The following is a 56,720-nucleotide window of genomic DNA, read 5'->3' on the forward strand; positions in this document are numbered from 1 at the left end:
CGAGCAGCTGCGGTCCCAGCTCCTTGAGTTCGCCCAGGAGCTCAACGACGCCGCCACGGCCAAGGGCGCGAACCTGCGCAGCAAGGTGGCCGAGGTGTTCTCCGACGAAAACAGCGTTCCGCGGGGCGGCCGGTAAGGATCCAGTACATGAGCAAGAGTTTCGCTGCTGCGCAGGACAAGAGGCAGCCGACAAAGGGCGCCCTCACCGACCCGGTCCGCTACCCCTCCGGGGCGGGCCCGCGGGTCCTCGCCAAGCGTGCGTTCCTGCTGATCCTGCTCACCCTGCTGGTACCCGGCAGCGCGCAGACCGTGGCGGGCAACCGCCGGCTGGGTCGGACCGCGCTCCGCGTGACGCTGACGGTCTGGGCCCTGATGATCCTGGCGCTTGTGCTGCTTCTGGTCTCCCGCCCGACCCTGATCAACCTCGTCGCCAATCCCGCCACGTCCCTGCTTCTGGTCATCGTGCTCACGGCGCTGGCCCTGGGCTGGGCGGTGCTCTTCGTCAACACGCTGCGCCTGATCCGCCCGGCGATGCTCGAGACCCGGGCGCGCGCCGCCGTGGTCGTGACCCTGGTCCTGGCCATGCTGCTCAGCAGCGGCAGCCTGGGCTACGCGGCCTACCTGCTGAACGTCGGCCGGGACGCAATCGGCACGATATTCGCCAGCGGACCCGCGATGGAGCCCTCCGAGGGCCGCTACAACTTCCTGATGATGGGCGGCGACGCCGGGGCCGACCGCACCGGACGCCGGCCGGACAGCCTCTCCGTGATCAGCGTGGACGCCAAGACCGGCCAGTCCGCCATTATCTCGATCCCGCGCAACCTGCAGAACGCCCGGTTCAGCGACGACTCGCCGATGCGGAAGATCTACCCTGACGGCTACGACTGCGGCGATGAGTGCCTGATCAACGCCATCAACACCGAGGTCACCAACAAGTACAAGGACCTCTACCCCGGAGTGGAAGACCCGGGGGCGCAGGCCACCCTGGAGGCGGTCTCCGGGACGCTCGGAATCAAGGTCCAGGCCTACGTTTTGGTGGACATGGACGGCTTCGCCAAGCTCATCGACGCCATGGGTGGCATCCGGATCAAGGCAGGCGGCTGGGTCCCGATCAGCGGCGAGACGATCGACGAGGCCAACGGCATCCACGGCATGCCGCTCGGCTGGATCCCGGCCGGGGACAACACTCTGGACGGCTACCACGCCCTCTGGTACGGCCGTTCCCGGGAGTTCGTCGACGACTACGCCCGCATCGCACGCCAGCAGTGCGTTCAGCAGGCGATGCTCAAGCAGCTGGATCCGGCCACCCTGCTGACCAAGTTCGAGGACATCGTCAAGGCCGGCACCAAGGTGGTCGATTCCAACATCTCCGCCAGCCAGCTCGGCAGCTTCGTGGACCTGGCGATGAAGTCCAAGGGCCAGCCGGTGAGCCGTCTCACCATCGGTCCGCCCGACTTCGATGCCTCCTTCTCGACGGTTCCGGACTTCGACAAGATCCACCAGGCCGTGGACAAGCTCCTGGGGCCGGCACCCGCGGCGGGGGCGGCCGACGATTCGCTCCGCCAGCCGGCCGCGGCTCCCGGGCCGATCTCCGCCGGCGCGGTGCCATTGGCGCAGCCGGGCACCAAGCCCGCGCCGTCGCCGTCGTCGTCTGACTTCACCCCGGTGACGACGACGCCCCAAGGCGAGCCGATCACCGAGGAAATGCTCAACGGCTTCAAACGCAAGGGCGATGAGCAGTCCATCCGCAACCTGGTAGCCACCAACGGCCAGTGCGCCCCGCTCTAGGCCCGGGCGCCCGGCCACCCGTAACTCCGGCAGGCTCCAGCAGCCAGTCGCTCACCATGAGCAGATAGGGACCCCGTGTACGAACTTGAGAACGTCCTCCGGCCCTACGCCTGGGGGTCCAAGACCGCGATCGCCGGCCTGCTCGGCCGGCCGGCCTCCGGCGGTCCGGAGGCCGAGCTGTGGGTCGGTGCCCACCCCGACTCGCCCTCCGTGGTCGTCACCGCGTCTGCCGCTGCGGGAGCCGTTGCTGCCGCTGGCGCCACGGGCGACGGCGACCGGCTGGCGCTCGACGCCCTGATCGCCAGCGACCCGGTGCACCACCTGGGCGGCGACAGTGTGGCCGAGTTCGGTCCGCGGCTGCCGTTCCTGCTCAAGGTCCTCGCCGCCGAGCGGCCGCTGTCCCTGCAGGTGCATCCGACGCTGGAGCAGGCGCGGGCCGGGTTCGCCCGCGAGGAAGCTGCCGGCGTCGACCATGCCGCCGCGACCCGCAACTACAAGGACGACAACCACAAGCCGGAAATGATCTTTGCCCTGACGGACTTCGAAGCGCTGTGCGGCTTCCGGCCGGCAGCGGCGTCAGGGGCCATCTTCCAACACCTGGCGGGCTGTTTCGAGCTGGCAGGCCTGGACCTGCCGCCGCTGATCCCGCAGCTGCTGGAGGACCTTGCGCAGCCGGACGAACCGGCCGCGCTGCGGTCGGCCTTCGAGCGGCTGATCGCCGGCGGTGAGGAGGTCTCCGCGGCGACGGCCGCGGTCGTCGCTGCCCTTGTCTCCGGCGCCCCGATGGGGGCCCACGTGGCGGAGCTGACCACCGTGGTGAACCTTAACGGGGACTACCCCGGAGATCCCGGTGTGCTGATCTCGCTGCTGTTGAACCGGATTTCGCTGGCCCCCGGCGAGGCCGTGTACCTGCCTGCCGGCAACGTGCACGCCTACCTGCGCGGCCTGGGCATCGAGGTGATGGCCTCCTCGGACAACGTGCTCCGTGGCGGGCTGACGCCGAAATTCGTGGACGTCCCCGAGCTGTTGAAGACGGTCGCTTTTGAGGCCGTTGGCGTGCCCATGCTCTCCGCCGAGACCACGATGCTGGGCCAGGAGCTCTTCCGCCCTCCGTTCCGGGAATTCGCGCTCCAGCGGGTGGAACTGCTTCCGGGCGCGGAGCCGGTCCCGCTCGCACAGGCGGGGGCCGCCGTGATCATCGTGGTCACCGGCTCCGTCCTGCTGGACTCCCCCAAGGGCGACCTGCAGCTGGATCACGGGGCATCCGCGTTCCTGCCGGCCGCCGAGGCGCCGGTCAACGTGCACCCCGTCGCCGGTGCCACCGGGCCCGCCGTGGCCTTTGCCGTTACTACCGGAAGGAAGGCCTGAGCCGTGGACTACTTCCTGCAGGGCCCGCACTGGGCCGACGTACAGCGCGCCCTGGGCCGCACCGTCCACGAAGACGCGGGACCGGGCTGGCGATTCCTGGCCATCGAGGAAAGCAACCCCGCCGGCAAGCTGCTCTACGTGCCCTACGGTCCCCTGGCCGATTCCCTCGCCGCCTTCGACGCCGCGCTTGAGTCCCTGACCGCACTGGCACGCCGGTGCGGGGCAGTGTTCGTCCGGGTTGAACCGGTCGACGCGGGCTTCACCAGCGCCGACGCCGGCACCCTGCTGCGCAGCCGCGGCCTGTGTCCCGCCCCGGCGAACCTGCAGCCCGAACTGAGCTGGATCGTGGACCTGGACCGCGACTTCAAGGACGTCCTGGCGGACATGAAGCCGGTCAACCGCAACCTGTACCGCAACATCCACAAGAAGGGTGTGACGTTCCGGTCCAGCCAGGACCCGGCGGAGATTTCCGTGCTGCTGACGTTCCTGCACCTGACCGCGGCCCGCAACGGCTTCAAACCGCAAAGCGACGAGTACCTGAGCCAGGTGGCACGGTCGCTGATGCCGGCCGGCGCGGCCACCCTGTTCATCGCGGAACTGGAGGGCGAACCGATCGCCGCCGCCCTGGCGTACGACTCGGCGGACACCCGCACCTACGCCCACGCCGCTTTGGACGACACCCACCGGAAGCTCAGCGCGGGAATCCCGCTGCTTGTGACGCTGATGGCCGACGCCAAGGACAAGGGCCTGCAGCATGTGGACCTTTGGGGCGTGGCTCCGGCCGACCAGCCCGACCACAAGTGGGCTGGTTTCACTTCGTTCAAGAAATCCTTCGGCGGCCGCGAAATCGCCTACCCGGGGACCTGGGACCTGCCGGTGAAGAAGCTCCGCTACGGCGGCTACCAGCTCGCCCGCAAGGCCACCCAGGCAGGGAAGAAGCTCGTCAACTCCCTGCGCGCCCGCCTGCGGAAGTAACCCCAGACTTAACTCCCGGCAGCCGCGCGCTTTTGTGCTTCGTAGGCGCTGGCCACCATCTCTTCCACAGTGTGGCGCATTTCCCAGTCCAGGTCGCGCGCGGCCAGGGTGCCGTCGGCGACGATCCGGTCGGGGTCCCCGGCTCGCCGTGGACCGATCTCAGGCTCGAAGTCGATCCCCGTCACCTGGGCCATTGCCGTCATGATTTGTCGAACGGAAAGCCCGTCGCCGGAGCCGAGGTTGTAGACGCGTTCCAGCGCGGTGCCGGCAGCGAGGGCCCGCGCTGCCGCGACATGCGAGGTAGCGAGGTCGGCAACATGCACGTAGTCACGCACACAGGTGCCGTCTTCGGTGTTGTAGTCCGCGCCGTTGATCCTAGGGGTCTTGCCGGAGGTCAGTGCACGCAGGACGATCGGGAAGAGGTTATGGGGACTCGTGTCGTAGAGCTCGGGCGCGCCGGAGCCCACGACGTTGAAGTAGCGGAGCGAGGTGTGTTGCAGGCCGCGGGCCAGGCCCTGGTCCCGGATGAGCCACTCCCCGATGAGTTTGCTCTCGCCGTAGGGGGATTCGGGTTGGGTCGGCGTGTCCTCGGTGACGATGTCTGCCCTCGGAGTGCCGTACGTGGCAGCGGAGGAGGAGAAGACCATCTTGTCCACCCCGGACAGCTCCATCGCTTTCAGCAATTGGGCCGTTCCGGTCACGTTCTGCTCATACGTGAGCAACGGCTCCTGCACGGAAACGCCGGCGTATTTGAAGCCCGCCAGATGGATCACGCCGGTCACAGCATGGTCAACCATGGTGCGGGCCACCAATTCTGCGTCGAGGATGCTCCCATGCACGAAAGGCACGTCCGCCGGGACGAACTCCCTGTGCCCGCTCGAGAGTGAGTCCACCACCACCGGCTGCATCGACGCCGCGCGCAACGCGGCAACCACATGAGAACCGATATATCCCGCACCGCCAGTAACAAGCCAAGTCATGGCTCCACCCTATCCAATACCGGCGAAGCAACTCGAAAGCGCCCAGCGCTGCTCCGGAAAACACAGGATCCCGGGGCGCAAGCGCGGCCCGGGATCCTGTGAATACGTGGCGGCTAGTGCTTGCGGGCGTAGCCCTCCCACTTGCTGGCCTGGTGCTCGCCGTCCACAAAGCGGATGGTGCCGGACTTGGAGCGCATCACGATGGACTGGGTGAGGACCTTGTCCTTGGAGTAGCGCACACCCTTGAGCAGGTCGCCGTCGGTGATGCCGGTGGCCGCGAAGTAGCAGTTGTCGCTGGAGACCAGGTCGTTGGTGGAGAGCACCCGGTCCAGGTCATGTCCGACGTCAATCGCCTTCTGCTTCTCCTCGTCGCTGGTGGGCCAGAGGCGGCCCTGGATGACGCCGCCAAGGGACTTGATCGCACAGGCCGCGACGATGCCTTCCGGGGTTCCGCCGATGCCCATCAGGGCGTCGACGCCGGTGCCGGCACGGGCCGCCGCGATGGCGCCGGCCACGTCGCCGTCCATGATGAACTTCGTGCGGGCACCGGCTTCGCGGATTTCCTCGACCAGCGGCCGGTGCCGGTCGCGGTCCAGGATCATCACGTTGAGCTGGTTGACCTTGACGCCCTTGGCCTTGGCGATGAGGTGCAGGTTCTGCTTGACCGGCAGGCGCAGGTCAACCATGTCGGCGGCTTCCGGCCCGGTGACGAGCTTCTCCATGTAGAACACGGCGGAGGGGTCGAACATGGAGCCGCGCTCGGCCACGGCCAGGACGGCCAGGGCGTTGTTGATGCCGAGGGCGGTCAGCCGGGTCCCGTCGATCGGGTCGACGGCGACGTCACACTCGGGGCCGGTGCCGTCGCCGACACGCTCGCCGTTGAAGAGCATGGGGGCTTCGTCTTTTTCGCCTTCGCCGATGACCACGACGCCGTTGAAGTGGACGGTCTGCAGGAAGGAGCGCATGGCGTCGACGGCGGCGCCGTCGGCCTTGTTCTTGTCGCCGAATCCGACCCAGTGGCCGCCGGCGATGGCCGCGGCCTCGGTGACGCGGACCAGTTCCAGGGCAAGGTTGCGGTTAGGCTCATCGATTCCGACGGCGAGCGACGGCGAGAGCGTGGAGTACTTCTGGGTCATGGACGCTGGTGACACGTGAACCTCTTCTTCGAGTGGCGATCGTTGAACCAGCGGCATCCGGTGTCCGGCTGCCGCTGGGATCCGTCTGTTACTGATCATAGTCGCGGCGGCCGTGATCGGTGCTGGAATGACGCCACCATGAACGGCCCCGTCCCGGCCGGCGCCGTCCGGCCGAATGTGAGATCGGCCCGGAATGGGCGACTATAGAGGGGTGAATGAATTGCAGGACACCCCGCCGGAGGCCGCCGGATCACCGGCCGGCGGAGCAGCACCCGACGCCGAAGGCGCCGCCGGCGGCCAGCCCGTGAAGCCCGTCATCCGCGCGGCCGCCGCGAAGCGGGCCAATGCCTCGGTGATCGGCATGATTATCGCCCTGGTCCTGAGCATCGGCGCCTTCCTGCCCGTGGTCCTGATGAACCCGTCGCCGAAGAGCGACGGCTACCATCCGGACATCAACGTCAGCGCCATCGCGAAAAACGCGGCGGGTGTGGCCGGATTCACACCGGTGGCCCCGGATACCGGCGACACATTCCGTTCGAATTACGCCCGCTGGGAGTCCGGCTCGGGCAGCGGCGTGGCCACCTGGGAAGTCGGCTACCTGACGCCCAAGGACTCCTTCATCGGGCTGGTCCAGACCCGCCAGTCCAATCCGACGTGGCTGCAGCAGCAGACCAAAAGCGCCTCGGTGACCGGGACTCGGACCGCCGGCGGACGCGACTGGCAACTGCGTGACACCGGCAAGGGCGAGAAGTCCATGGTGCTCGACTACCGCGGGACCACCGTGGTCCTGAGCGGCCCCGCTCAGCTCGAGGAGTTTTCCGTGCTCGCGGCGGCCGTCGTGAAGGCGCTGGACGCAAGCCCGGCAGCAACAGTTTCACCCTCGGCCACCCCCACGCCGTAAAGTAGGGGCCGTGGCTACTTACCTGACTCCCGCCCTCGCCTGGCGCCGGCTGCGCGAAGGCAACGAACGTTTTGTCGCCGGCGAATCCTCGCACCCGAACCAGGACGCCTCAAGGCGGTCCTCGCTCGTGGAGAACCAGCATCCCTTCGCCGTCATCTTCGGCTGCGCCGACTCCCGACTGGCCGCCGAGATCATCTTCGACCTGGGCCTCGGGGACGCATTCGTCGTCCGGACGGCCGGCCAGGTGATCGACGACGCCGTCCTCGGCTCGCTCGAATACAGCATCGGCGTCCTCGGCGTGCCCCTGATCGTTGTCCTCGGCCACGACAGCTGCGGCGCGGTCATCGCCACCAAGAACGCCGTGGAGACCGGAGAGATGCCGGCCGGGTTCATCCGCAGCCTGGTCGAGCGCATCACGCCCGCCGTGCTGACCTCGATTCGCAACGACCAGCATGACGTCAACGACATGGTCGTGGAGAACGTCAAGCAGACCTCGCAGCGCCTCGTGGACAGCTCCCGGGTGATTTCCGACGCCGTCGAGGGCGGCCGCGCCGCCGTGATCGGATTGGCCTACCGCCTCGCCGAGGGCCGGGCGGACCTGGTTTCCGGCATCGGCGAGCTCCAGTAGCCCCGCTTTACCGCCGGTTCACGGTTTTCGGTGGGACGCTTGGGCCGAATAAGCTAGCCCCATGACTTCCACAGCAGATTTGAACACTGAAGAGTTCCGCATTGAACACGACACGATGGGCGAAGTCCGCGTCCCCGTGAACGCGCTGTACCGTGCCCAGACGCAGCGTGCGGTCGAAAACTTCCCGATCTCCGGCAAGACCCTGGAGCGCGCCCACATCGAGGCCCTCGCCCGGGTCAAGAAGGCTGCCGCCCAGGCCAACGCGGAGCTGGGGGTGCTCGACGGCGAGCTGGCCCAGGCGATCGCTGACGCCGCCGACGAGGTCGCCGCCGGGAAGTACGACGGCGACTTCCCGATCGACGTGTTCCAGACCGGATCCGGGACCTCCTCGAACATGAACACCAACGAGGTTCTGGCCGAGCTCGCCTCCCGTGCGCTCAAGGCCGCCGGCAGCGAGAAGGTGGTCCACCCGAACGACCACGTCAACGCCTCGCAGTCCTCCAACGACGTTTTCCCGACCTCGGTCCACGTGGCTGCCACGTCCGCCCTGATCAACGACCTGATCCCGGCACTGGGGTACCTCGCGGAGTCGCTGGAGCGCAAGGCCGTCGAGTTCAAGGACGTCGTGAAGTCCGGCCGTACCCACCTGATGGACGCCACCCCGGTCACCCTGGGCCAGGAGTTCGGCGGCTACGCCGCGCAGGTCCGCTACGGCATCGAACGCATCAACGCCTCCCTCCCCCGCGTCGCCGAGGTCCCGCTCGGCGGCACCGCCGTCGGCACCGGCATCAACACCCCGGCCGGCTTCCCGGAGCGTGTCATCGAGCTCCTCGCCGCGGACACCGGGCTGCCGTTGACCGAAGCCCGCGACCACTTCGAGGCCCAGGCCAACCGCGACGGGCTGATCGAGGCGTCCAGCCAGCTGCGCAACATCGCGATCTCCTTCATGAAGATCAACAACGACCTGCGCTGGATGGGCTCCGGCCCTAACACCGGCCTCGGCGAAATCGCGATCCCGGACCTGCAGCCCGGCTCCTCGATCATGCCCGGCAAGGTCAACCCGGTCATCTGCGAGGCGTCCATCATGGTCTGTGCCCAGGTCATCGGCAACGACACCGCCATCGCCTGGTCCGGCACCAACGGCGCCTTCGAGCTCAACGTCGGCATCCCCGTGATGGCCGCCAACCTGCTCGAGTCCGTCCGCCTGCTGGCGAACACCAGCCGCGTTATGGCCGACAAGATGATCGACGGCATCACCGCCAATGTCGAGCGGGCCCGCTTCCTCGCCGAGGCCTCGCCGTCCATCGTTACGCCGCTGAACAAGTTCATCGGCTACGAGAACGCCGCCAAGATCGCCAAGAAGGCCGTCGCCGAGGGCCTGACCATTCGCGAGACCGTCGTGGCGATGGGCTTCCTCGAACGCGGCGAGCTGACCGAAGAGCAGCTGGACACCGCCCTGGACGTCATGTCCATGACGCGGCCGCCGCACAAGGCCTAGCCCCCGCCGCCTGCTCCCGCGGGCACAGGGTTCGACGGCGGCCGGCACCTTTCCAGCGAAAGGCACCGGCCGCCGTCGTGCTTTAACCGGCGCCGCGCCGGTCAGTCCGTCCGCAGCTCAGCTGCGGAAGTGCGCCGCCCCGTCCGGTTCCCGCGCCCGCTCAATGGCCTCCAGATGGCCCCGCATCAGCTCGGGAAACTCCTCGGGCCCGAACCAGCCGACGGCGAGGGATTCGTCGTCGTTGACGCGAGCCTCCCCCGAGACGAAGCGGCAGCGGAAGACCAGAGTCAGGAAGTGGCAGACGTCGCCGTTGGGATAGGTGGTGGGACCGACGGCATCCACCGAGACAAGCCGTTCGGCCACCGCCACCACCCCGGTTTCCTCCAAGACCTCCCGCAGCAGCCCCGGCGCCGGCTCCTCGCCCGGTTCCAGGATCCCGGTGATCAGCCCCCATTGGCCGTTGTCCGCCCGCTGGCCGAGCAGCACCCGGCCGGCGTCGTCGAAGACCACCGCCCGCGCGCCCGGAATCCACAGCGACTCGTGGCCGATCTTCTCACGCAGTTTCAGGATGAAGTCGGGAGTGGCCATGCCGCCAGCCTAGCCTGCGGGCAGCAGCAGCATCGCGGCCGCCGTGCCCGCCAGCATGAAGGGGCCGAACGGGATGTCCGACTTCAGCGTTCCGCGCCGGGTCAGGAGCAGGGCCACGCTCCAGAGTCCGCCGAACAGGAAGGCCGCGAACGTCCCGGCGAAGACGTGGGCCCAGCCGAGGAATCCGAGGTAGAGACCAAGCACACCCGCAAGCTTGACGTCCCCGAAGCCCATCCCGGGCGGGTAGACGGCGCGCAGCAGGAAGTAGAACAGCCAGAGGACCGCGGCGCCGGCCAGGACCCGGAGTCCGGGCACGCCGAACAGTCCCGCGCCGCCGTCGGCCGCCGCGCCGCCAAGCAGCAGCACACCCGCGACCGCGTAGGAGGGAAAGATGATCCGGTTGGGAAGCAGGTGGTGCCTGATGTCGATGACGGTCAGCCGCGCCGCCATAACGGCGAAGTACGCGCACGCCAGCAGCACCAGCCAGAAGGCCAGCGGGGCGGCTCCCCCAAGTTCGCCGAGACGATGAATCACCCTCGGATGGTACCGGTTTTTGCCGCGCCCGCGCCGCTCCCCGCCGGGTTGATGTGACTGGCGGCCCCTGCTCCCCGCCGCTAGGCTTCCCGGATGACTGAACTCGCCCGCTACTGGCCGCCCTTCGGCCTCACCCTGACCACCCCCCGCCTCACGCTCCGTCCCATCCGCGACGAAGATATCCCGGCGGCGGTGCAGGCAGCCCGGAGCGGCATCCACGAACCCGGCCGCAGCCCCTTCAGCACGCCCTGGACCGAATGCCCCGCCGAGGAGCTGGGGCCGAACATGGCGCAGTGGTACTGGCGCTGCCGCGGAACCATGTCGCCGCAGGACTGGACCCTGCTGCTGGGCATCTGGCGCGACGGCGAGTTCATCGGTTGCCAGGACCTCGGGGCCAAGGACTTCGCCACCTTGAAGACGGTCAGCACCGGCTCCTGGCTCACCCAGCGCGTGCAAGGCCAGGGACTAGGCAAGGAAATGCGCGCCGCCGTCGCCCTCTACGCCTTCGACTGGCTCGGCGCCGAGGTCGCCGAATCCGAGGCGGCCGCCTGGAACCAGCAATCCCAGGGCGTCTCCCGCTCGCTCGGCTACGAACTCAACGGCACCACCCGCGCCAACTGGGGCGGCAAGCTCCGGGAAGTCCAAAAAGTCCGCCTCACCCCGGCCACCTTTAAACGCCCCGACTGGACCCTGGAAGTCGAAGGCCACGAACCCACGGCAAAGTACCTGGGCATCGGCCTGTAGGACCCCGCGAGCGGGGCCACGGCGCCCCGCCGTCGCTTAGACACCTCCCGTCGCTGCTCGGCGGTCGCTGAGCGACCTTCGCTTCGCTCTGGTCGGCGATGCGCTCCTACGCGGGACACCGCGTCCCCGCGACCGTGAGACGCTCACTAGCCGTGCCGCGGTCCCTCCTCAAAAGGTGACGAACGCACACGCCGCGCCGCGGGCCTTTCGTGTAGTCGCGCATCGCGGCCCATCGGTCTCCAAAGGTCGCTCAGCGACCGCAGCGGGCGGCAACCGTCGAAGCGGCGTCCCGAGGGCCCCGAGGCGAGCTGGCGAGTCTCGGGAAGGGACCGCCGCGCTAAGCGACGGCGAAGGGGCCGCGGCCCGGCGAACCCAACCACGACGAACCCAGCCACGGCCCCAAACGGACGGCGGACTGAAAGCGAGCCTTAGATCTCCGCCCCCTCGAGCATGTCCGTCACCAGAGCCGCAATCGGCGAGCGCTCGGAGCGGGTCAGGGTGATGTGCCCGAAGAGCGGGTGGCCCTTGAGGGTTTCGACGACGGCGGCGATGCCGTCGTGCCGTCCCACCCGGAGGTTGTCGCGCTGGGCGACGTCGTGGGTCAGCACGATCTTGGAGTTCTGGCCAATCCGGCTCATCACCGTGAGCAGCACGTTCTTCTCGAGGGACTGCGCCTCGTCCACGATCACGAAGGCGTCGTGCAGGGAACGGCCGCGGATATGCGTGAGCGGCATAACCTCGAGCATGCCGCGGTCCATGACCTCCTCGACCACCTCCTGGCTGACCAGCGCCCCGAGGGTGTCGAAAACGGCCTGGGCCCACGGGTTCATTTTCTCGGACTCGGACCCGGGCAGGTACCCGAGCTCCTGGCCGCCAACGGCGTACAGGGGCCGGAACACGATGACCTTGCGGTGCTCACGGCGTTCCAGGACCGCCTCGAGGCCGGCGCACAGGGCCAGGGCGGACTTCCCGGTGCCGGCGCGGCCGCCGAGGGAGACAATCCCCACGGACGGGTCCATCAGCAGGTCGATGGCCAGCCGCTGTTCGGCGGAGCGTCCGTGCAGGCCGAACACGTCCCGGTCCCCCTTCACCAGGCGCACCTGCTTGTCGGCCCCGACGCGGCCCAGGGCCGAACCGCGGCTGGACAGCAGGACCAGCCCGGTGTTCACGGGCAGCTCGGCCGCGGCCGGGATAAAGACCGGCTCGTGGCCGTAGAGGGTGGCCACCTCGTCCTCGGCGGCGTCGATTTCGGCGATGCCGGTCCAGCCAGAGTCCTTGACCAGCTCGTTGCGGTACTCGTCCGCGAGCAGGCCCATGGCGGAGGCCTTGACCCGCATCGGCAGGTCCTTGGAGACCACGGTGACGTCGCGGCCCTCGTTGGCGAGGTTCTTGGCGACGGCGAGGATCCGGCTGTCGTTGTCGCCGCCGCGGAAGCCGGCCGGCAGCACCTCGGCCGAGATGTGGTTCATCTCGACCATGAGGGTGCCGCCGTCGCGGCCCAGCGGGATGGGGCGGTCCAGGCCGCCGTGCTCCACCCGGAGGTCATCAAGGAGCCGCAGCGCCTTGCGGGCGAAGTAGCCCAGCTCCGGGTCGTGCCGTTTGCTTTCAAGCTCGGTGATGACCACGATCGGCAGGATGACTTCGTGCTCGGCGAACCGCAGCAGCGCGCGCGGGTCCGAGAGCAGCACGGAGGTGTCGATTACGTAGCTTCGGGCGGTTTCCTGTCCTGCTGTTCCTTCCTCGGAAACAGCAAGACCGGCCGCAGCGTCGGGATTCGCTGCGCCGGCCGTGGAAGTGGCTCGCTTGGCGCGAGAGGTAGCCTTCTTGCCCTGATCGGAAATGACGTCGGGCAATACTTCAGAAATAGCCACATCGACTCCAGCCCCGGGCCGCCGGCCCGGAATTGTTATTGGTGAGGCGGCTCGGCCGTGAGGCCGGACGCGGCCTCCCATACATCCGGTGCGAACTTCCGCTCCATGTACTGGCCTCCCCGATCAGCCGGCGGTTTGCCTGCTGATGGGATTAACGTACGTCCGCGGCGCGACGATTGCCGGACTATTTTTCGGCGATTCTTGAAGACATCAGGTGACGCGCGGATTAACCGTTCACGCGCCGAAGCGGCGCTGCCTGCCGGCGTAGTCGCGCAGGGCGCGGAGGAAGTCCACCTTGCGGAACGCCGGCCACAGGGCTTCGCAGAAATAGAACTCGCTGTAGGCGCTCTGCCACATCAGGAACCCGGACAGCCGCTGCTCCCCCGAGGTACGGATCACCAGGTCGGGATCGGGCTGGCCGCGGGTGTAGAGGAAGCGGGAGATGTCGTCCACGCTGAGTTCGTCCGCCAGCTTGCCGATGTCGGCGCCGCGGGCGACGGCGTCGTGCAGCAGTTCGCGGACGGCGTCGACGATCTCCCGGCGGCCGCCGTAGCCGACGGCGACATTGACGTGGATCTTCTCGTGCACCGGGGTGCGGGCCGTGAGTTTGTGCAGCCGCTCGGCGAGGTAGTCGGGCAGGAGCTCCGGCGCGCCCATGGCGTGCACGGAGATGTCGGCGTCTTCGTCGAGGCGGTCCAGGGTGTTGGCGATAATCCCCATCAGCAGATCCAACTCCTCGCCCGAGCGGTTCATGTTGTCGGTGGAGAGCATGTACAGCGTGACGACCTTGACCCCAAGCTCCTGGCACCAGCCGAGGAATTCGTGGATCTTGTCCGCGCCCGCCTGGTGGCCCTGGCTCGTGGGGGCGTTGAACTGCCGGGCCCAGCGGCGGTTGCCGTCGACCATCACGCCGATGTGCCGGGGGATCCGCTCCGGGTCAAGGGACCGCTGGAGTTTCCGCTCGTAGAAGCCATACAGGAACCCGGGCAGTTCCATCCGGAGATTCACCTGGCTTCCTTGAGGTCTGACGGCAGTGCATTCCTAGGCTACCCGCCGGAAGGCCCCTGCCGTGCATACCGCAGGCGTCATTTTCCGGCACACAGTTTGTTACTGACGGGTAACTTACTGGACCGTAGGTTATTATGGCGGCATGGAGAGCACCAGTCCGGAGCCCGGATCCGAGCGGTCCGCGCACGATGCACCTGGCCCCTCGGGCCGCGGCAACAGCCCGGTGGATGACGCCGCCGTCAGGATCGCCGAGCTGCTGATGATCAAGCCGAAGTGGCGGGGCTGGATCCACACCGTCACCGCGCCGCTGGCCTTGGCCGCCGGCCTGGTGCTGGCGCTCCTCGCCCCCAGCCCGGATCTGAAGATCGCATCGGCGGTCTACGCCTTCACGGGGGTGCTGCTCTTCGGCGTCAGCGCCGTCTATCACCGCGGAAACTGGTCCCCGCGCGTCAAGATCGTGCTGAAACGGCTGGACCACACCAACATCATGCTGGTCATCGCCGGCAGCTACACCCCGTTGGCCTGGGCGCTCCTGGACCGGCCCAAGGCCGTGCTGCTGCTGTGGGTGATCTGGTCCGGCGCGGTGCTGGGGGTGCTCTTCCGGCTGCTTTGGACCCACGCCCCCCGCTGGCTCTATGTGCCGATCTACATCGCCCTGGGCTGCGGCGCGCTGTTCTACCTGCCCGACTTCTTCGCTGCCAGCGTCCCGGCCGCCGTGCTTATCTGCGTCGGCGGCGCGCTGTACATCGCCGGCGCCGTCTTCTACGCCCTCAAAAAGCCGAACTTCAGCTACGAGCATTTCGGCTTCCACGAACTGTTCCACGCTTTCACGGTCTTTGCCTTTGCCGCGCACTACATCGGGATTGCGATCGCCGTCCTGGGCTGAGGCCTCCTGCCGTACGCCCCGGGCCGAAGCTGCGCGGATTCTCCCCACGTTTGAAGGCCCGACGCCGGGACCCGCCGGGACTCCGCCCCGACACACCGTCCGCCGACGTCGGACCCGGGGAAAATCCGGCGACAAGGTCGGCCCTTAGCCCGGCCGTCCCGCGGCGATCAGTTCCGGGAGCTGGCGCATGTCGCGGAACACGGTCGTGCCGGGGCCTTCCAGCCGGCCTGCCGGGGTCACGCCGCCCGCGTAGGCAAAGACATGCATCCCCGCGGCCCGCGCCGCCTGGACGCCGTACGCGCTGTCCTCGACGACGGCGCAGCGCTCCGGGGCGGCTCCGAGCGTTCCGGCCGCGTGCAGGAACAGGTCCGGCGCGGGTTTGCCGTTGGCAACTTCGGTGGCGCTGAAGATGCGGCCGGCGAAACGGTGCAGCAGCCCCGTCCGGCCCAGGGTGCGCTGCATCTTCGCGTGGCTGCCGCTGGAGGCAACGCAGTGCGGAAGCCGGAGCCGGTCCAGGGCCTCCTCGATGCCGTCGACGGCCGCGAGGTCCCGTTCGAAGGCCTCGTGGTACCACTGCTGGTAGGTCCGGTCCCAGCCGTCGGCCAGTTCGATGTCCAGCTCCCGTTCGATGGTGGCGATGAAGTTGGCCTCGCTCTTGCCGACAAAGCGCTGGACGATTTCCTCGATCTCCAGCTCCCAGCCGAGATCGGCCAGCACCCGCTGGTCTACCCGGACGGCGATCACCTCGGAATCCACCAGGACGCCGTCGCAGTCAAAAACCACCAGTTCAAAGGCGTCCGTGGCCACCCGGGAAGAAGTCATCCAGCCATGCTAGCCAGTTGTTCCCGGAGCGCCTCGACAGAACGCGCCGGCAACCGGCAGACCATGCCGCGGCACAGGTAGGCCTGCGGTGCCCCGTCCGGCGCGGCCTGTCTGCCGCGCAGCAAGGGGACCGGGCCGTCGTCGGACTCCCCCGACGGATCCTGCAGCGCGATCACCAGTCCCGGGCTCGGCGATTCCAGCAGTGTCCGGTGCAGCGCCGTCCGCTGCGGCGTGTCGGGCCCGACGACGGCGGCCTCCAGCGGGCCCGCCAGTGCGGCCTGCGCAGTGGCCAGCAGCCAGCCGGCCACGCGGGGTGCACGGACGGCAAGAGGCGGCAGCAGGGACACGATGTTCCCGGCCATGGCTCGGTACTCCGCAGATCCGGTGAGGGCGGACGAGGTCAGCAGGACCCCGGCAAACGCGGCCGCACCGCTGGGGGTGGCGTTGTCGAACGGATCCATTCCCGCTCGGCGGCCCTGGGCGTTGAAGACCTGCGGTGATTCGCCCGCCGTGTCACGCAACATTCCGTCGGCGGCGAACCGGGAGCCGGCGGCCGCCACGAGGGCTTCGGCCAGGCCATACCAGCGGGTCCGCCCGGTGACGGCGTAGAGCGCGAACAGGCCCTCGGCGCAGAAGGCGTAGTCCTCGAGCAGGCCGCCGATACCGCGGGCCGTCCCGTCATGGGAGACCCGGACCAGCCTGCCCGGTTCCGCCCCTTGGCCGGGGGTCCAGTGCACCCGTTCAAGGTAGCCGGCTGTCCGTTCCGCCGCGTCCACGAGTTCTGGCCGGTCCAGCACGGCGCCGGCTTCGGCCAGGGCCGCGACTGCCAGCCCGTTCCACCCGGCCACCACCTTGTCGTCCCGGGCCGGCTGCGGCCGCGCCGCGCGGGCTCCGCGAAGCACGGGCCGCACCCACTGCCACAACCCGGTGTCCGGACCGTCCAGGGCCCGGCCGGGATGCAGCGGCGACCCCGCCTCGGAGACGGTAGCCGTGGGATGCACGTGCATCAGGCGCGCCACCGCGGCACCGTCCGCCGGCCCCAGCAGCGCGGCCAGTTCGGCGGGGGTCCAAAGGTAGCTGGCGCCCTCGGCATGCACCCCGTCCACCACGGTGTCCGCGTCGAGCGATGAACCCAGCGCCGCGGGGGCCGTTCCGTCCTGTCCCTCGGTTCCGCCGAGCCCCAGCGAGGCAAGCATCCAGTCCGCGGTGCTGCCGGCGACGGCGGCGGCCTCCCCGGCCGGGTACCCTGCGGTGCCGCCGAGACGGATCCAGTGGACGTAGACCCGCAGCAGCTGGGCATTGTCGTAGAGCATTTTTTCAAAGTGCGGCAGGGACCAGTCCCGCGTAACGGAGTAGCGGGCGAAGCCGCCGTCGAGCTGGTCGAACAGGGCCGAGCGCGCCATCGCGGCGAGCGTGCGCCCGGCCAGGTCCCGGGCCGCCTCCGCCGTCGCGGACGGCACCGCAGCGTGGCGGACCAGGAACTCCAGGACGGCCGACGGCGGAAACTTCGGCGCCGCGCCAAAGCCGCCCGCCGCGTCTTCGGAGCGGGCGAGGGCACGTACCGCTTCGGAAAGCAGTTCCGGCTCCAGGTCCGGCGCCGGCGCGTCCAGCCGGACGGCCGTGCCGTCCTGCGCGGCCGCGATGCCGCGTGCCAGCGCGTCGGCGTTCGCTTCGACGGCGCTGCGGCGTTCCAGCCAGGCTTCGCGGACCGCGCCGAGCACTTGGCGGAAGGACGGCCGGCCGGGCATTGGCCGGGGCGGATAGTAGGTTCCGGCGTGGAAGGCCCGGCCGTCCGGCAGTAGGAAGACGGACATCGGCCAGCCGCCCTCGCCGCTGATGGCCTGCGTGGCAGCCATGTAGACGGCGTCGACGTCCGGACGCTCTTCCCGGTCCACCTTCACGGCGACGAAGTTGGCGTTCAGGAAGTCGGCGGTGTCCTGGTCTTCGAAGGATTCGTGCGCCATGACGTGGCACCAGTGGCACGCTGCGTAGCCGATCGAGAGGAATACCGGGACATCGCGGGCCGCGGCGGCGGCGAAGGCTTCGTCGCCGAAGGGGCGCCAGTGCACAGGGTTGCCGGCGTGCTGGCGCAGGTAGGCAGAGGGTTCCCCGCCCAGGGCGTTGGACGCCCCCGGCCAGGCTTCGGAGGAGCCGCGCTCAGCGGGTCCCGGGTCCGGCGTCACCGTTGGCTTCCGGCCGGGCGTCCGCGCCGCCGCTGCCCGGCCGGTCGCTGCCCGGCCGGTCGCCGCCGGTCCGGCCGCCGTCTCCGGGCCGCCCGGAGTCGCCGCCGGCACCGTGCTGGGCCGCCTCAAGCTGCGCGGACTCGTCCGCCGCGGCTCGTTCTTCTTCTACCTGCGCGCGGTACCGGACCCGGCGGATCCTGCGCACCATGTCCACAATCAGCAGTGCCGTGAGCACCACAATGAATGCGGTCAGCAGGAAGCCCAGCAGGCCCGGGGTGACCTGGTCCTGGTCGAGCCCGGGGCGCAACGACGGCGACGGTGCGGGCGACGGGGATGTCGCCAGGGCGGTGAGCAAGGAATGCACGGTGGAAACCTTCTATGGGGAGCGTCTTTTGCGGAACTTCCCTGCCGCATTTCTACGCGGCATAGAAGTCCCTGCTGGATCTATCTTAGCCCGGCGAAGAAGTCCGTTTCGGGCACCTCGGTGGGGACCCGGGACTGGATCAGCGAGTAGTCCTCCCACGGCCAGGTCTGCCGCTGCATCTCCGGCGATACGGCGAAGAAGAAGCCTTCCGGGTCGATCTGGGTCCGGTGCGAGCGCAGGGCGTCATCGCGGGCCTCAAAGTAGTCCCCGCACTCGATCTGCGTGGTGGTGGGATGGGTGGGTGCCGGCGGGGTGTGGCCCTCGGCGTCGGCCTCCAGCCAAGCGGCGAGCCGTTCGGCATAGGGCGACTGCAGCCCGGCCTCCTCCAGGGCGTAGTGCAAGGCGCGGAAGCGTTCCGGGCTGAAGGCGCGATCGTAGTAGAGCTTGGCCGGGGCCCAGGCCTCCCCCGTGCCCGGGTACCGCGCGGGGTCGCCGGCGGCCTCGAAGGCCTCAACGGCGACCCGGTGCGCCATGATGTGGTCCGGATGGGGATAGCCGCCGTTCTCGTCATAGCTGAGGATGACCTGCGGCTTGAACTCACGGACGAGCCGGACCAGCGGCGCCGCTGCCCGCTCCAGCGGCAGCGTCGCGAAGGAACCGACCGGGAGCGGCGGCAGTGGGTCTCCCTCCGGAAGGCCCGAATCGACGAAGCCAATCCAGCGCTGGCGGATCCCGAGGACCCTGGCCGCGTTCGCCATTTCCAACCGGCGGGCTCCGGCCATGTCCCGTTTGGGGTGCGGTGCACTCTCCATCGCCGGGTTCTGGATGTCGCCGCGGGATCCGTCGGTGCAGGTGGCCACCATCACCTCGACGCCGGAGGCCGCGTACATGGCCATCGTCGCCGCACCCTTGCTGGACTCGTCGTCGGGGTGCGCATGGACGGCTAGCAGCCGGAGCGGGGCCGGCTGGCTGGGGGACGCTGTCATCGTCGGACGGCTCCTCTTTCTACTGCGGATGTCTACTGCGGATTTCTTCTGCGGCTTCGGTGCTGGACCGGGTGCCTTGGCGGAACATGGCTGCGGATTTTCTCCGGCCCGATCCACACTAAACTGGACTGGTGACTTCCGAGGAGCAGCCTGCCGCGCCCGCGCCGGCACCTACCAGCCTAGCCAATCGTTACGGCGGCCAAAAGCGCGCCTTGGGCGGCAAGGCAAAGCGGAACCTCCTGATCGTTGCCGTGGCCGCCGGGATCGGCATTATGGCCTGGATCTCGACGTCGGCGGCCACCGAGTCCGTCGGGTTCAAGGACATCGGCTACAGCACCCCCGACGCCACCCTGGCCGAGATTGATTTCCAGGTCACCAAGAACCCGGGGACGTCGGCCAAGTGCGCCGTCAAGGCCCTCGACTCGAAGTTCGCCGTGGTCGGCTGGAAGGTCCTCGACGTCGGTCCCAACGCCGCCGATGCGGGCACCGACGGCGGCCGCACCACGGTGCACCGGGTGAGGCTGCACACCGAATCGCAGGCCGTGTCCGCCGTCGTGGGCAACTGCTGGATCCCGGACGCCGCCAAGTAGCGCCGCCCCGCAGTTAACCCGCCGTCAAAAAGGGCGGCCGCCGTAACACGGTGTGACCTGCACCGCAGCGGTTCTTGGGTTTATCCACAGCATTGACTACAATGGATCAATACCCCTGCCCCGCTGAGCTGGTTACTGAGATCCATAAGTGGCCACCGTGGCGGGGTCTTTGCTTGTTTGACCAGCTTGTTTGACCATCAAAAGGAGAAGTCCGTGTCGACCACCAACAGCGCAACTGCAGCTTGGCTCACCCAGGAAGCTTTTGACCGCCTGAAGGCAGAGCTGGACCACCTCTCCGGCGCCGGCCGTGCAGACATCGTTCAGAAGATCGAAGCTGCCCGCCAGGAAGGCGACCTCAAGGAGAACGGCGGCTACCACGCAGCCAAGGAAGAGCAGGGCAAGATCGAGGCGCGCATCCGCCAGCTCACCGTGCTGCTGCGCGACGCGCACGTTGGCGAAGCCGCGGCCGACGACGGCATCGTCGAGGCCGGCATGATCGTGGTCGCGAAGATCGCCGGGGACGAAGAGACGTTCCTGCTCGGCTCCCGCGAAATCGCCGGCGACTCCGAGCTGGACGTCTTCAGCGAGAAGTCCCCGCTGGGTTCGGCCATCGTCGGCCACAAGGAGGGCGACAAGCTCAGCTACACCGCTCCGAACGGCAAGGACATCACGGTGGAGATCATCTCCGCCAAGCCGTATGTCGGCTAGTCTCACCAGCTCCCGACGCCGGTCCTCCCCTGCGGGAGGGCCGGCGTCGATGTTTAAGCCGGCCGGCGCTGGCTCAGCAACAGCGCCGCCACCACTCCGCCGACGGCCCCGCCCAGGTGCGCCTGCCAGGAAACATAACCGGCCACGGTGGGCAGCACCCCGAAAAGGATCCCGCCGTAGGCCAAAAAGAGCACGACGGAGAGCAGGATCTGCCCCCAGTGGCGGTTGAAGAAGCCGCGCACCAGCAGGAACGCGAAGAGCCCGAAGACCAGCCCGGACGCGCCCACTGTGATGTTGTAGCCGCCGATCAGCCACACCGTCACGCCCGATCCCAGCCAGCTTGAGGCCAGGGCGGTGGCAAAGACGCGCGCGCCGGACAGGAAGACCAGGAATCCGAAGATGATCAGCGGAAGCGTGTTCGAGAGCAGGTGGGCGAGGTTGGCGTGCAGCAGCGGAAACGTCAGGATATCCAGCAGCCCGTCGAGGGTGCGGGGGCGCAGCCCGAAGGTTCTGTTGAGTGAATGCAGCATCAGCGCGTTGAGGAACTCGATCGCGTAAAGCAGCAGCACGAATGAACCGACCACCTGCAGTCCCCGGCGGGCACGGACGGCGGGGGTGTCACCGCGCCGTTCCCCCTTGGACGCGTCGAGCACCGCGACCGCCTAGTGCACCACGATCGGCTGGAAACCCTCGGCCCGGAGCGCGCCCAGGACCTGTTCACAGTGCTCGTGGCCCTTGGTTTCGAGGTTGACCGTGATGGACACGTCGCCCATGCTGATCGAACCGCCCACCCGCGTGTGGTCCAGACCGGTGACGTTGGCATCGTTTTCGGCGATGATCCGGGCGATCGTCGCCAGCGAGCCCGGCCGGTCATCAAGCATCATCCGCACGGTCATGTAGCGGCCGGCAGCCGAGAGGCCGCGCTGGATGACCTTGAGCATCAACATGGGGTCGATGTTGCCGCCGGAGAGGACCACGGCGGTGGTTCCGGGGTTCTCGATCTTGCCCTCCATCAGGGCAGCCACGCCCACGGCGCCAGCCGGCTCCACCACCATCTTGGCCCGCTCGAGCAGGAAGATCAGCGCGCGGGCCAGCGCGTCTTCGCTGACCGTGACGACGTCGTCCACGAGCTCGCGGATGATGCTGAACGGCAGCTGCCCCGGCCGGCCCACGGCGATGCCGTCGGCCATCGTGGAGACGCGCTTGAGCGGCACGAGCGCGTCCGCGGCGAGCGAGGGCGGGTAGGCTGCGGCGTTTTCGGCCTGCACGCCGATGATCCGGATGTTCCGGCCGAGTTCCTTGGCCCGGGCTTTGACCGCGACGGCGACGCCGGCCAGCAGCCCGCCGCCGCCGACGCCCATCAGGATGGTGTCCACGTTGGGAATCTGTTCGAGGATTTCCAGGCCGACGGTCCCCTGGCCGGCGACGACGTCGACGTCGTCGAAGGGGTGGACAAACACGGCGCCCGTTTCGTCGGCGTAGCGCTTGGCCTCGGCGAGCGCCTCATCGACGTTGTGCCCGTGCAGCACCACCTCGGCGCCGTGGCTGCGGGTCGCCGCCAGCTTGGGCAGGGCGACCCCCAGCGGCATGTAGATGCGGGCCTTGATGCCGAGGGCCTTCGCCGCGACGGCGACGCCTTGGGCATGGTTGCCGGCCGACGCCGCCACGACGCCGCGCTTTTTCTCCGCGGCGGAGAGCTTGGCCATCCGGACATAAGCGCCGCGCACCTTGAAGGAACCGGCGCGCTGCAGGTTCTCGCATTTGAAGTAGACCTCGCCGCCGGCGATGCCGCCGAGGGCCCGGGAAGACTCCACCGGAGTCCGCGTAATAATCCCGTCGAGCAGCTTCTGCGCCTCCAGGACATCGTCCAGCGTGACGGGCAGGCTCTCGAGGGTATTCACGAACTAGTCTCCTTTGGGGGTTCCGGCATCGGCGCCAGGGAGGTGGACCTCCCTGAAGCCCGGGTCCTCGCCGGCGCCGGCGAGTGCAGGGGATCCCTGGGGGCTCGCGGCAGCCAGCTCTTCATCATGTTCCCACGTTCTGCCCGCAATGTACCGAACGGCCGAGTTTGCTACGGCGAGGATTGGGACCGAGAACAAGGCTCCCGGGATCCCGGCGAGGTAGGAACCGGCGGCCACGGACAGGATCACGGCCACCGGGTGGAGCGAGACGGCCTTGCCCATCACGAGGGGCTGCAGGATGTGGCTTTCGAGCTGCTGGACCAGCAGCACGATGCCGAGCATCACGAGCGCGTTGACCAGTCCGTTGGCCACGAGCGCCAGCAGCACGGCGATGGCGCCGGTCACGAGCGCGCCGACGACCGGGATAAACGAGCCGATGAAGACCAGCACACCGAGCGGCAGGGCCAGCGGGACGCCGATGATCGCGGCACCGACGCCGATCCCGACGGCGTCCACGAACGCGACGAACATCTGGATCCGTGCGTAGCTGACCATCGAGGTCCAGCCGCGCCGGCCGGCGCCGTCGGCGGCCCGGCGGGCCTTCCGGGGCATCAGCCGGACCAGGAAGCCCCAGATCCGTTCGCCCTCGAGCAGGAAGAAGATCAGGACGAAGAGCGCCAGCAGGAGCCCGGCGGCGAAGTGCCCCGCGGTGCTGCCGAAGGTGAGCGCCCCGCTGAGGATGCTGCTGCTGTTGTTCTGCAGCGCCGCGGCGCCTTCCTTGATGTAGGTGTCGATCTGGGCTGCTGTCAGGTGCAGCGGGCCCTCGGCCAGCCAGGCCTGGACCTGCACCACGCCGGTGAGCGCCTGGCTCCAGAGCTCCCCGAAGCCGGCGGTGAGCTGGCGGCCGACCAGGGCGAGGGCGCCCGCGATGAGCCCGATGAAGCCGAGCACGGTCAAGGCCACGGCGGCGCCGTTGGGCACCCGGCGCCGCCGGAGCCACCGTGTGATGGGGCTGAGCAGCCCGGCCAGCAGCGCGGCGACCATCACGGGGATGATGAGGAAGGTGATCTTGCTCAGCAGCCAGATGAGCGCAGCGGTGACGACCAGAATGAGTCCGATCCGCCAAGCCCACGACGCCGCGATCCGCACCCCGTATGGGATGTCCTCGTCCAGTTGCCGGTCGCTGCGGGGCCGGTCGCTGCGGGGCACGGATGCGGGCACGGTCCCGGCAACCGCCAGTCCGGGGGCCGCGGCGGGGGCGGAGAGCCCGGGGGCGGCATACCCGGGGAGCTCGGAGTCTAAGCGGGGGGTGGCGTCCTCAGCTGGCGTCATAGCCCCATAATTCCCCAGTGCGCCGCCGAAGTGAAACGGCAAGGGCAAACGCAGCTAGCCCTCAAGCGCGGCGGTGATTCCCCAGCTCATGGTGAAGGACTCCCCCGCCGGCAGCCAGGCCAGGCCGTCCCCGCTGTTGAAGGCATTGGCCGGCCCCGTCATGGGCTCGAGCGCCACAGCCCTGGTGCGGCCGGGGAACGTGTCGGTGACAAAAACGTGGACGTAGCGGCAATACTCGTCCTGCCAGAGGCACACGCTGCGGCCGTCGGGCGCGCGCAGCGTGCTCCGGGCCACGCCGCCGTCGAAGTCCAGGTCGGTGTAGGCGCAATCCAGCACGAGGCCGTCGATCTTTCGGCCGGACCGGAGGTCGAAGTCGCCGCCCACCGGCTCGGTGCTGCGCGGGATCAGGCGGTCGTCCGTCACCAGCCGGGTGCGGCCGCTGACCGTCACGGCAAGGTCCTCGCTCGGGACCTCGCCGAGGCGCAGGTACGGGTGGGCGCCCAGCACAAACGGGGCCGGCGCCTGGGAGTCGTTGACCAGCGTCTGCCGGACCGTGAGCCCCAGGTCCCCGTCCAGTTCGTAGCGCACCCGGTGCCGGAGCAGGAAGGGGTAGCCGTGCTGCGGGAACACGGCCGCTTCCAGGGTCACCGAGAATTCCGTTTCATCCACAAGTTCGTAGGACGCGTTGCGCAGCAGCCCGTGGCTGGCGTTATTGCGCGACACCTCGGTGATGTCCAGCTGCTGTTTCTTCCCGTCGAGGTACCAGAGTCCGTCCTCGACGCGGTTTGCCCACGGCGCCAGGGTGATTCCGGCGGCGCCCGGGGAAATCTGCTCGTCGCCGTAGCTCTCCGTCAGCTGGACCCCGGCGTGGCTGTACAGCCGCAGTCCTGCCGCCAGTTCGGTCACGATGGCCAGGGCGTCGCCCCGGCGCAGCTCGTACTGCCGGCCGGTCGCGTAGCGGCGGGCGGAGGCGTCGGACGGGGATTCGGGGGAAGCGCTGCGGTCCATGGGCACCACGGTACCGAACCGGGCCTGCACCCGTACACGGCGGGGCTTTGCCGGAAGCTCGCGAAGTCTGATCGAATGATGGAATGCGCGCCCACAGCATCAGTCAGGCCACCCTCGCCGACGGCCGGGAACTCTTTTACTTCGATGACGCCGACGGTGGGTCCGGCGGCACGGATGCGGCTGCGCAGCGGCGGGGCGGCCGGCGGCCGGTTTTCGCCGACCTCAGGGCGCCCGGAGCCCGGAGTGCCGCCGGCGAGCTGCGCTTCGACGCGCTCACCGGTGAATGGGTGGCCATCGCGGCGCACCGCCAGTCCAGGACGCACCTCCCGCCCGCCGATGAGTGCCCGCTCTGCCCCAGCACCCCGGAAAACCCCTCCGAAATCCCGGCGCCGGACTACGACGTCGTGGTGTTTGAAAACCGTTTCCCCTCCCTGGGGCCCGACGTCGGACGGCTCCCCGCGCAGCCGGGTTGGGGAACCACCGTCCCGGCGTACGGCCGCTGCGAGGTGGTCTCCTTCACGCAGGACCACACCGGCTCCTTCAGCGGCCTCGGCGAGGTCCGGGCCCGCACTGTGGTGGAGGCCTGGGCCGCCCGCACCGCGGCGCTCAGCGCGCTGCCCGGGATCCGCCAGGTGTTCCCGTTCGAGAACCGTGGCGCGCAAATCGGCGTCACGCTGCATCACCCGCACGGCCAGATCTACGCGTACCCCTATGTTCCGCCGCGGGCCGCCGTGCTGGCCGTGGCGGCCCGGAAGTACTACGACGACGCCGGCGGCCGGGACACCCTGACCGGATCGCTTTTGCGCGCCGAACGGACCGACGGCAGCCGGATGGTGCTTGAGGGCCGGCACTTCAGCGCCTATGTCCCTTTCGCCGCCCGTTGGCCGCTGGAGGTGCACCTGGTCCCGCACCGGCAGGTGGCCGACCTCGCGGGCCTCGACGGCGGCGAGAAAGACGAACTCGCGCGGCTGTACCTGGACCTGCTCCGGCGCCTCGACGCCCTCTACCCGACTCCCACGCCCTACATCGCCGCCTGGCAGCAGGCGCCGCTGGATAAGCTGCTGCGTCCGGCCGGCTACCTGCACCTGCAGTTGACCTCGCCGCGCCGCGCCGCGGACAAGCTGAAATACCTGGCCGGCTCCGAGGCGGCCATGGGGGCCTTTATCAACGACACCACCCCGGAGGCCGTCGCGGAGCGGCTCCGCGGCGCCGCAGACACCACTGCCGCCGGCACCACCGGCACGGAAGGCAGCACACGATGAACGTCCCGCTCGGCACCACGGAACTCCGCTCCAGGTTCGAGGCCGTCTTCGGGGCCGCCCCCGACGGCATCTGGCAGGCCCCGGGCCGGGTCAACCTGATCGGCGAGCACACCGACTACAACGAGGGCTTCGTGCTGCCGTTCGCCATTGACCGGGCCGCCAGGGTGGCCGTCCGGCTCCGCCCCGACTCCACCGTGCGGATGCTGTCCACCTTCGGTAACCAGGGGCTGACGACGGCGGACGCCGTGGCATTGGAGCCCGCCGCGGCCAAGGGCTGGACGAAGTATCCGCTCGGTGTGCTCTGGGCCCTGCAGCAGCAAGGCCTCGCCGTCCCGGGCCTGGACCTGCTCCTCGACTCGGACGTGCCACGCGGGGCCGGTCTCTCCTCCTCGCACGCCATCGAATGCGCCGTCATCCTGGCCCTCAACGAGCTGACCGGCGCGGGCCTCAGCGCGCAGGACATGGTCCTGGCCACCCAGCGTGCGGAGAACGATTTTGTCGGCGCCCCCACGGGGATCATGGACCAGTCGGCCTCGCTCCGGGGCGCCGCGGGCCAGGCGGTGTTCCTCGACTGCCGCGACCAGGGCGTCCGACTGGTGCCGTTCGACGCCGAGGGCGCCGGCCTGGTGCTGCTGGTGATCGACACGAAGGTCTCGCACTCGCACGCCGGCGGCGGCTACGCGGCCCGGCGCGCGTCGTGTGAACTGGGCGCCGACGTGCTCGGCGTCCGGGCCCTGCGCGACGTGGGGGTCGAGGATCTCGAGGAAGCGGCCGGCCTGCTGGACCCGGAGACGTTCCGCAGGGTCCGGCATGTCGTCACCGAGAACGACCGCGTGCTGCGGACCGTGGAGCTGCTCGAGGGCGCCGGGCCGCAGGCGATCGGCCCGCTGCTGGACGCGTCGCATGCCTCGATGCGGGACGATTTCGAGATCTCCTGCCCCGAGCTGGACCTGGCGGTTGACACGGCCCGGACCGCCGGCGCGATCGGCGCCCGGATGACCGGCGGCGGCTTCGGCGGCTGTGCGATCGCGCTCGCCCCGGCGGGCGCGGAGGAAAGGCTGAGGGCCGCCGTCGCAAGCGCCTTCACGGGCGCCGGCTACGCGGCACCGGACATTTTCCGCGTCCGCCCGGCCGCGGGAGCCCTGCGGCTGGCCTGACCTGCTTCGAATGGACCTGGGCCGCGCCCGACCTGCTCCGGCGGTCCCGGCGTAGGCTGTGCGCATGCCTGAAGCTGTCATCGTTGCCACCGCCCGAAGCCCGATCGGCCGCGCATTCAAGGGATCGCTGAAGGACGAACGCCCCGACGACCTGGCCGCCGCCATGGTGGCCGCCGCCCTGGCGAAGATCCCCGCCTTCGACCCGAACGACGAGGGCCGCGGCCTCGACGACCTCTATCTGGGCTGCGCCGAGCCCAGCGGCGAGGCCGGGTCCAACATGGCCCGGGTGGTCACCATCCTGGCCGGGCTCGACAACGTGCCCGCCGCCACCGTCAACCGCTTCTGCGCCTCCAGCCTGCAGACCCTGCGGATGGCGTTCCACGCCATCAAGGCCGGCGAGGGCGAGGCCTTCGTCGCGGCCGGGGTGGAAGCGGTCTCGCGGTACCGGGACTGGGCCGGGGCCGGGGAGACCGACGCCGGCACCCACAACCCCCTGTTCGAGGCGGCCCGGCAGCGCACCGCAGCCCGCGCCGCGTCCAACACACCCTGGACGGACCCGAGGCTGGGCGGCCGGATGCCGGACATCTACATCTCGATGGGCCAGACCGCGGAAAACGTCGCCACCAGCTACGGCATCAGCCGCGCCGAGCAGGACGCCTGGGCGGTGCAAAGCCAGAACCGGGCGGAGGCGGCCCTCGCCTCCGGGTTCTTCGCCCGCGAGATCACCCCGTACACGCGCCGGGACGGCACCGTCATGGACCGGGACGACTCCCCCCGCGCCGGCGTCACCCTGGACGCGGTGAGCGCCCTGCAGCCGGTCTTCCGCGCCGAGGGTACCGTGACGGCCGGCAATGCCTGCCCGCTCAACGACGGCGCCGCCGCCGTCGTGGTGATGAGCGATTCGCGCGCCAGGGAGCTGGGGCTGGAACCGCTGGCCCGCATCGTCGCCACGGGAGTCAGCGCCCTGTCCCCGGAACTGATGGGCATGGGCCCGGTCGAGGCGACGCGGCGGGCGCTGAAGCAGGCGGGCCTTACCATCGGCGACATCGACCTGGTGGAACTCAACGAGGCTTTTGCGGTGCAGGTGGTGGCTAGCTGTACTGTCCCGGCACGTTAGTGACACGGGGACTGATTTGACGCAATAAGAGGACCTCCGGGTGTTGTGTGGTGCTTGTCGAGAGCGAACACAACCCAGGAGGTCCTCGTGTCCCACCGTAACGCGTTTTTGGCTCACTCGTGCCGTCTTCGGCTGGCTCGCTGCATCGTTGATGATGGTTGGCCGTTGCGCCGGGCGGCTGAACGGTTCAGTGTCTCCGTGCCGACCGCAGCCCGTTGGTCGCAGCGGTACCGTGATTTCGGCGAGGACGGGCTTCAAGACCGTTCAAGCCGACCGGCTGCCTGTCCGCACCGGACCCGGGTGCGCTCCGAGCGGCGGGTGTTGGGTCTGCGGGTCAACAGGCGCTGGGGTCCGGCCCGGATCGCGTATCACCTGCACTTGAACATCTCCACTGTTCACCGGATCCTGGCTCGTTACCTCTGTCCCCCGCTGCGGTTCACCGATCCGGCCACCGGAGTCAGGACCCGGGGCCGGGACCGCGCCCGCCGATATGAATACGCCTGGCCCGGCGAGATGGTCCACATCGATGTCAAGAAGCTCGGCCGCATCCCCAACGGCGGCGGCCACCGGATCCACGGGCGCGTGCAGGGCGAGGCGAATGCCCGGGCCAGGAACCTCGCCGAAGGCCGCCGTAAAGACCGCGGGCAGGTCAGGGGCTACTCCTTTATTCATCACGCCGTCGATGACCATTCCCGGTTCGTCTACTCCGAGATCCTTCCCGACGAAACCCAAGCCACAGCGGCCGCATTCATGCGCAACGCCATCGCCGCTTTCCAAGCCCAAGGCGTTCGGATCAAGCGGGTGATGACCGACAACGGCTCCTGCTACCGGTCCAGAGCTTTCGGCAAAGTCCTTGCCGAGGCCGGCATCAGCCACAAACGCACCCGGCCCTACCGGCCCCAGACAAACGGCAAGGTCGAACGCTTCAACCGAATCCTCAAAGAGGAATGGGCCTACGCCAGGGCCTACCGCTCAGAAACGGAACGCCAAGCCTGTTACCAGGACTTCATCGACTACTACAATCACCACAGGCCACACACCGCCCTCAAAGGCGCCTCACCCGCCAGCCGTGTCACTAACGTGCCGGGTTAGTACAGCTAGCGCGCGGGAACTGGGGATTGACCCGGACCGGCTCAACGTCCACGGCGGCGCCATTGCCCTCGGACACCCCTTCGGTATGACCGGCGCCCGGATGACGACCACCCTGCTCAACGGGCTGCAGGAGCGGGACGGCAGCCTGGGCCTGGCGACCCTGTGCGTGGGAGGCGGCCAGGGCATGGCGGTGCTCCTGGAACGGCTCGGCTGAGGCCGACGACGAAAAAGCGGCCCCGCCTTTCCGGCGGGGCCGCTTTATTGTCGTGCTGTTTTTTCTCGCGGCTGCTAGTCGTCGCCGCGGAGGATGGCCAGCAGGCGGATGATCTCAACGTAGAGCCACACGAGGGTGACGGTGAGGCCGAACGCCGCGGTCCAGGAGAAGCGCTGCGGTGCGCCGGCGCGGACGCCGGCCTCGATGCTGGTGAAGTCCATGATCAGCGAGAACGCGGCCAGGCCGATCGCGAGCAGGCCGATGAAGACGCCCAGCGGGATGCCGAAGATCACGAGGCTGGTGCGCAGGCCGAAAGGGGAGCTAACCGCCCCGGTCCACATCATCACCATGTTGATGAGGGCGAACACGGCGTAGCCGGTCAGCGCGATCATAAAGAAGCGCATGGCCTTGGGCGTGGCCCGGACCTTGCCGCTCTTGAACAGCACCAGGGTCGCGGCGAAGACGGAGAGCGTGCCGATGACGGCCTGCAGGCCGACGCCCGGGAACATTCCGTCGAGGATCCGGGTCAGGCCGCCGAGGAACAGGCCTTCGAGGGCGGCATAGGCCAGGATCAGCGCCGGCGAGGGCTGCTTCTTGAAGGTGTTGACGAGGGCCAGGACAAAGCCGCCCAGCGCGCCGACGATCATCAGCATGGAGGCCAGGCCCTGGGCCACCACGAGGGTGACGGCTGCGCCGGCGATCACGGCGCCGAGGCAGGCCGCGGTCTTCATGATGACGTCGTCGAAGGTCATGCGGCCGGTGTCCGCCGGTCCCGCGGCCGGGCGGTTGTACAGGTCCTGCAGTTGGTCGTTGCTCATCGCCTGCTGTGCCGGGTTCCAGCCGGCCTGGGCCTGGCCGTAGCCGTTCTGGCCGTAGGGTGCCTGGCCATACGCTTGGCCATAAGCGTTCTGGCCGTAGCCCTGCCCGTAGGCGGCCTGCGGGGCAGGCGGTGCCTGGATGGCTCCACGGAAGTTCTTTCCGTTGAAGATCGGGTTTCCGCCAAGTGCCATTGCTGGTGTCCTCCAGGTTAAGGGGGTAGGTGATGATAGCTCGTGAAGATCGGTACGCTTCACGCTACCAATTCCCACGCCCGGGCGGCAGGGATAGTTCCCGCCGGGCTCCGGCCGCAACACAACCGTGATCTGGGCGCGCCCCGGTTCAGGTGGCGTCGGCCTGCCTGTTCCATCCCTGCCAGCCCCCGGCCAGGAACCCGGAAGGCGACCCGCTGTCGACTTCCGGCCGCTTCAGGATGCCGGGTTTGGGTGCGGGGAGGACCCCGGGGATCGGCACAGGGTCCCCCCTGCCGCCGTTGACCACCAGGTCATCGACGTAGATGTCGCCCTTTTGCTGGTCATGCTCGGACCCCAACTGCACCGTGTCGGCCGTGGTGGCGCTGATGTCGACGGAGTTCGATTCAAAGACGGACCGGCCGTCCCACCAGATCTGGACGCCGGTCGCGGGCCCGTTCGGAACCACGTGCATGACCAGTCGGTGCCAGATTCCGTCCCGGACGTTCGGCGCCAGGCTGGTGTAGGAGAACCCCTGCGGCGACGTGGTCCGCAACACGAGTTCGTGCGAGACGTTCTGCCGGAAGACATCCATGATCCGGACGCCCCCGGAGAAGATCCGCAGGTACGGGACGTTGTTGCCAACGGGACCCTCGGTGGCAATGCTGAACCAGCCATCGGCATAGATTTCCCGCGTCCCGGCGTCGAGTGCCACACTCACCTTCGCAAGGGATCCCGGGTCCGTGGTGGTGTGGAGCCGGATTGAGCAGGTGCCGGAGTGGGCGGCGGCAGAAGACAGCGTCACCGCCCCCGTTTCCGCCGTGACCAGTTGCAGCCCCCCAAGCGAACCCGTCTCGAAGTTGGCTGCAAGGGCCGTTTTGCCGGGGTAGGGATCCACGGCCGACGCCGCTCCGCTCACACAGGCCTGCGCCCCGGCGGTTGACGGACCCGACACCAGCGCCGGCACAAGCAGTAGAGCCAGCGCGGCTGCGCCGGCGACTACGTATCTGGACCACCGTTTCATCGGTCGTCCCTCCGACTTAAGCGTTGAAATCACACCAACAGCACCAACCTCAGGACAGGCACCCCCGGGGCGCCTTGGACGAACCATACCCCGGGGAAACTTGGGTAAACCTTGGGTCCCCGGCCCTGCCACCGTGCGGCCGGGGGCTGGAATGTTTAGGAATCCTCGGGAACAACAAAAGTTTTCTTTAGCTTGGCTAAAGCGGTGATCATGACCGGCTTCACGGTTGTTACGCGATCGCGACGTTCTGCCTGCTCGCGACGGCATTGGATGCACCGCCCGGGCTGTAACATGGGGCCAACAGGGTGACGGAGGTCACAGGCAATACGACTCCATCGCATCGCAGTACCCGTTCCGCCTTCGTCCCCCTGAACGTTCGCAGCGGTTGCAATGGCGCAACCCAGACCACCCCCATGTGGAGGTTTTCAATTTGAGAAGCACACCGAGAGGCCTGTCGCAGAGACGGCGCGGCAGGATCCTGAAAGCTGTGGGGGCCGTTTTCGCCGCCGTGGCCGCCCTCCTGCTGATTGTCGCCCCGGCATCGCAGGCCGCGACCCCGTCGCCGACACCATCCCCGTCGAGCACCACGTTCCAAAACAGCATCAGCGGCTTCCTGCGCGGCGACGACCGCGCGCCGCTCGCTGGTGTCACCATCACTGCCAAGAGCGGTGACTTCACGGGAACAGCCAAATCGGGCGCCAACGGCGCCTGGAACATCGGCGTCCCCACCCAGGGAACGTATGAGGTGGAGCTGGACGTCAAGACCCTTCCGGAAGGCATCAAGCTCGCCGAGGGCCAGGAAAACCCCCGCAAGGTCACGTTCAGCCAGACGTCCAACCTCTCGGTGATCTTCGCCTTCGGCAAAGGCATCGTTGTCCAGCAGCAGGATTTCGGCCAGAACCTCCTCAACCGCCTGGTGGCCGGCCTGAGCTTCGGCCTGCTCCTCGCCCTCGCATCGGTGGGGCTATCGCTGATCTTCGGCACCACCGGCCTGACCAACTTCGCGCACGGCGAGATGGTCACGCTCGGCGCCGTCCTGGTCTTCGGCTTCAACGCCATGAACCTGCCATTCTGGCTCTCCATCATCCTGGCGCTCCTCGGCGGCGGTCTCTTCGGCTACGTCCAGGACGCCGGCCTGTGGAAACCGCTCCGGCGCCGCGGCACCGGCCTGGTCCCGATGATGATCGTCAGCATCGGCCTGGCCCTCGCGGTGCGCTACGTCATCCAGTTCTACTTCGGCGGCGCCACCCAGCAACTGCCCTTCGCCCAGAGCGCGGAAATCCAGATCGGGCCGGTCTCCATCTCGCCCAATAACCTCTGGTCCCTGCTCATCAGCGTTATTGTCATCGCCGCCCTCGGCCTGGTGCTGCTCAAGACCCGGCTGGGCAAAGCCACCCGCGCGGTGGCCGACAACCCGGCCCTGGCGGCCGCCTCCGGCATCGACGTCGACTCGGTCATCCGGATCGTCTGGGTTACCGGCGGCATGCTCGCCTCCCTCGGGGGCATTCTCTGGGCGTACTACCGGCCCGGCGTCACCTTCGACATGGGCTCGCAGATCCTGCTGCTCATCTTCGCCGGCGTGACCCTCGGCGGCCTCGGCACGGTCTGGGGCGCCCTGTTCGGATCCATCATCGTCGGCATCTTCGTGGAGCTGACCACCGTGTTCGGCCTCGCCGCCGACCTCAAGTACGTGGGAGCACTGTTCATCATGATCGTTGTCCTCTTGTTCCGGCCTCAGGGCATCCTGGGCCGCCGCGAGCGCGTGGGTTAGGAGACAGACATGGACTTCGGATTTATTCTTTCCAGCGCTGCCGGTGAACTGTTCAGCCCGACGACGGCGGCGTACGCGCTTGCCGCTCTCGGCCTGGCCGTCCACTTCGGCTACTCCGGCCTGCTGAACTTCGGCCAGGCCGGCTTCATGGCGGTGGGGGCTTACGGCTTCGCCATCTCCACCCTGACCTTCCACGTTCCGTTCTTCGTGGGCCTGCTGATCGCCGTCGTCTGCTCGGCGATCTTCGCCCTGCTGCTCGGTATCCCCACCCTCCGGCTCAGGGCCGACTACCTGGCCATCGTCACGATCGCGGCCGCGGAAATCGTCCGCTACATCGTCACGACCAACCAGCTGACCTCGGTGACCGGTTCGGCCAACGGCCTTGCCGCCTTCGAGGGCGACTTCTACGCCATGAACCCGTTCCCCGCGGGATCCTACTTCGGCATGAACAACCGCGACTTCTTCATCCGAGTGGTCGGCTGGGCCCTGGTCATTGTCTGCTGCCTGCTGGTCTGGCTGCTGATGCGCAGCCCCTGGGGCCGCGTCCTCAAGGGCATCCGCGAGGACGAGAACGCCGTCCGCTCGCTCGGCAAGAACGTCTACTCCTACAAAATGCAGGCACTCGTCATCGGCGGCGTGCTTGGCGCCCTCGCCGGCATGGTCTTCACCCTCCCCCGCGGCGCGGTGCAGCCTGCCAACTACGGCACGGAGCTGACGTTCTTCCTCTACACCTGCCTGCTGCTCGGCGGACTCGGCACGGTGCTTGGCCCCGTGGTGGGCGCGATGATCTTCTGGGTTGTGCTGTCCCTCACCCAGGGCGTGCTGTACGGCCTGATTGAATCCGGCGCCGTCACGTGGCTGAACACGGTCCAGGCCGGCCAGCTGCGCTACATCCTGGTCGGCATCGCACTGATGCTGCTGATGATCTTCAGGCCCCAGGGCGTCTTCGGCAACAAGAAGGAGCTGGCGTTCGCATGAGCATGCACAGCGAAGAACCCAAGGTGGCGGCCGGAACCCCCGGCGAGGCCATCGACTACATGACGGACTCGCGTCCGATTGCCGCCGGCGAGATCGCGCCCGGCTGCAAAAAGCGCGATCCGATCCTGGTGGCGGAGGACGTGACCCGCAGCTTCGGCGGCATCAACGCCGTCGACGTCCAGTACCTGGAGATCCCGCGGCACAAGATTACGGCGCTGATCGGCCCCAACGGGGCCGGCAAGACCACGCTGTTCAACCTGCTGACCGGCTTCGATACGCCCAACACGGGCAAGTGGCAGTTCGAGGGCAACAGCCTGGCCGGCGTCTCCTCCTACAAGGTGGCGCGCATGGGCATGGTCCGCACCTTCCAGCTCACCAAGGTCATGGGCAAGCTCACCGTCATGGAGAACATGCGCCTCGGCGCCTCCCAGCAGTCCGGCGAGAAGCTGTCCAAGGCCCTGTTCAAGGGAATCTGGGGGGGCCAGGAGAAGAAGATCACCGAGGAAGCCAACGTGCTCCTTGAGAAGTTCAAGCTCGACGCCAAGAAGGACGACTACGCCGCGTCCCTCTCCGGCGGCCAGCGCAAACTCCTCGAGATGGCCCGCTCGCTGATGGTACGCCCGAAGCTCGTCATGCTCGACGAGCCGATGGCAGGCGTCAACCCGGCGCTGACCCAGTCACTGCTGGACCACATCAAGAACCTCAAGGCCGAGGGCATGACCGTGTTGTTCGTCGAGCACGATATGCACATGGTCCGCCACATCGCCGACTGGGTGGTGGTGATGGCCGAGGGCAAGATCGTCGCCGAGGGCCCGCCCGCCGAGGTCATGAAGAACCCGGCAGTGATCGACGCCTACCTGGGTGCCCACCACGACGTGGATCTGGGTGACTCGGAAGGCATCAAGGTGCTCGCGGCCGAACTCGAGGCCGACGAGGAATCAATTGTCGGCACCGACAACGCCGGCATCATCTCCACCGATGTCCTCGTGGCGGAGTCGGCAGAGCCCGATACCGCCCACGGGGCACCGCACGGCAGGCGCAGCGCCGAGGAACCGACCCGCGGCGAGCCGACCCGGACAGAGAAGGACACAGAATGAGCGCCACCAGCGCGGCAGCAACCGCCACGAACGCCTACGACGGCGACTCGGTCGTCAAGGTCACCAACCTGGTTGCCGGCTACATCCCGGGCGTCAACATCCTTAACGGCTGCAGCATTGAAGCCCGCAAGGGTGAGCTGATCGGCATCATCGGACCCAACGGTGCCGGCAAGTCGACCCTGCTGAAGGCCATGTTCGGCCTCGTCAAGGTCCACTCCGGGTCCGTGGTGGTCCGCGGCCAGGACATCACCGGGCTGAAGGCCAACAAGCTGGTCAGCCGGGGCGTGGGCTTCGTCCCGCAGACCAACAACGTGTTCGCGGCCCTGACCATCGAAGAGAACCTGCAGATGGGCATGTTCCAGCGGCCGAAGGACTTCGCCGAACGGTTCGACTTCGTCGCGGATCTGTTCCCGGAACTGGCCAAGCGGCGTGCCCAGCGCGCCGGTTCGCTCTCCGGCGGCGAACGCCAGATGGTCGCCATGGGACGGGCCCTGATGATGGATCCGGCCGTGCTGCTCCTCGACGAGCCCTCGGCCGGCCTCTCTCCCGTCAAGCAGGACGAAACCTTCCTGCGGGTGCATGAAATCAACCGGGCCGGCGTCTCCGTCATCATGGTGGAGCAGAACGCGCGCCGCTGCCTGCAGATCTGCGACCGTGGCTATGTCCTGGACCAGGGCAAGGACGCGTATACGGGTACCGGACGGGAGCTCATGAAGGATCCCAAGGTCATCCAGCTGTACCTGGGCACCTTGGCCGACACCGTCGACTAGAGCGCCACAGCAGTCCAGGAAGGGCCGTCACCAAGCCGGTGGCGGCCCTTCTGTGTGGTCGGACGCGTCCGGGACGTGTGCAGGGCGTGAGGCCGGCTCGGGGCGCGCGGGAGCCCGTAGGGCTCTTCCCGGAGCGGGCCTTCGCCGGGCCTCTCCCGACTCCCCCACCGACCCCCTGCCGGGCTGCCCCACCGGGTTCCGAGCTCCGGGAACAGCCACTTGCTCGGCGCCTGCGCTCGTACCTCGCGCAACAACGGAGCTCTCGCAAGCACCTGCCCCCCGTCGCCCTTCCCTCAGGCCACACTTCCGCACCGATTCCGGACAGATGCACCCCGGATCCGAGCAGCATTGGTCCGATTCCGTAGCGTCCATCCGTTGCTGTAGCCCCGGCGGGCACATGGCGCCGTCGGTACCCCTCCCCGGCTATGCGACAGCGTCACGCGCAGCAGAGTATCAGGCCTGCGCCCGGCGGGTTGGGCCGGTTCTGCGGGGTCGAGCTGAACGGGGCGGCCCAAAACTCTGCCGTGCGTGACGCGTGGGTCCCGGTCTCGTCCTTCGCCCCCATCCCGCGCACAAAAGACCCCCGTCCGGACTGGGCGGGGGTCTCTTGTTTGTGTAGGGGAATGCGGCTTTACAGCTTGCCGAACTCTTCCTTGACGGGCTTGTACGTGTTGTCATCCTGGAACTCGTAGATGCCGATGTAGGCTTCCGTCGGGTCACCGGCGTCGGAGAACGTTACGGGGCCGGACTGGCCGTCGTAGTCGATGTCCTTGCCGTTGCGGAGCAGGGTGACGCAGCTGGCGAAGTTGTTGCACTTCTCGCCGCCCTCGGAGACATCCTTCAGGTGCTTGGCGATGTCCACACCCTTGGTGCTCTTGGCTTCCTCAGCCGCCAGTGCGATCAGGTTCACGGCATCGTACGACTCGCCTGCGTAGCTGTAATCCTTGAGCGCGGGGTCGATCGCGAGGAGCTTCTTCTTGAAGTCATCCTTGGCGAAGGTGCCCGGGATGGTGCCCTGGGCGCCCTTCAGGGTGCCGGGCTTGAAGTCCTTGCTGTAGTCGGACATGTTGCCGTCCACCATGAAGATCTGGGTGGGCTTGACGCCCTTGCCCGTCATCAGCGGAACGATGCTCTTGGCCTGGTCGAAGGTGATCAGGGCAATGGCATCCGGCTTGGCCGCGAGGACCTTGTCCACCTGGCTGGAGAACTGCGAGTCGCCTTCGTTGAAGAGTTCCTGCGCCACAACCTTGCCGCCAGCAGCTTCAACCGCCGCCTGCACGTTCTTGGCCAGGCCGGTGCCGTATGCGTCGTTCAGGACGATCATGCCGACGGTCTGCGCCCCACAGGTGGTCATGTAGTTGCCGAGGACCTTGCCCTGCAGCACATCGGAGGGGGCGGTGCGCCAGTAGAGGCCCTTGTCGTCCCACGTGGTGAAATCCGGCGAGGTGTTGGCCGGTGAGAACTGGATAACGCCGGCCCCGGTGATCTGGTTGATCACGGTCTTGGAGACGCCCGAGGAGGCGGCGCCGACGATGGCGCTGACGCCCTGGCCCAGGAGCGCCGAGGTGGACTGGGTGGCGATGTCAGTCTTGGTATCGCCGGAGTCGCGGTGGATCACCTCGACGGGCTTGCCCAGCACGCCGCCGGCGTCGTTGATCTCCTTGATACCGAGGTTAACGCCCGCGATTTCGGGCGGGCCAAGGAAGGCGAGGGAGCCGGTGGTCGGCAGCAGCGAGCCGAGCTTGAGCGGGGTCTCGGTGGTGGTCGAGGAAGCAGGCACCGAACCCGCCGCGCCGGCCGAGCTGGTGGCGCCACCGGTTGCACTGGGAGCCGGGCAAGAGATACCGCCGGCCTGCGCTGATGCCGAACCCGAACCGGAAGACGACGGCGTGGACGAACCGCCACAAGCCGTTGCCAGAAGGGCGACGCCGATGCTAAGCGCTGTGAGCTTAGCGATGCGCGGCGCCACCTGGGGGAGTGAAGTCATAAAAATCTCCTCGATCGAAAGGTGCGAACGGCCTTTGACGCGAAAGATCAGGTGTTCCTGATTTAGATTCAAGCTAGTGCAAATTCCGTGCGAAAATAAGTGACTACGGTCACATCCTTATAACACTCGTTGCATGGGGGGAATCAGGCGGGGAATGGGCGACTCCCGTCGCCTCAAGCGCCTCCGAAGGCCGACACCGCCTGCCACTACTGGCCTGGGGGACGCGGCCCTCCTCTGGCCCGCTGGCCTGCCTTAGCTAACCGCGAAAACGCCCCCGCACCGGTCATTGCGACCATGGTGCGGGGGCGTCTTTGATGTTCCCCTGCCGTTGGGGGGATTGGGAGGAACTGCACAAACATATGTGGCGAAAATGTGCAAGTCAAAAGCGCCGCGTGAGACGGATGCTCACGGTGTGTGCCCCAGGTGGGACTCGAACCCACAACACGCGGATTTTAAGTCCGCTGCCTCTGCCAATTGGGCTACTGGGGCGCCCGGTCAATGGTATCCCGGGCAGGGCCGCTACGCGGCGGCTGGCGGTTCGCCAAAGGGCTTGGCGTAGCGGAAGGCTCCACTGACGCCGCCGGGCCAGAGGGCCAGCGGCAGGAGCTGGAAGTGGTCTCCCCAGGCCGGGTCCGGTGGCTGCACGCCGAGGGAGGTGGAGGGCACAAAGCCGAACCGCGCGTAGTACTCCGGGCTGCCCAGCAGGGCGATGCCCCGCTCCCCCGCCGCATTTGCCCGAACGATGGTTTCCTTCATCAGCGCCGACCCGATCCCGTGGCGTTGCAGCCGGGGGGTCACCCCGATAGGCCCCAGACACAACAGCTCCAGCTCCCCCGCCCGGCCCCGGGTGCTGATCACGTGCCCTACGATCTCGCCGTCGAGCTCCGCCACGATGCTGAACTCGGGCAGATACTCCGCACAGTCAAAAAGCCGCCGCAGCAGCTCGACCTCCTCCGGCTCCCCTTCGACCGGCAGCCCCGTGACGGGCGAGATGGCGAAGGCCGCCGCGGTGAGCGCCAGGAGGGCAGGCCGGTCAGCCGGCTCCTCGGTCCGGAGCACGAGGGTCGGCGCGGGCTGCTGGCCACCGCCGTTCGCGGTGCGGCTGCCCGCGGAGAGCTCGTGGAGGACCTCGAGCGCACGCTCGGCGTCGGCCACGGGAACCAGCAGGTGGTCGTGGTGGAACCCGGCCAGGACGTTGCAGCTGATCTTTGCCTCGGTCAGGGCTGCGCTGACGGCGGCGGTGAGCCCGACGGCCTCCAGCGAGGAGTGCACCTGCAGGGTGATCCAGGCGGCGACGAAGTCGTACTTCAGGCCCAGGGCATCGGCGTCGTCCCGGGGCAGCACCACCGTCAGGCCCTCGGCTTCACGGACGGCCGCCGCGATGTGGCCGGCCAGCGGTTTCCCGTGCGGCCAGAGGGCATAGACGTATTCGCCCTCGCGGATTACCGGCCGCATGGTTGCGAGCAGCGTGTGCAGGTCCTTCTCAGCAGGAGTCATGGGCCAAGTCTAGGGGGGGCGGCCCGCCCGCCGGCCAATCCGGGCCACCACCAATGACAGCGGCGCCAACGACGACGGCGGCCGTTCCCGCAGAAGGGAACGGCCGCCGTCGTCGGGCTGCTGGCGACTACTTGGCGTCGGCCACAACAGTCTGCTTGGCGGGTGCCTCGGCAGGCTTGTCGGCCGCCGGCGCAGCCGGAGCCGCAGGCGGAGCCTCAGACGGCTTCGGAGCCGGCTTCGCCGCGGCCTCGAAGGCGCCGCGCGGGTTGTCGAGGTCCATCAGCTGGGTGGTGTCGCGGCCCAGGAAGAGCTGCCAGAACCAGCCGGAGATCACGCGGATCTTGCGCTCCACGGTCGGCATGGCCAGGCCGTGGTAGCCGCGGTGCGCCAGCCAGGCGAGCGGTCCCTTGAGGCCGATCCGGCCGATGAGGTTGATATTGGCAACACCCTTCCATTCGCCGAAGCCGGCGACGGCGCCCAGGTTCTTGTGCTTGTAGTCCTTGAGTTCCTTCTCCCACCGGGAGGCCCACAGGTTCTTGGCGAGGCGCTTGGCCTGGCGCAGCGCGTGCTGGGCGTTCGGGACGCAGGTGCCGTCGGGCAGGCCGCTGCCGGTGAGGTCAGGCACGGCGGCGATGTCGCCGGCGGCCCAGGCGTTCTCGATGATGCCTTCGTCGCCGGAGATGCGGAGGTCGGGGAGAACGCGGACGCGGCCGCGGGGCTCGAGCGGGAAGTCGGTGGAGCGGACCATCGGGTTGGCCTGCACGCCGGCAGTCCAGACGAGGGTGTCCGATTCGAATTCCTGCGCGGGCGTCTTGTCCGGGAGGTTGATGAGCTTCAGCGAGCCCTCGGCGTTGTCCAGCGAGGTGTTGAGCAGCACCTCGATGCCGCGGCTGCGCAGGTGCTCGACAACCCATTCGGCCTGCTTGGCCGTGACCTCGGGCATGATCCGGCCCATGGCCTCGACCAGGACGAAGCGGACTTCCTCCTGCTTGACGCGCGGGTTGTTCTTGACCGCGGCCCGGGCCAGGTCTTCCATTTCGGTGATGCATTCGATGCCAGCGAAGCCGCCGCCGACGACGACGAAGGTCAGGGCGCGGGCGCGTTCGACCGGGTCGGTCATGAGCGAACCGGTTTCGATGCGCTCCAGGACACCGTTGCGCAGGGCGACGGCTTCCTCGATGGTCTTCAGGCCGATGCCCTTGTCCGCGAGGCCCTTGATCGGGAACGTGCGGGTGATCGCACCGGCGGCCAGCACGACGTCGAAGTAGGGAATCTCGAAGTTCTCGCCGCCGTCGGACGGTGCCACCACCGCCGTGCGGTTGGCGTGGTCGATCGAGGTGACGCGGCCCTGGATAAGTTCGGTCTGCTTGAGGTGCTGGCGGTGCGAGACGACGGCGTGGCGTGCCTCGATGTTGCCGCCGGCCACTTCGGGGAGGAAGGGCTGGTAGGTCATGTAGGGCAGGGGATCGACGACGGTGACGATGCCGCCGGCGTTCGCGATCTTCTTCTGCAGTTTAAGGGCTACGTACAGGCCGACGTACCCGCCGCCGACGACGAGTACCCTGGGACGGTCCTGGAGCTGAGGGGTGGATGCCATGCGTCAAGAATACCGTAGTTTGTGAAAAACTTCACTAACTCCCCGGGCTCCCCGAATCCACCGAATCCAGGGCGCTCGTTTCGGGGCCGCCGGGCCGCGCGGAGGCCCCGCGGGCTACCCGCCGGAGCTGGATGGCGGCCCCGGCGATGATGCATACAAAGAGTCCGCCGAAGCCGAGCACCACCATCGCCGGGACGGCGCTGTCGGCCGGTGACGGAGCCTCCGCGACCGGCATGGTCGCCTCGGGCAGCGTCGGCGCCGCGCTGGAGGGGCTGGGCAGGGCAGCGGGCGCGGAACTGACCGGATTGCCGCGCCGGTGGACCCGGATCCAGTCCGAGATCGACCCCAGCGGGTTGACAGCGCTCTCCGGAACATCGGCTTTGAGCGCGGCCTCGGCGTCAAGCACACCGAAGCCGTACAGCGGGTCCTTGCCTGGAAGCCCGGCGTCCTTCGCGGTGCTGACGATCCGGTTGATGACCTGGCTGGCTGACATGTCCGGCCACTTGGAGCGGATCAGGGCCGCCACGCCGGCCACGATGGGGGTGGCGCCGGAGGTTCCGGCCCACTCGGCGTAGCCGCCGCCGGGCATGCCGCCCACCAGGTTTTCGGCCGGGGCGGCGACGCCGATGCTGATGCCCTGGGAGGACGAGTCGATGCTGGCGAAGCCCTTGCGGTCCAGGCCGGCCACCGTCAGCACACCGGGAATGGTTGCCGGCGCCCCCACCTGGATGTTCCCGCCGACGCGGTTGCCGGCGGCGGCGACGATCACCACGTCCTTTTGCTCGGCGTACAGGAACGCCGCGTCCCAGCTTTGTGGCCACTCCGGGGCGGTGCTGCCGAGCGAGATATTGATGATGCGGGCCCCGTTGTCCACGGCCCAGCGGACCGCGGCGGGAATCTGGTCCTGGTCGCTCTTGCCGCCCGGGTTGGCCGAACCCAGCCAGGTGGACACGGACAGGATTTGGGCCTCCGGGGCGACACCCACGATCCCGTCGGAGCCGACGCCGGTCCCGGGCGACGGGCTGGGGCTGGGGCTGGCACTGGCTCCGGCCGGCTGGTGTCCGCGGCCGGCCAGCATCGTCGCGACGAGCGTGCCGTGTTCGGGCTTGGCTCCGATGCTCTTCTGGCCGTCAGCGGCCCCCGCGCCGGAGACGTCCGCTCCCCCGGCCAGCACGCCCTTGAGGTCCGGGTGTTTGCCGTCCACGCCGCTGTCGATCACGGCGACCTTGACGTTGGCGCCCTTCGAGACGTCCCAGGCTTTGGTGATGCCGGATTCGGCGAGCCAGTATTCCTTGTCCCGGGTGGCGTCCGCGTGGGCCGCCGGGGCCAGCGACAAAGCTCCCGCGGTGCTGCACCCGGCCAGGGCCAAGGCCATCAACGCGGAGGCGGTCCGGCGGTGCCGGGCTGTTGCTCTGGTCATTCGGGTCCAATCGGCGGTATGGCTGCGGGCGCGGCAGTCGGTGGCGGCTGCCTCCGGCGGCGGTGGTGGCCGGCACTGCCTGGGTGGGCGCTGCGCTGGTAGACGCTGCCGGTCCGGGCGCGAAGCTAGCTGATGCTCAGGGCAATTCCGTCAAGAATATCGTGTTCACTGGTAATGGCCGACGTGATCCGGCCGTTGGTGGCGTCCGCCATCCGTTCCAGCACGCGCCGCCAGACGAGGCCGCCGGCACCGATCACGTCAACGCGCCCGGGGTGCATGTACGGCAGGGCGGCCCGGTGCTGGCGGGTCATCTCCAGCAGGGAGGTGCATGCCTCCCCGGCGGTTGCGAGGTCCAGTTCCGTGCCGTGGATGGCGGCCGGGGAGTACTCCGCCAGCTTCAGCGCGTGGGCGGTGATGGTGGTGACCGACCCTGCCACGCCGATCACGGCGGTGGCGCGGTCCAGCGGAACCGTCAGCGCCGCGTGGCTGATGGCGGCGTCGACGTCGGCCTCCGCGGCGGCGATTTGCCCCGCCGTGGGCGGGTCGCCCACCAGGTGCCGTTCGGTCATCCGCACGCAGCCGACGTCGACCGACTTGGCGGCGATGACGCCGTCCGCGTCTCCGAGTACGAATTCGGTGCTTCCGCCTCCCAGGTCCACCACGAGCACCGGGTCCTTGCCCCGCGACGGCAGGACGCTGCTGGCTCCCGCGAACGACAGGGCGGCTTCCTCGTCGCCGCTGATCACTTCGGGTTCGATGCCGAGCAGTTCGCGGACGCCGTCGATGAAGACCTGCCGGTTGCGGGCGTCCCGGGTCGCGGAGGTGGCCACGAAACGGACCTTGCCGGCGCCGTGCCGGCGGATCAGCTCTGCATAGTCGCGGGTCGCGTCGAGCGTGCGCTCCAGCGCTTCCTGGGCGAATTCCCCGGTGGCGTCGACGCCCTGGCCGAGCCGGACCACGCGCATCTCGCGCACGACGTCGGTGAGTTTGGGCGAGGTGCCTGCGGAATCCGCCACGTCGGCGATCAGCAGGCGGATGGAGTTGGTGCCGCAGTCGATGGCGGCCACGCGGCTCACTGCCCGGCCCCGGTGTCGGTTGCAGCGTCCTCGCCTGCGGCGGGGGTCTCTGCGCGGCCCTTCCGGATCGGGGCGGGCCGGCCAACGATGTCCGGAAGCCCCTGCGGTCCGTGCCGGCTCAGGTCCCGCGAGGGGGCCTCTCCCCCGGTGTCCCAGGCGCCGTCGCAGTAGCAGCGCTCACGCGTCCACCACTGGCTGATACCGGCGATCGCCTCGTCGCCGAGCGGGTTGACGCCGGGTCCGGCCGCGAGCGAGTGGCCCACCAGGACGTGCAGGCACTTGACGCGGGTGGGCATGCCTCCGGCGGAGACACCATCGATCTCCGGCACTGCCCCGATGCCGGACCGGGCCCCGATCTCGGCGCGGGACTGCAGGTAGGCTTCGTGCGCGGCGCGGTAGCCGGCTGCCAGTGCGGCGTCGGACCCGAGCCGGTCGTTCATCTCGTTCATCAGCCCGGCGGCTTCCAGCCGAGACACGGCGGAGGTGATGACCGGATGGGTCAGGTAGAAGGTGGTGGGGAAGGGCGTGCCGTTGCTGAGCCGCGGCGAGGTGGCCGCCACGAGGGGGTTGCCGCACATGCAGCGGGCCGGGATCTCGACGACGTCGCGCACCGGCCGGCCCAGCTGTCGGCTCAGGACGTCAAGATCGCGGGCCGATGGTCGGCGTGAAGCCTCAGCCGCAGTGTCCGGTGCCGCCTCGACGGGGTTCCGGGTTTGGGGGGTGTCCACTCGGTTCTCGTCCACTGGCGCGGCACCTTCCTGCCCTGTTGGGATTACCGGCTTGCGGTAATCGGCGGCGGGCGCCGCTCCTAGTCTGTTGCCGACCGTTTGATGGAGTCCCAGAGGGAATCCACCCACGGCAGATTGGCGGGGTCTGTGGCTGTTCCTGACGCGGCACCGGCGCCGGGCGTTCCGGCAGGAAGATCGCTGCCGAAAACCCAGTAGCCGGTTTCGCCGGGCATAACCATGTTAATGCGGTCGCGGGCCTGCTGCTTGACGTAGTTCGGGTCCTGCCAGCGCGAGACCTGTCGCTTGAGGTCCGTTTGCTTCGCCTGCTTGGCCGAGATGTCGGCCTCCAGCTCCGCGATTTCGGCGCGCTTTTCGAGGAAGATCTTGACCGACGGCGCCAGCAGGATGGTGATCGCGATCATCACCAGGGCCAGGGCCAGCATGCGGCCGGAGAAGGCCTTGGCCGGGACGGGATCGACGTCCTCCGCTGCGCCGGCGGGTTCCCCGGACTGGCCGGCCCTGGCCGTGGCGGCTGTGGCCGCCCGGCCCGCGGCGGCCCTGGCGGATCCCGCCGCTGCGCCGGCGGCGGCGCGGCCGGAAGCCGGGGCACTGGGTGCCTGCGGACCGTGACCGGGACGGGCAGCTTGCGTCTCCGGTGCGCTGCCGTGCCGTGAGCCACCGAAATCAGCCCGGATGACGTCGCCGCCGTCGGCTTCCCCCCGGCCGGCGGCCGAAGACTTCGTGGCCGCGGCAGCGGCCCGGGGAACCTTGGGACGGCGGGTTGCCATGTCACTCCTTCAAACAGGCCAACAAAGTACCGGCCAAAAGGGACCGGCCAAAACAGAACCGGTGGCCATGGTCATTCCACCATAGCCACCGGTTCGGGGGTTTTTCGGGTACTAGCCCTTGAAACGCGGGAACGCGCTGCGTCCGGCGTAGCGTGCGGCGTCATCGAGTTCCTCTTCGATGCGCAGCAACTGGTTGTACTTGGCGACGCGCTCGGAGCGGGCCGGCGCGCCGGTCTTGATCTGGCCCGCGTTGGTGGCGACCGAGATGTCGGCGATGGTGGTGTCCTCGGTTTCACCGGAGCGGTGCGAGGTGATGGTCGTGTAGCCCGCTCGCTGGGCGAGGGACACGGCATCGAGCGTCTCGGTCAGCGAACCGATCTGGTTGACCTTGACCAGGAGCGAGTTGGCGGTCCGCGAATCGATGCCGGTCTGCAGGCGCTCCGGGTTCGTAACGAACAGGTCATCGCCGACGATCTGGACCTTGTCGCCGATCGCGTCCGTGAGGGCCTTCCAGCCCTCCCAGTCGTTCTCGTCCAGCGGGTCTTCGATCGAGACCAGCGGGTAGTCGGCCACCAGCTCGGCGTAGTAGGCGCTCATGTCGGCGGAGCTGAGGGACTTGCCCTCGAACAGGTAGGCGCCGTCCTTGAAGAACTCGGAGGAGGCGACGTCGAGGGCCAGGGCGATGTCCTTGCCCGGGGTGTAGCCGGCGTTCTTGATCGCTTCCTGGATCAGGTCCAGGGCCGCGCGGTTGGACGGCAGGTTCGGGGCGAAACCGCCCTCGTCGCCGAGGCCGGTGGCCAGTCCCTTGGACTGCAGCACCGCCTTGAGAGCGTGGTAGACCTCGACGCCCCAGCGCAGGCCCTCGGAGAAGGTCTCGGCGCCGAGCGGGACAACCATGAATTCCTGGATGTCGACGTCGGAGTCCGCGTGCGAGCCGCCGTTGAGGATGTTCATCAGCGGTACCGGCAGGACGTGAGCGTTCGGGCCGCCCAGGTACTTGTACAGCGGCAGGTCGGCAGACGCGGCAGCAGCGTTGGCGACGGCGAGGGAGACGCCCAGGATTGCGTTGGCGCCGAGCTTGCCCTTGTTGGCGGTTCCGTCGAGGTCGATCATCGACTGGTCGATGCTGCGCTGATCGGTGGCATCAAAGCCGATCAGGGCGGGGGCGATCTGGTCGATGACCGCGTCAACGGCCTTCTGGACGCCCTTGCCGAGGTAACGGCCCTTGTCTCCGTCGCGGAGCTCTACGGCCTCGTGTTCGCCGGTGGAGGCGCCGGAGGGAACTGCCGCGCGGCCGATCTGGCCGTCGGAGAGCAGTACTTCAACTTCTACGGTCGGGTTGCCACGGGAATCGAGGATCTCGCGGGCGTGGATGGCATCGATAAGCGCCATGAATATGCTCCTTTGGGTGAAGCGATCTGCTGGGAATCTGACTGCTGGGAATCTAGCGGTGGATCAAGCCTAAAACCGACGTCCTCGTCGCCTCTAGCCTAGTCGAGAGTGGGATAAGTTACGGAAAGCTATCCAGTCCCCGGACGCTGCCCCGTACCGCCGGTGCCGCTGCTCGGAGTGTCCTCGAAGCGGCGGTTGGCCGCGCGCAGGGCACGCTCGGCGTCCAGGCCGTTGCGGCGGGCCGCCGCGACGATGCCGAACAGCAGCTCGCCGAGCTCCTGTTCGGAAGCGGGTGCGGGGGGCGGGGCGGCCGCCGGTGCGGGCCCGGGCGGGACAGGCAGTCCGGCGCGTTCGGCACGGTCCAGCAGCTTCTGCGCCCGGGCCAGGGCCGGAAGCGCAGCCGGAACGCCCTCGAAAGCGTGCTCGCGCCCGGGCTTCTCGGCCCTTTTCACGGCGTCCCATTTCAGCACGATCTCCTCGACCGTGGCCGGGAAGGTGTCCTGCAGCGAGCCGTCGGGGCGGAAGACGTGCGGGTTGCGCCGGATCATCTTCTCCCGCAGGCCCCGGGCGACATCGTGGAAGTCGAAGGCGCCGCGTTCCTCGGCGAGCCTGGCGTGCAGCACCACCTGCAGCAGGACGTCGCCGAGTTCGGCCCGCAGCTCGGCGTCGCCGCCGTCGGCCTCGATGGTTTCGGCCACCTCATGGGCTTCCTCGAGGAGGTACTCCACGAGGGATTCGTGGCTGAGGGCGCCCATCCAGGGGCAGTGAACGCGCAGCTCGGCGATTGTTTTCAGCAGCTCTCCGAGCTGCGCGTCCGTTGCGTGAGGGTCCTTAGCCAAGGTCGGCGTAGGCCTCGTTGATGTACTCGACCAGGGCTTCCTTCTCCTCGAGCGGCAGGAACGCGGCTTCGGCGGCGTTCAGGGTCAGCTCGAGCAGGTCGTCCAGGTCGTAGTCGAAGGTTTCCACCAGCAGCTCGAACTCGTCGGTAAGGGTCACGCCGCTCATCAGCCGGTTGTCCGTGTTGATCGTGACGTTGAAGCCGAGCTGGTAGAGCATGTCCACCGGGTGGCTTTCGATGCCCTCGCCGAAGCCGGCGATCGCGCCGGTCTGCAGGTTGGAGGACGGGCAGATTTCCAGCGCGATACCGCGGTCCCGGACCCAGCTGGCGAGCTCGCCGAGGGTCACGAGGCCGATGTTGTCGTCAACGTCGTCGCTGTCCGGGTCGATGGCGGCAGCCTCTGCCGACTCGGCGTCCTCGAACTCGACGGTGACGTCCTCGGCGATCCGAACGCCGTGGCCCAGGCGCAGCGCCCGGCCGTCAACGAGGGCGGACTGGATGCTCTCCAGGCCGGCCGCCTCGCCGGCGTGGATGGTGGCCGGGAAGTTGTGCTGGGCCAGGTAGGTGAAGGCGTCCTTGAAGCGGGAGGGCAGGAAGCCGTCCTCGGCCCCGGCGATGTCGAAGCCAACGGCGCCCTTGTAGCGGTGGCGGATGGCGAGTTCGGCGATCTCCTGGCCGCGGTCGGCGTGGCGCATGGCGGTGATCAGCTGGCCGACCTGGATTTCCCGGCCGGTCTCGGCGACGGCGTCGACGCCGGCGTCCAGGCCCGCCTGGACGGCTTCGACGACGTCGTCCAGGGACAGGCCCTGCTGCAGGTGCTGCTCGGGCGCCCAGCGCACCTCGCCGTAGACGACGCCGTCGTCGGCGAGGTCCTCGACGAATTCCTTGGCGACGCGGAACAGGCCCTCCTTGGTCTGCATCACGGCGATTGTGTGGTCGAAGGTCTCGAGGTAGCGGACCAGGGAGCCGGAATCGGCGGACTCGCGGAACCACTCCCCAAGCGCGACCGGGTCGGTGGAGGGCAGGGTGTGGCCGACTTTTTCGGCAAGTTCAATGATGGTGGCCGGACGCAGTCCGCCGTCCAGGTGGTCATGAAGGGAGACCTTGGGGAGGCCCTTCAGGTCGAATTCGAGGTCAGGGGCAGCGTCAAGAATAGTCTCAGTCACGTTCCCACCATAGGGTCGGACGGCGCCGTGCGCTACTTGCGGGAGGCGTCGGTCGACGCGGCGTCTTCGGCCGTTGCGTCCCGGGACACGGCTTCTTGTCCGCCCTCTTGCCCGGCTTCTTGCCCGGCCGCGGGCTCCTCAGCGGGCTCGTCGTGCCGTGCCAGCCGTTTGTGCCACCAGCGCAGGACGTGGTCGACGGCTATGCCGAGGACAATCGCGAAGACGACGGCGATCCCGGCGCTGAGGAGCGGGTTGTGGTGCAGCCAGGGGAAGGAACTCGCCAGGACGCCGATCCCGACGGAGTAAATCACCCACGTGAAGCACGCGAAGGCGTCCAGGACGAAGAACCTGCGGTGCGGGAATCCCGTGGTGCCAGCGACGTAGTTGACAGCAACGCGGCCCCAAGGGATGTAGCGGGCGGTGAAAATCAGCACGGCCCCGCGCTTTTCGAGCTCATAGCGGGCCCAGCCGAAGGCCCGTTGCACCTTGGGCTTGCGCATCCAGCGGAACCGCTCGAGGCCGATCTTGCGGCCCAGCAGGTAGGCCATGTTGTCCCCGGCAATGGCGCCAAGCAGCGCCGTGAGGCCGAGGAGCCAGAGGTTGGGCTGGCCACTGTGCCGGGAGTAGGCGGCGAGGGCCACGATCAGCGTCTCACTGGGGACCACCATGGCGAAGCCGTCGATGAAGAAAAAGAGCAGCAGGAGGGGGTATATCCACCACTGGCCGGCTGCATGGAGCACGGCCTCATTAATGAACTCCACGCGGGCTGTGCTCCTAGGCGACTGAAGGGGTGTGCGGACTACGGAAACGGGTGCGGAAAAGTGGTGCTGGCCACCGGCGTCGGCGCCGTGACGTGAATCGCATCTAAGTGTCCCACGGCCGGTCCATCCGGCGCTACGCGGCTCCGCCACGGGGGCCACCGTGACGTTCGGTTACCTGGCGGCGTAGATTCTAGCCTTCCGCCGGCGGGACCGGCTGGTTCTCAGCCGCCGGCAACGGCTTTGCCGGCGCCTGCCGCCGCAGCCTGTTGAGCGTGACGTCAACGGCGATGCCGAGGAGCACCGCGCAAATGATCGAAATGGTGGCCGCGAGCAGGTGGTTGTGGTCGAACCATTGCCCGAAGAACAATCCGATACCGACCGAATACACGGACCACAGCACCGCGGACAGTCCCGTCAGGCCGACGAAGCGGGACCGGGTGTACCGGGTAGCGCCAGCCGTCAGGTTCACGGCCACCCGGCCGATCGGAACGAACCTGGCCACCATGATCAGGGACGCCGGCCGTTTCCGAAGCTCGCGGGCCGCCCAGCCCAGGGCGCCCTGGGTACGGTAGCCACGCATCCAGCGCCAGCGCTCGGTTCCGGCGGAGCGGCCGATCCAGTAGGCAACGTTGTCCCCGCAAAACGCGCCGGCGGCGGCAGCCACCAGCAGCAGGACCGGGCTCGGGATGCCGGCCGTCGCGGACACGGCGGCCAGCCCGACCACCACGGATTCGCTGGGCACCGGTGGGAAGAAGCCGTCGATCAGACAGCAGGCGAACACCAGGAACAGGACCCAGGGCTGGCCTGCGGCTGCCAGGATGAAGTCGTTGATTTCCTGCACGGTTTCCTAACGCACGGCGGGACCCGGTTTCTCCCGGAATGCTTTGGTGCCAGTGTACTGCCCGGCCGCGGCCCGTTGCCCTATCACCTGTGGCTGCTAAACCAGGGTCGGGGCAGCCATAAGTGATAGGGCAACGAGGGGCCTTAGGCGATGCGGTCGATGATGAGCTGCTGTGCCGGGCGGGAGCCTTCCGGAGCGATCACGGCGGCGTGTTCGAGCGCTTCCTTGGCACGGCCGAACTTCTCCGGGGTATCCGTCAGCAGGGTCATCAGGGGTTCCCCGGCGCGGACGGTGGCGCCCGGCTTGGCGTGCATCCGCACACCGGCGCCGGCCTGGACCTGGTCCTCCTTGCGGGCACGGCCGGCGCCGAGGCGCCAGGCGGCGACGCCGACGGCCATCGCGTCGAGTTCCACCAGCACGCCGTCCGCCTGGGCGTAGATGGTCTCGGATTCCTTCGCGACCGGCAGCTTGGCGCGCGGGTCGCCGCCCTGGGCCTCGATCATCCGGTTCCAGACGTCCATGGCACGGCCGTCCCTGAGCGCGGCGCGCGGATCGGCGTCATGGACGCCGGCGCAGGCCAACATCTCCTCGGCCAGCCGGACGGTGAGTTCGACGACGTCCTCCGGTCCCCCGCCGGCAAGGACCTCCACAGATTCCTCGACTTCGATCGCGTTGCCCGCGGTGAGGCCCAGCGGAGTGTTCATGTTGGTCAGCAGGGCCACCGTGTTGACGCCGGCGTCCTTGCCCAGGGCCACCATGGTCTCGGCCAGCTCGCGGGCGCGCGCCTCATCCTTCATGAAGGCGCCGCTGCCCACCTTGACGTCCAGGACCAGTGATCCGGTGCCCTCGGCGATCTTTTTACTCATGATCGAGGAGGCAATCAGCGGGATCGCCTCGACCGTGCCGGTGACGTCGCGCAGGGCGTAGAGCTTCTTGTCGGCCGGGGCCAGTCCGGCGCCGGCGGCGCAGATCACGGCGCCCACGTCCTGCAGCTGGGCCAGCATTTCCTCGTTACTCAGCGCTGCCCGCCACCCGGGGATGGCCTCAAGCTTGTCCAGGGTGCCGCCGGTGTGGCCGAGGCCTCGGCCGGAGAGCTGCGGCACGGCGACGCCGAAGACCGCCACCAGTGGTGCCAGCGGCAGGGTGATCTTGTCCCCCACGCCGCCGGTCGAGTGCTTGTCCGAGGTGGCCTTCACACCGCCGTCGGGCCGGCGCAGGCTGGAGAAGTCCATCCGCTCGCCGGAGGCAATCATCGCCGCGGTCCAGCGCGAAATCTCGGCGCGGTCCATGCCGTTGAGCAGGATGGCCATGTTCAGTGCCGCCATCTGTTCGTCGGCGATGGCGCCGCGGGTGTAGGCGTCGATCGTCCAGTCGATCTGGGCGGGGCTGAGCACGCCCTTGTCCCGCTTGATGCGGATGATGTCGACGGCGTCGAACTCTTCACTGTTGCTGGTGTTCTGGGTCACCGGGTTTCCTCCAGGTGTTGGGGGCCAAATGCGTCGGGGAGCACCTGGTCCATCGTCTTGATGCCCTGTGTGGTCATGAGCTCCATGTCCGGGGCCCGGAATTCGTAGAGCAGTTGGCGGCACCGCCCGCACGGCATCAGCACGTTGCCGTGCGCGTCGACGCAGTAGAAGGCGCGCAACAGGCCGCCTCCGGTCATGTGCAGGTTGCCCACCAGCGCGCACTCGGCGCACAGCGTGAGCCCGTAGCTGGCGTTTTCGACGTTGCAGCCGCTGACGATCCGGCTGTCCGCGGTGAGGGCGGCAGCCCCCACCGCGAACTTCGAATACGGCGCATAGGCGTTTTCCATCGCCGCGACGGCCGCCTCCTCGAGGGCGGCCCAGTCGACGGCGGTGCCCCCGGTGGCTCCGGTGGCTCCGGTCGCGCCCGAAGCGCCCGAAGCGCCCGAAACGCCGGGAGAATTGCTGTGGGTCACCTTCGTCACCCCTTGACGTACGGGATGCCGTCGGCCGCAGGCGGCCTGGACCGTCCCACCAAGCCGGCCACCGCGATCACGGTCAGGGCGTAGGGCAGCATCGCCATGAACTGGCTGGGCACGGGCGAGCCGATGATGGTGATGACGCTCTGCAGGTTGTCGGCGAACCCGAACAGCAGCGCGGCCAGGAACGCCCCGATGGGATTCCAGCGCCCGAAGATCATGGCGGCAAGGGCGATGTACCCTCGACCGCCGGACATGTCCTTGCTGAACGCGTCTACCGACACCAGAGTGAAGAAGGAACCGCCGATTCCGGCGATGGCACCGCCCATGAGGACGTTGATGAAGCGGGTCCGGTTGACGTTGATGCCTACCGTGTCCGCCGCCTGGGGGTGTTCGCCGACGGCACGCACCCGCAGGCCCCACTTCGTGTGGAACAGCCCGACGTAGACCACGATCACGGCCACGTACATGAGGTAGCCGACCAGGGACTGGCGGAACAGGATGGGTCCGATGATCGGAATGTCGGCGAGGAACGGGATATCGACCGCCTGCAGCCGGCCGGGCTTGTTCAGGTGCTCGGGGTCCGCCGTAAGCAGGGTGGAGAACAGGAAGCTGGTCAGCCCGCTGATCAGGACGTTGAGCACCACGCCGACGATGATCTGGTTGACGAGGTATTTGATGCTCACTACGGCCAGGACCAGGGAGACGAGGGCGCCGGCGACGGCCGCCGAGATGAGCCCCAGATAGACGTTGCCGGTCACGGTGGCCACGACGGCGGCGGAGAAGGCGCCGAGCAGGAGCTGGCCCTCGATGGCGATGTTGACCACGCCGGCCCGCTCGCATAGCACACCGGACAGCGAGCCGAACACCAGGGGTACGGCGAGGGTCACGGCACCGGCCATGAGCCCGCCGAGGGAAATGGAGGGCTCGGGGTCACGGCCGCCCGCAACGATCCAGATCATGAAGCCGACCAGGAAGACCACTGCGAAGGTTCCGCCCAACCATCCCGGCGTGCGCCTGCGCTGCACGGTCAGGAAGCAGGCGTACCCGGCGAGGGCGAGCAGGAGAACGGAGCAAATCCAGCCCAGCGCCATCGAGGGCACGGTGATCTTCTCCACCCGGGCGACGCCCAGGGCGGCGAGGCCCAGAACGACGACGGCCGCGATGGCGGTGGCGGGAATCCAACGGTCCACTGCTCCGCCGTCGCGCCGCTGGCTGATCCAGCGGTAGCCGACGTAGGCGGCGGCGGCCAGCGCAACGGCCAGGGTGATCCATGCCGCCGCGGAGGAGGCGTTGGGGTCGCGGGCCTCGGCGATCCGGAACCCTGCCGATTTGGGGTTGGCGAGGAACCCGAACAGGACGGTGCCGAGAATGGCCAGCAGGCCCAGCCCGATGCCGGCCTTCCAGCTCACCAGTTCCGTTGCGCTTGCCGGCGCGCCGGTCCGGCCGTCGCCGGGAGCGGCTTCGGTGCCCTGTCCGTGGCGCGGCTGCTTGCTGGCGGGAGATTGTGTTGTGGCGCTCATGCTGCCGCTCCGCTCTTAACGCCGCCGGTACGCGAACCGGCGGTCCCACTCGTGGTGGTTTTCTTCTTACGGGGATTGAGTCCGAATATCGCACGGACCAGCGGCGGTGCTGCGATGAAGAGCACGATCAGGGACTGGATGACGAGCACAATGTCGATCGGCGTCTGCGTCTGCGCCTGCATGGCCACGCCGCCGGCGCGGAAGGCGCCGAACAGCAGGCCCGCGAAGAAGGTTCCCCACGGCGTCGAGCGTCCCAGCAGTGCGACGGTGATGGCGTCAAAACCGATGGAGGCGGCGACGCCGCCGGACAGGTACTTTTCCGTGCCGGACACCTGGGCCACACCGGCCAGGCCTGCCAGCGCACCGGCGATCGCCATCACCAGGATGGTGCTGCGGGCGACGTTGATGCCGGCGGTGCGGGCCGCATTGGGGTTCGCGCCGACAGCCCGGAACTCAAAACCGATCGTGGAGCGGTTCAGCAGCCACCAGACGAAGACGGTGGCCACGATCGCGGCGAGGAAACCTGCGTGCAGGCGGAACTGCGGTCCGAGCAGTTCGGGGAACAACGCGGTGGAGTCCAGGAACGGGGAGATCGGGTTGGTGGAACCTTTGCGTTGGAAGGCCGGGGTGGTGAGTAGGAACAGCAGGAGGAAGTTGGCGATGTAGTTGAGCATGATCGTCACGATCACCTCATGCGCCCCGGTGCGTGCCTTCAGCAGGCCGACGACGCCGCCCCAGACCGCGCCGCCGACCAGGCCAGCCACGATGACAACCAGCAGGTGCAGTCCGATCGGCAGGTGCCAGGCAAAGCCGGCGTAGGCGCCGAAGAGCGCGCCGAAGACGATCTGCCCCTGAGCGCCGATGTTGAACAGGCCGGCACGGAACGCCAGGGCGACGCCAAGCCCGGCGCAGATCAGGGGGGTGGCGACGGTGAGGGTCTCGGTGATCGGGTAAAGCTGTGCGCCGAGGTCGGCGCCGGCCCAGTTGAAGATGGAACCCTGCACCAGCGCGGTGTACGGACGGATGACTTCGGTCAGGAGGTCCCCGGGCTGCGCAAAGAAGTAGCCGGCGGCGGCAGCGACCTTGGGGTTGGTCACTGCCATCAGGATGCCGCCGAGCACGATGGCGAGCAGCACGGAGAGCACGGACACCATGGCGTTGCCGCTGAAGATCTGGTGCAGCACGGACCCGCCGTCACCGTCCCGGTCCCGGCCGCGGCGTTGGGTCGCTGCGGGAACGGCGGACGGCGGCATTTGGCCGCCGGCGGTGTCAAGGACGACGTCGGAGGCCACAGCCTCCGGGCTGGTGCCGCCGGGCACCCGGGTTTCCGCGGGCTCGGCCGTGTCCTGGTGCCCCGGAGCCTGCGGCTCCGGGGTTGTCTTCTCAGACATGGGATTCTCCTTCGTGGCCGGCAGGCTCCGATACGGTCGCCGTCGTCGTGCCGCTGTGGGCGTGGGCGGAGGCGCTGGCTTCGGCTTCTGCGGCCGGGACACCGGCCATCATCAGGCCCAGCACGTCGCGGGACGTGGTGGCGGGTACGATCCCCACCAGCCGTCCACGGTAGAGCACCGCGATACGGTCGGCCAACTGCATCACTTCGTCCAGTTCGGTGGAGACGATCATGACGGGCGTGCCGTGGTCACGTTCGGCGATGACGCGCTTGTGCACAAACTCGATCGACCCGACGTCGAGGCCGCGAGTGGGCTGCGACGCGATAAACAGGCGCAGCGGACGCGAGAGCTCGCGGGCCAGGACGACCTTCTGCTGGTTGCCGCCGGACAGGGTGCCCACCGCGGCCGACACGGACGGGGTGCGGACGTCGAACTCCTCCACCTTCTTGGCGGCGTTCTCCGCGATTACGCCCGGCTTCATGCCCACGCCGCGCGCGAAGGGAGCCTTGTCGTAGAGGTCCAAGATCATATTCTCGGAGATGGTGAACGCCCCGACGAGCCCGTCGAGGGTGCGGTCCTCGGGGACGAAGCCGACGCCGGCGCCGAGGACATGCTTGACGCTCTTGCCCAGCAGTTCCTCGCCGTCGAGAGTGATGGATCCGGCCACGTGCGGCTGCACACCCAGGATCGCCTCGGTCAGTTCCGTCTGGCCGTTGCCCTGCACGCCGGCGATGGCGAGAACTTCGCCCTTGGCGATGTCGAACGACAGGTCATCGACGACGTGCTGGCCGTTGTGGTCAGTGACGGTCAGATTGCGGACTTTGAAGGTCACCTCACCGGTTTTGGCCGGCGCCTTGTCCAGCGTCAGGCTCACGGCACGGCCCACCATGGCGGAGGCCAGCTCGGTGGGAGAGGCCGTGGGGTCGGCCTGGCCGACCACCTTGCCGCGGCGGATGACCGTGATGGTGTCCGAAATGGCTTTGACTTCACGCAGTTTGTGGGAGATGAAGACGATCGACTTACCGTCCCGCTTCAGCTGCCGGATGATGTCGAGGAGTTCATCGGTCTCCTGCGGCGTCAACACGGCGGTGGGTTCGTCCAGGATCAGCACCTCGGCGTCGCGAACCAGGGCCTTGATGATCTCGACGCGCTGCTGGACGCCGACGGGCAGGTCCTCCACCATGGCATCGGGGTCGACGTCGAACCCGTACTCGTCCGAGATCCGGCGGATCTTCTCGCGCGTGGCTTCCAGGTTGAGCAGGCCGGCGGCTTTGGTCGTCTCGTTGCCCAGCGCCACGTTCTCGGCCACGGTGAAGACCGGGATGAGCATGAAGTGCTGGTGGACCATGCCGATTCCGGCGGCCATCGCCTCGCCGGGGTCCTTGAAAACGACCGGTTTGTCGTCGACCAGGATTTCGCCCTCAGTCGGGTCGTACAGGCCGTAGAGTACGTTCATCAGGGTGGATTTCCCTGCGCCGTTCTCTC

52 protein-coding genes, 1 tRNA gene and 1 pseudogene (2 of these 54 cut by a window edge) are annotated in these 56,720 nt (G+C 68.4%); 20 read left to right on the top strand and 34 right to left on the bottom strand.

What is annotated here, in order from left to right; translation table 11 throughout:
- From purE to ACZ5Z0_RS04935, 4 genes are all read left to right on the top strand, one after another.
- A protein-coding gene (gene purE, locus ACZ5Z0_RS04920) for a 5-(carboxyamino)imidazole ribonucleotide mutase (protein ID WP_464110721.1) crosses the window boundary here: on the top strand, window positions 1–136 show its end. The gene continues 389 nt to the left of window position 1, outside the view; the window shows 136 of its 525 coding nt (coding positions 390–525); the start codon falls outside the window, past its left edge; the stop codon is at window positions 134–136.
- An 11-nt stretch (window positions 137–147) separates the two neighbouring features.
- Window positions 148–1,788: an LCP family protein gene (locus ACZ5Z0_RS04925; protein ID WP_464110134.1), complete on the top strand. Its 1,641-nt coding sequence runs from the start codon at window positions 148–150 to the stop codon at window positions 1,786–1,788.
- A 75-nt stretch (window positions 1,789–1,863) separates the two neighbouring features.
- A complete protein-coding gene (gene manA, locus ACZ5Z0_RS04930) occupies window positions 1,864–3,156 on the top strand; it encodes a mannose-6-phosphate isomerase, class I (protein WP_464110135.1) in 1,293 nt (430 codons plus the stop codon).
- A gap of 3 nt (window positions 3,157–3,159) precedes the next feature.
- Complete coding sequence (locus tag ACZ5Z0_RS04935; protein WP_464110136.1) at window positions 3,160–4,131, top strand: lipid II:glycine glycyltransferase FemX; 972 nt, start codon at window positions 3,160–3,162, stop codon at window positions 4,129–4,131.
- An 8-nt stretch (window positions 4,132–4,139) separates the two neighbouring features.
- Here the strand turns inward: ACZ5Z0_RS04935 and galE are convergent, their stop codons facing one another.
- Window positions 4,140–5,111, bottom strand: coding sequence for a UDP-glucose 4-epimerase GalE (gene galE, locus ACZ5Z0_RS04940; RefSeq protein WP_464110137.1), 972 nt, complete (start codon window positions 5,109–5,111; stop codon window positions 4,140–4,142).
- A 113-nt stretch (window positions 5,112–5,224) separates the two neighbouring features.
- The gene (gene glpX, locus ACZ5Z0_RS04945; RefSeq protein ID WP_464110722.1) at window positions 5,225–6,247 is read right to left on the bottom strand and encodes a class II fructose-bisphosphatase; all 1,023 of its coding nucleotides are present in this window, start codon (window positions 6,245–6,247) and stop codon (window positions 5,225–5,227) included.
- Between the two features lie 193 nt (window positions 6,248–6,440).
- Between glpX and ACZ5Z0_RS04950 the strand changes: the two genes are divergently transcribed.
- The 3 genes from ACZ5Z0_RS04950 (at window position 6,441) to ACZ5Z0_RS04960 (ending at window position 9,274) form a co-directional block, all read left to right on the top strand.
- Entirely contained in the window at window positions 6,441–7,148 is a 708-nt protein-coding gene (locus ACZ5Z0_RS04950) for a DUF4245 domain-containing protein (protein WP_464110138.1), read from the top strand.
- 10 nt (window positions 7,149–7,158) lie between these two features.
- A complete protein-coding gene (locus tag ACZ5Z0_RS04955; RefSeq protein WP_464110139.1) occupies window positions 7,159–7,776 on the top strand; it encodes a carbonic anhydrase in 618 nt (205 codons plus the stop codon).
- Between the two features lie 61 nt (window positions 7,777–7,837).
- Window positions 7,838–9,274, top strand: coding sequence for a class II fumarate hydratase (locus ACZ5Z0_RS04960; protein ID WP_138769975.1), 1,437 nt, complete (start codon window positions 7,838–7,840; stop codon window positions 9,272–9,274).
- Between the two features lie 117 nt (window positions 9,275–9,391).
- Here ACZ5Z0_RS04960 and ACZ5Z0_RS04965 read toward each other — a convergent pair whose 3' ends face one another.
- Together ACZ5Z0_RS04965 and ACZ5Z0_RS04970 are read right to left on the bottom strand one after the other, a co-directional pair.
- A complete protein-coding gene (locus ACZ5Z0_RS04965; protein ID WP_464110140.1) occupies window positions 9,392–9,862 on the bottom strand; it encodes an NUDIX hydrolase in 471 nt (156 codons plus the stop codon).
- Window positions 9,863–9,871: 9 nt separating this feature from the next.
- Window positions 9,872–10,396 (bottom strand): prepilin peptidase, encoded by a 525-nt coding sequence (locus tag ACZ5Z0_RS04970; RefSeq protein WP_138769977.1) that lies wholly within the window; start codon window positions 10,394–10,396, stop codon window positions 9,872–9,874.
- Between the two features lie 93 nt (window positions 10,397–10,489).
- Here ACZ5Z0_RS04970 and ACZ5Z0_RS04975 point away from each other — a divergent pair, with 93 nt between their 5' ends.
- Window positions 10,490–11,140, top strand: a complete 651-nt coding sequence (locus ACZ5Z0_RS04975) for a GNAT family N-acetyltransferase (protein WP_464110141.1) — start codon at window positions 10,490–10,492, stop codon at window positions 11,138–11,140.
- A 428-nt stretch (window positions 11,141–11,568) separates the two neighbouring features.
- Here the strand turns inward: ACZ5Z0_RS04975 and ACZ5Z0_RS04980 are convergent, their stop codons facing one another.
- On the bottom strand, window positions 11,569–13,011 hold the full coding sequence (locus tag ACZ5Z0_RS04980) for a PhoH family protein (protein ID WP_464110142.1): 1,443 nt from the start codon (window positions 13,009–13,011) through the stop codon (window positions 11,569–11,571).
- Window positions 13,012–13,245: 234 nt separating this feature from the next.
- Window positions 13,246–14,007 carry an isoprenyl transferase gene (locus ACZ5Z0_RS04985; protein ID WP_464110723.1) on the bottom strand — a complete coding sequence of 254 codons (762 nt, stop codon included), beginning with the start codon at window positions 14,005–14,007 and terminating at the stop codon, window positions 13,246–13,248.
- Between the two features lie 256 nt (window positions 14,008–14,263).
- Here ACZ5Z0_RS04985 and trhA point away from each other — a divergent pair, with 256 nt between their 5' ends.
- Window positions 14,264–14,905 (top strand): PAQR family membrane homeostasis protein TrhA, encoded by a 642-nt coding sequence (trhA, locus tag ACZ5Z0_RS04990; RefSeq protein ID WP_464110724.1) that lies wholly within the window; start codon window positions 14,264–14,266, stop codon window positions 14,903–14,905.
- Window positions 14,906–15,049: 144 nt separating this feature from the next.
- Here the strand turns inward: trhA and ACZ5Z0_RS04995 are convergent, their stop codons facing one another.
- The 4 genes from ACZ5Z0_RS04995 to mca all read right to left on the bottom strand — a co-directional run bounded on the left by ACZ5Z0_RS04995 (window position 15,050) and on the right by mca (window position 19,260).
- Entirely contained in the window at window positions 15,050–15,727 is a 678-nt protein-coding gene (locus ACZ5Z0_RS04995) for an HAD family hydrolase (protein WP_464110143.1), read from the bottom strand.
- Window positions 15,724–17,910, bottom strand: a complete 2,187-nt coding sequence (locus ACZ5Z0_RS05000) for a thioredoxin domain-containing protein (protein ID WP_464110144.1) — start codon at window positions 17,908–17,910, stop codon at window positions 15,724–15,726. The genes ACZ5Z0_RS04995 and ACZ5Z0_RS05000 overlap by 4 nt, the downstream gene beginning before the upstream one ends.
- On the bottom strand, window positions 17,885–18,274 hold the full coding sequence (locus tag ACZ5Z0_RS05005; protein ID WP_464110145.1) for a hypothetical protein: 390 nt from the start codon (window positions 18,272–18,274) through the stop codon (window positions 17,885–17,887). The genes ACZ5Z0_RS05000 and ACZ5Z0_RS05005 overlap by 26 nt, the downstream gene beginning before the upstream one ends.
- Before the next feature lie 80 nt (window positions 18,275–18,354).
- Window positions 18,355–19,260 carry a mycothiol conjugate amidase Mca gene (gene mca / locus ACZ5Z0_RS05010; protein WP_138769982.1) on the bottom strand — a complete coding sequence of 302 codons (906 nt, stop codon included), beginning with the start codon at window positions 19,258–19,260 and terminating at the stop codon, window positions 18,355–18,357.
- 131 nt (window positions 19,261–19,391) lie between these two features.
- Here mca and ACZ5Z0_RS05015 point away from each other — a divergent pair, with 131 nt between their 5' ends.
- Both ACZ5Z0_RS05015 and greA read left to right on the top strand, forming a co-directional pair.
- Window positions 19,392–19,850, top strand: a complete 459-nt coding sequence (locus tag ACZ5Z0_RS05015) for a DUF4307 domain-containing protein (RefSeq protein WP_464110146.1) — start codon at window positions 19,392–19,394, stop codon at window positions 19,848–19,850.
- A 213-nt stretch (window positions 19,851–20,063) separates the two neighbouring features.
- A complete protein-coding gene (greA, locus tag ACZ5Z0_RS05020) occupies window positions 20,064–20,558 on the top strand; it encodes a transcription elongation factor GreA (protein WP_138769984.1) in 495 nt (164 codons plus the stop codon).
- A gap of 53 nt (window positions 20,559–20,611) precedes the next feature.
- Here the strand turns inward: greA and ACZ5Z0_RS05025 are convergent, their stop codons facing one another.
- Genes ACZ5Z0_RS05025 through ACZ5Z0_RS05040 form a run of 4 tightly spaced genes read right to left on the bottom strand, consistent with a single transcriptional unit; the run spans window position 20,612 to window position 24,799 of the window.
- Window positions 20,612–21,211, bottom strand: a complete 600-nt coding sequence (locus ACZ5Z0_RS05025; RefSeq protein ID WP_464110147.1) for a rhomboid family intramembrane serine protease — start codon at window positions 21,209–21,211, stop codon at window positions 20,612–20,614.
- Between the two features lie 9 nt (window positions 21,212–21,220).
- Window positions 21,221–22,459 carry a threonine ammonia-lyase gene (gene ilvA / locus ACZ5Z0_RS05030; RefSeq protein ID WP_464110148.1) on the bottom strand — a complete coding sequence of 413 codons (1,239 nt, stop codon included), beginning with the start codon at window positions 22,457–22,459 and terminating at the stop codon, window positions 21,221–21,223.
- A 3-nt stretch (window positions 22,460–22,462) separates the two neighbouring features.
- Window positions 22,463–23,791 (bottom strand): AI-2E family transporter, encoded by a 1,329-nt coding sequence (locus ACZ5Z0_RS05035; RefSeq protein WP_464110149.1) that lies wholly within the window; start codon window positions 23,789–23,791, stop codon window positions 22,463–22,465.
- Between the two features lie 54 nt (window positions 23,792–23,845).
- Complete coding sequence (locus ACZ5Z0_RS05040) at window positions 23,846–24,799, bottom strand: aldose 1-epimerase family protein (protein WP_464110150.1); 954 nt, start codon at window positions 24,797–24,799, stop codon at window positions 23,846–23,848.
- A gap of 83 nt (window positions 24,800–24,882) precedes the next feature.
- Here ACZ5Z0_RS05040 and galT point away from each other — a divergent pair, with 83 nt between their 5' ends.
- The 5 genes and pseudogenes from galT to ACZ5Z0_RS05065 form a co-directional block, all read left to right on the top strand.
- Complete coding sequence (gene galT, locus ACZ5Z0_RS05045; protein WP_464110151.1) at window positions 24,883–26,061, top strand: galactose-1-phosphate uridylyltransferase; 1,179 nt, start codon at window positions 24,883–24,885, stop codon at window positions 26,059–26,061.
- Window positions 26,058–27,218, top strand: coding sequence for a galactokinase (gene galK / locus ACZ5Z0_RS05050; protein WP_464110152.1), 1,161 nt, complete (start codon window positions 26,058–26,060; stop codon window positions 27,216–27,218). Before galT ends, galK begins: the two co-directional genes overlap by 4 nt.
- A gap of 64 nt (window positions 27,219–27,282) precedes the next feature.
- Window positions 27,283–28,335, top strand: coding sequence for an acetyl-CoA C-acyltransferase (locus ACZ5Z0_RS05055; protein WP_464110153.1), 1,053 nt, complete (start codon window positions 27,283–27,285; stop codon window positions 28,333–28,335).
- Between the two features lie 87 nt (window positions 28,336–28,422).
- Window positions 28,423–29,427, top strand: coding sequence for an IS481 family transposase (locus ACZ5Z0_RS05060; RefSeq protein WP_464110154.1), 1,005 nt, complete (start codon window positions 28,423–28,425; stop codon window positions 29,425–29,427).
- A gap of 4 nt (window positions 29,428–29,431) precedes the next feature.
- Window positions 29,432–29,641 (top strand): annotated as a pseudogene (locus ACZ5Z0_RS05065) (acetyl-CoA C-acyltransferase); the annotation flags it as partial.
- Between the two features lie 74 nt (window positions 29,642–29,715).
- Here ACZ5Z0_RS05065 and ACZ5Z0_RS05070 read toward each other — a convergent pair.
- Both ACZ5Z0_RS05070 and ACZ5Z0_RS05075 read right to left on the bottom strand, forming a co-directional pair.
- Complete coding sequence (locus ACZ5Z0_RS05070) at window positions 29,716–30,651, bottom strand: Bax inhibitor-1/YccA family protein (RefSeq protein ID WP_464110155.1); 936 nt, start codon at window positions 30,649–30,651, stop codon at window positions 29,716–29,718.
- A 148-nt stretch (window positions 30,652–30,799) separates the two neighbouring features.
- A complete protein-coding gene (locus ACZ5Z0_RS05075; protein ID WP_464110156.1) occupies window positions 30,800–31,672 on the bottom strand; it encodes a hypothetical protein in 873 nt (290 codons plus the stop codon).
- Between the two features lie 487 nt (window positions 31,673–32,159).
- Here ACZ5Z0_RS05075 and ACZ5Z0_RS05080 point away from each other — a divergent pair, with 487 nt between their 5' ends.
- The 4 genes from ACZ5Z0_RS05080 to ACZ5Z0_RS05095 are packed head-to-tail and all read left to right on the top strand — an operon-like array spanning window position 32,160 to window position 36,288.
- Window positions 32,160–33,443: a branched-chain amino acid ABC transporter permease gene (locus ACZ5Z0_RS05080; RefSeq protein WP_464110157.1), complete on the top strand. Its 1,284-nt coding sequence runs from the start codon at window positions 32,160–32,162 to the stop codon at window positions 33,441–33,443.
- Window positions 33,444–33,452: 9 nt separating this feature from the next.
- Window positions 33,453–34,421 carry a branched-chain amino acid ABC transporter permease gene (locus ACZ5Z0_RS05085; protein WP_464110158.1) on the top strand — a complete coding sequence of 323 codons (969 nt, stop codon included), beginning with the start codon at window positions 33,453–33,455 and terminating at the stop codon, window positions 34,419–34,421.
- Window positions 34,418–35,518, top strand: coding sequence for an ABC transporter ATP-binding protein (locus ACZ5Z0_RS05090; protein WP_464110159.1), 1,101 nt, complete (start codon window positions 34,418–34,420; stop codon window positions 35,516–35,518). The genes ACZ5Z0_RS05085 and ACZ5Z0_RS05090 overlap by 4 nt, the downstream gene beginning before the upstream one ends.
- Window positions 35,515–36,288, top strand: a complete 774-nt coding sequence (locus tag ACZ5Z0_RS05095; RefSeq protein WP_138769994.1) for an ABC transporter ATP-binding protein — start codon at window positions 35,515–35,517, stop codon at window positions 36,286–36,288. The genes ACZ5Z0_RS05090 and ACZ5Z0_RS05095 overlap by 4 nt, the downstream gene beginning before the upstream one ends.
- A 631-nt stretch (window positions 36,289–36,919) precedes the next feature.
- Here the strand turns inward: ACZ5Z0_RS05095 and ACZ5Z0_RS05100 are convergent.
- The 18 genes from ACZ5Z0_RS05100 to ACZ5Z0_RS05185 form a co-directional block, all read right to left on the bottom strand.
- On the bottom strand, window positions 36,920–38,275 hold the full coding sequence (locus ACZ5Z0_RS05100) for an ABC transporter substrate-binding protein (RefSeq protein WP_464110160.1): 1,356 nt from the start codon (window positions 38,273–38,275) through the stop codon (window positions 36,920–36,922).
- A gap of 415 nt (window positions 38,276–38,690) precedes the next feature.
- Window positions 38,691–38,764, bottom strand: a tRNA-Leu gene (locus ACZ5Z0_RS05105).
- A 30-nt stretch (window positions 38,765–38,794) separates the two neighbouring features.
- Entirely contained in the window at window positions 38,795–39,772 is a 978-nt protein-coding gene (locus ACZ5Z0_RS05110) for an N-acetyltransferase (RefSeq protein WP_464110161.1), read from the bottom strand.
- 127 nt (window positions 39,773–39,899) lie between these two features.
- Window positions 39,900–41,369, bottom strand: coding sequence for an NAD(P)/FAD-dependent oxidoreductase (locus ACZ5Z0_RS05115; protein ID WP_464110162.1), 1,470 nt, complete (start codon window positions 41,367–41,369; stop codon window positions 39,900–39,902).
- Between the two features lie 34 nt (window positions 41,370–41,403).
- Window positions 41,404–42,789, bottom strand: a complete 1,386-nt coding sequence (locus tag ACZ5Z0_RS05120; protein ID WP_464110163.1) for a S8 family serine peptidase — start codon at window positions 42,787–42,789, stop codon at window positions 41,404–41,406.
- A gap of 125 nt (window positions 42,790–42,914) precedes the next feature.
- Window positions 42,915–43,865, bottom strand: a complete 951-nt coding sequence (locus tag ACZ5Z0_RS05125) for a Ppx/GppA phosphatase family protein (protein ID WP_464110164.1) — start codon at window positions 43,863–43,865, stop codon at window positions 42,915–42,917.
- Entirely contained in the window at window positions 43,862–44,593 is a 732-nt protein-coding gene (locus tag ACZ5Z0_RS05130) for a DUF501 domain-containing protein (protein WP_464110725.1), read from the bottom strand. The genes ACZ5Z0_RS05125 and ACZ5Z0_RS05130 overlap by 4 nt, the downstream gene beginning before the upstream one ends.
- Before the next feature lie 80 nt (window positions 44,594–44,673).
- The gene (locus tag ACZ5Z0_RS05135; protein ID WP_464110165.1) at window positions 44,674–45,381 is read right to left on the bottom strand and encodes an FtsB family cell division protein; all 708 of its coding nucleotides are present in this window, start codon (window positions 45,379–45,381) and stop codon (window positions 44,674–44,676) included.
- A gap of 111 nt (window positions 45,382–45,492) precedes the next feature.
- Window positions 45,493–46,773, bottom strand: coding sequence for a phosphopyruvate hydratase (eno, locus tag ACZ5Z0_RS05140; RefSeq protein ID WP_464110166.1), 1,281 nt, complete (start codon window positions 46,771–46,773; stop codon window positions 45,493–45,495).
- A gap of 128 nt (window positions 46,774–46,901) precedes the next feature.
- Window positions 46,902–47,528, bottom strand: a complete 627-nt coding sequence (locus ACZ5Z0_RS05145; protein WP_464110726.1) for a MazG nucleotide pyrophosphohydrolase domain-containing protein — start codon at window positions 47,526–47,528, stop codon at window positions 46,902–46,904.
- 76 nt (window positions 47,529–47,604) lie between these two features.
- Window positions 47,605–48,777 (bottom strand): adenosine deaminase, encoded by a 1,173-nt coding sequence (locus ACZ5Z0_RS05150; RefSeq protein WP_464110167.1) that lies wholly within the window; start codon window positions 48,775–48,777, stop codon window positions 47,605–47,607.
- 32 nt (window positions 48,778–48,809) lie between these two features.
- The gene (locus ACZ5Z0_RS05155) at window positions 48,810–49,538 is read right to left on the bottom strand and encodes a DedA family protein (RefSeq protein ID WP_464110168.1); all 729 of its coding nucleotides are present in this window, start codon (window positions 49,536–49,538) and stop codon (window positions 48,810–48,812) included.
- A 190-nt stretch (window positions 49,539–49,728) separates the two neighbouring features.
- Entirely contained in the window at window positions 49,729–50,379 is a 651-nt protein-coding gene (locus tag ACZ5Z0_RS05160) for a DedA family protein (RefSeq protein WP_464110169.1), read from the bottom strand.
- A 143-nt stretch (window positions 50,380–50,522) separates the two neighbouring features.
- Window positions 50,523–51,845, bottom strand: coding sequence for a thymidine phosphorylase (locus ACZ5Z0_RS05165; RefSeq protein WP_464110170.1), 1,323 nt, complete (start codon window positions 51,843–51,845; stop codon window positions 50,523–50,525).
- Window positions 51,842–52,192 carry a cytidine deaminase gene (locus ACZ5Z0_RS05170; protein ID WP_464110727.1) on the bottom strand — a complete coding sequence of 117 codons (351 nt, stop codon included), beginning with the start codon at window positions 52,190–52,192 and terminating at the stop codon, window positions 51,842–51,844. Before ACZ5Z0_RS05170 ends, ACZ5Z0_RS05165 begins: the two co-directional genes overlap by 4 nt.
- Window positions 52,193–52,323: 131 nt before the next feature.
- A complete protein-coding gene (locus tag ACZ5Z0_RS05175) occupies window positions 52,324–53,844 on the bottom strand; it encodes an ABC transporter permease (protein ID WP_464110171.1) in 1,521 nt (506 codons plus the stop codon).
- Window positions 53,841–55,235 carry an ABC transporter permease gene (locus ACZ5Z0_RS05180; protein WP_464110172.1) on the bottom strand — a complete coding sequence of 465 codons (1,395 nt, stop codon included), beginning with the start codon at window positions 55,233–55,235 and terminating at the stop codon, window positions 53,841–53,843. The genes ACZ5Z0_RS05175 and ACZ5Z0_RS05180 overlap by 4 nt, the downstream gene beginning before the upstream one ends.
- Window positions 55,228–56,720: the 3' portion of an ABC transporter ATP-binding protein gene (locus ACZ5Z0_RS05185; protein ID WP_464110173.1), read on the bottom strand. 103 nt of this gene lie beyond the right edge of the window; the window shows 1,493 of its 1,596 coding nt (coding positions 104–1,596); its start codon lies beyond the right edge, outside the window; it ends in the stop codon at window positions 55,228–55,230. Before ACZ5Z0_RS05185 ends, ACZ5Z0_RS05180 begins: the two co-directional genes overlap by 8 nt.

The organism is Arthrobacter sp. T2-23 (genome assembly GCF_055398325.1).

Excerpts from the sequence above, each read along its gene's own strand:
- ACZ5Z0_RS04925 (WP_464110134.1), top strand. The coding sequence starts at position 148 with ATGAGCAAGAGTTTCGCTGCTGCGCAGGACAAGAGGCAGCCGACAAAG.
- galE (WP_464110137.1), bottom strand. The coding sequence starts at position 5,111 with ATGACTTGGCTTGTTACTGGCGGTGCGGGATATATCGGTTCTCATGTG.
- glpX (WP_464110722.1), bottom strand. The coding sequence starts at position 6,247 with ATGACCCAGAAGTACTCCACGCTCTCGCCGTCGCTCGCCGTCGGAATC.
- ACZ5Z0_RS04950 (WP_464110138.1), top strand. The coding sequence starts at position 6,441 with ATGGGCGACTATAGAGGGGTGAATGAATTGCAGGACACCCCGCCGGAG.
- ACZ5Z0_RS04960 (WP_138769975.1), top strand. The coding sequence starts at position 7,838 with ATGACTTCCACAGCAGATTTGAACACTGAAGAGTTCCGCATTGAACAC.
- ACZ5Z0_RS04965 (WP_464110140.1), bottom strand. The coding sequence starts at position 9,862 with ATGGCCACTCCCGACTTCATCCTGAAACTGCGTGAGAAGATCGGCCAC.
- ACZ5Z0_RS04975 (WP_464110141.1), top strand. The coding sequence starts at position 10,490 with ATGACTGAACTCGCCCGCTACTGGCCGCCCTTCGGCCTCACCCTGACC.
- ACZ5Z0_RS04985 (WP_464110723.1), bottom strand. The coding sequence starts at position 14,007 with ATGGAACTGCCCGGGTTCCTGTATGGCTTCTACGAGCGGAAACTCCAG.
- ACZ5Z0_RS04995 (WP_464110143.1), bottom strand. The coding sequence starts at position 15,727 with ATGACTTCTTCCCGGGTGGCCACGGACGCCTTTGAACTGGTGGTTTTT.
- mca (WP_138769982.1), bottom strand. The coding sequence starts at position 19,260 with ATGACAGCGTCCCCCAGCCAGCCGGCCCCGCTCCGGCTGCTAGCCGTC.
- ACZ5Z0_RS05035 (WP_464110149.1), bottom strand. The coding sequence starts at position 23,791 with ATGACGCCAGCTGAGGACGCCACCCCCCGCTTAGACTCCGAGCTCCCC.
- ACZ5Z0_RS05040 (WP_464110150.1), bottom strand. The coding sequence starts at position 24,799 with ATGGACCGCAGCGCTTCCCCCGAATCCCCGTCCGACGCCTCCGCCCGC.
- galT (WP_464110151.1), top strand. The coding sequence starts at position 24,883 with ATGCGCGCCCACAGCATCAGTCAGGCCACCCTCGCCGACGGCCGGGAA.
- galK (WP_464110152.1), top strand. The coding sequence starts at position 26,058 with ATGAACGTCCCGCTCGGCACCACGGAACTCCGCTCCAGGTTCGAGGCC.
- ACZ5Z0_RS05055 (WP_464110153.1), top strand. The coding sequence starts at position 27,283 with ATGCCTGAAGCTGTCATCGTTGCCACCGCCCGAAGCCCGATCGGCCGC.
- ACZ5Z0_RS05070 (WP_464110155.1), bottom strand. The coding sequence starts at position 30,651 with ATGGCACTTGGCGGAAACCCGATCTTCAACGGAAAGAACTTCCGTGGA.
- ACZ5Z0_RS05075 (WP_464110156.1), bottom strand. The coding sequence starts at position 31,672 with ATGAAACGGTGGTCCAGATACGTAGTCGCCGGCGCAGCCGCGCTGGCT.
- ACZ5Z0_RS05085 (WP_464110158.1), top strand. The coding sequence starts at position 33,453 with ATGGACTTCGGATTTATTCTTTCCAGCGCTGCCGGTGAACTGTTCAGC.
- ACZ5Z0_RS05090 (WP_464110159.1), top strand. The coding sequence starts at position 34,418 with ATGAGCATGCACAGCGAAGAACCCAAGGTGGCGGCCGGAACCCCCGGC.
- ACZ5Z0_RS05095 (WP_138769994.1), top strand. The coding sequence starts at position 35,515 with ATGAGCGCCACCAGCGCGGCAGCAACCGCCACGAACGCCTACGACGGC.
- ACZ5Z0_RS05100 (WP_464110160.1), bottom strand. The coding sequence starts at position 38,275 with ATGACTTCACTCCCCCAGGTGGCGCCGCGCATCGCTAAGCTCACAGCG.
- ACZ5Z0_RS05110 (WP_464110161.1), bottom strand. The coding sequence starts at position 39,772 with ATGACTCCTGCTGAGAAGGACCTGCACACGCTGCTCGCAACCATGCGG.
- ACZ5Z0_RS05115 (WP_464110162.1), bottom strand. The coding sequence starts at position 41,369 with ATGGCATCCACCCCTCAGCTCCAGGACCGTCCCAGGGTACTCGTCGTC.
- ACZ5Z0_RS05120 (WP_464110163.1), bottom strand. The coding sequence starts at position 42,789 with ATGACCAGAGCAACAGCCCGGCACCGCCGGACCGCCTCCGCGTTGATG.
- ACZ5Z0_RS05135 (WP_464110165.1), bottom strand. The coding sequence starts at position 45,381 with ATGGCAACCCGCCGTCCCAAGGTTCCCCGGGCCGCTGCCGCGGCCACG.
- eno (WP_464110166.1), bottom strand. The coding sequence starts at position 46,773 with ATGGCGCTTATCGATGCCATCCACGCCCGCGAGATCCTCGATTCCCGT.
- ACZ5Z0_RS05145 (WP_464110726.1), bottom strand. The coding sequence starts at position 47,528 with ATGGGCGCCCTCAGCCACGAATCCCTCGTGGAGTACCTCCTCGAGGAA.
- ACZ5Z0_RS05170 (WP_464110727.1), bottom strand. The coding sequence starts at position 52,192 with ATGGAAAACGCCTATGCGCCGTATTCGAAGTTCGCGGTGGGGGCTGCC.
- ACZ5Z0_RS05175 (WP_464110171.1), bottom strand. The coding sequence starts at position 53,844 with ATGAGCGCCACAACACAATCTCCCGCCAGCAAGCAGCCGCGCCACGGA.
- ACZ5Z0_RS05180 (WP_464110172.1), bottom strand. The coding sequence starts at position 55,235 with ATGTCTGAGAAGACAACCCCGGAGCCGCAGGCTCCGGGGCACCAGGAC.